The following is a 57,671-nucleotide window of genomic DNA, read 5'->3' as shown; positions in this document are numbered from 1 at the left end:
GCCATGCGGACATCTGGCCGAGATCGTCGTTGCCGCTCAGCCCCTCGGGCTTGGCGCCATATTGGCTCGCGACGATCTGCCCGAGCCGTTCCTGCGTCCGCCACGGTGCGCCGGCGTAATTGTAGAGATACGCGACGTGGTGGCTCGGCTCGTTGCCGTGGATATATTGGCCGATCAGCCCGGCGATATCCTCCGCATGGCTGTAATCGACCTTCGAATTGTCGAACTCGAACATCGCATCGAGCTTCTTGACGGTCTTCGCATCGCCGCCAAGCAGCCGGAACAGGCCCGCCTGATCCTGCGGTACGAACCAGCTATATTGCCACGCATTGCCCTCGGTATAATCCGAGCCATAGTTGATCGCGGTCGGATCGAACGGTGTGCGGAAATTGCCGTTAGCAAGTCTTGCGCGCAGCCAGCCGGATTTCGCGTCGAAGCTGTTGCGCCAATTGCCCGCGCGCTTCTCGAACCGTTCGGCGATGGCGGTCTTGCCCATGCGGCGCGCCATTCGCGCGATCGTCCAGTCGTCATAGGCATATTCGACCGTCTTCGATGCGGCCTCCGGCTCCTTGTCGATCGGGACGTAGCCGCGCTGGATATACTCGCCGAGCCCGCCGTATGCGGCGCGATCGGCGCTCGCGACCATCGCCTGCAACGCGGCGTCCGCGCTGAAGCCGCCGATGCCCTTCAGATACGCGTCGGCGATAACGGGGACCGCATGATAACCAATCATCGTCCACGTCTCCCGCCCCGCAAACTGCCACACCGGCAAGATTCCGTCCGGACTGTGGCGCTGGCTGGCGATCAGCGAGCGGACAATGTCGGAATTGGTCTTCTCCGGCTGGATCAGCGTCAGCAGCGGGTGTTCGGCGCGGAACGTATCCCAGAGCGAGAAGGTTGAGCGGACCGTGAAGCCGTCGGCCTGATGCACCTGATCGTCGGGCCCGCGATACCGCCCGTCGCTGTCGCTCCAGACGCTCGGCGCGAGCAGGCTGTGATACAGCGCGGTCGCGAAAATCCGGCGCATCGGCGCGGCCGCCTCGAACTTGACCGCGCCCAGCGCGTTATCCCAGTCGCCCTGCGTCCTGGTGCGGACCGCGTCGAAGCCGCCGGGCTCGCTGTCCAGATTGGCGAGCGCTCCGGCCTCGTCGACCCCCGATATCCCGACCTTCACTTCGAGCGGGGCATCGAGCAGACCGAAATCGAGTCGCGCCTCCAGCGCCCGACCCAGTTTCTCTGCCAGCGCATCGCTGCCCCGGCCTGGACCCTGGAATCCCTTGTACGCGACGTCCTTCTCGCGATCGACCAGCGCGTGGCCGACCAGCGGCGCGGAAAACCGCATCGCGAAGTAGAGCTTGCGCCCCGGCGCCCAGCCGCGCGTCTCGCGGAAGCCGGTAAGCACGCCGTCGTCCCGCATGTGCAGCCCCGACCACAGAATCTTGCCGGGGTAATTATAGAGCGACGATCGCAGATCGACCACGAGATGCGCGGCCTTGCCCTTGGGAAAGCTGTAGCGATGCACGCCGATCCGCGTGCCCGCGGTCATTTCCGCACGCACGCCGGGACCGTCCAGCGTGACGGCGTAATAGCCCGGCTTGGCGACCTCGCTGGCATGCGAAAAGCGCGAGCGATAGCCGGGTGCAGCGGGCGTGCCGGGGTCCATCGGCACCGTGTCGCCCGACACCGGCATGACGAGGATATCGCCCAGATCGGAGTGCCCTGCGCCCGAGAAATGCGTGTGGCTGAACCCCTCGATCGTGGGGTCGTCGTAGCGATAGCCGGCGGCGTGGCCGTAGCAGGTGCGGATGACGCACGACGTATCGGTATCCGGCGACAACTGGACCATGCCGAACGGCGCGACCGCCCCAGGGAACGTGTGCCCTTCGCCGCCCGTCCCGATGAACGGATCGATCGCATCGCTCGGTCTGGCCGCGTCTTGGCCATAGGCGCTGGTGGAGAGAAACAAACCCAGCAAGGCGCCCGCAAGGCGTGATCGCTTGAAAACCGACATCGAGATCGCCCGTATGGAGGAAGTGATTGCCGCCGAATATTGCAGGCGATCGTCGATCTGAGAAGCGCCGCCCGATTTAATCGGTCAGCGAGCCGAAGCTGGCTGTGCAGTGCTGCCGCGAACGATGAGTTCGTGATCGAGCGTGACCTGTCGCGACGGGCTGTCGACGCCGTGCAATATGTCGACGAGCAACTCGACGGTGCGGCGACCGATCATCGCTTTTGGCTGGGCGATCGTCGTCAGCGGCGGTTGGAAATAGCGCGCGAGCGGAAGGTCGTCGAAGCCGATGACCGAAACGTCCTTCGGGCATGACAGCCCCGCGTCGCCGATCGCGCTAAGCGCGCCCATCGCCATTTCGTCGCTGAAGCAGAAGAGCGCGGTCACGTCCTGCGCGATCAGGTCGCGGGTATGGTCGATCGCCGAGCCCGCGGAATAGTCGCCGATGCGGATGTGCAGGCTGTCGCGCAGGCCGGCGCGGGTCGCGGCGTCGATCGCGCCGGCGAGACGGTCCCGGCTGATCGGGCTGATCTCCGGGCCGGTGACGACGCCGATCCTGCGATGGCCGAGGCCGATCAGATGCTCGATCGCGTCGGCGCTGGCGGCGGCATTGTCGATATGGACGCTGGGGACGCCGAGGTCCGGACTGTATTCGCAGCCATTGACGATCGGTGCGGCGGCGCCTTTTCGTGACAGCATCGGGGCGAGGCTGGCGGGCAGGCGGTGGCCGAGGAAGATCAGCCCGTCGACCTCGCGGCGCGAGAGCATGTCGGCATATTGATCCTCGACGTCCGGGTCGTGCCGGGTGTCGCCGACGACGACCGAGTATCCGGCATCGCGCGCCGCTTCTTCGGCGCCGCGGATGACGCTGGCGAAGAACGCGTTGGAGATGTCGGGGACGGTCAGCAGGATCTTGGCGGCGCGCAACGTCCGCAGGCTCCGTGCGGCGACGTTGGGTACGTAGCCCGATTCGCGGACCACCGCGAGCACGCGCAGGCGGGTATCCTCGGACACCTGTTCGGGCCGGCTCAACACGCGCGACACGGTTGCGGTAGAGACGCCCGCGAGTGCGGCCACTTCGATGATCGTCGGCATAAGCGCGTCATGGATCCGGTCGTCGGCACTGTCGATATATATCCGATGTAATCCTTTACATTCGGATCGCGGCTCCGTAGCTTCATGTCCGACAAGCAGGCAAACTGCGAGCGGAGAGGTAACGAATGGCGAGTGCAGATACTGGGTCCCAGGCCATGCCAGCCGGTCTGCTGACGGGCCGCCTGAGCGCCATGATGTTCATGCAGTTCTTCGTATGGGGCGCCTGGACCGTAACCCTCGGCCTCGTCATGCAGACGGTCGGCATCGGCAACCTGATCGGCAACGCCTTTTCGGTCGGGCCGATCGCGTCGATCGTTGGCTCGTTCCTGCTCGGCATGGCGGCGGCGCGGTATGTCAGCCCGCGGATGCTGATGGTGATCCTGCACCTGATCGGCGGCGTGCTGCTGTTCGTGCTGCCGTCGCTGGTGACGCCGGAGAATGGCCGGACCTTCGTCTGGCTGCTGCTCTGCTACATGATCCTCTACATGCCGACGGTCGGCCTCGCGAACACGATCGCACTGAAGAGCTTCGGCGAGCGGACCGACAAATTCCCGTTCGTCCGCGCGTTCGGCACGCTTGGCTGGATCACCGCCGGCCTGATCATCGGCTGGGCGGGGCTATCGGCGAGCCCGGAGATCTTCCGCGTCGCCGCGGTCGTCTCGATCGCGCTCGGCCTCTACAGTTTCACGCTGCCGAACGTCACGGCGGACGCGCCGCGCGACGAGAGCGTGCTGCGTCAGGTGTTCTGCGTCGAGGCGTTCGGGTTGCTCCGCCAGCGCTCGTTCCTGATCTTCATGACCTGCGCGACGCTGATCTCGATCCCGCTGGCGATGTATTACGCCTATGCCTCGCCCTATGTCGGCGCGACCGGCATCAACAACGTCGGCGGCACGCTGGCGATCGGGCAGATGTCCGAACTCGTGTTCATGTTCTCGATGCCGTGGCTGTATCGCCGGTTCGGCGTGAAGCCGCTGCTGCTGGTCGGCATGGCGGCCTGGGCGTTGCGCTACGCCCTGTTCGCGATCGGCGATGGCGGTTCGTCGATCTGGGCGGTGTATCTCGGCGTCGCGCTGCACGGCGTGTGCTATGATTTCTTCTTCGTCGCCGGCGCGATCTACACCGGCACGATCGCCACGCCCAAGGGCGTCAACGCGCAGGCGCAGGGCATGCTGACCTTGTTCACCTACGGCGTCGGCATGCTGCTCGGGTCGCAGATCGGCGCGCTTCTGTATGCGCAACTGCCCGCATCGCCGACCATCGCCGACTGGCAGCATATGTGGTGGTACCCCGCGATCGCCGCGGCCGTGATCGCGCTGCTGTTCCAGTTCACCTTCCGCGACGACACCAGAAAGAGTGCAGCATGACCGGCATGAAGGGCCCCGGGATATTCCTCGCCCAGTTCCTCGGCGACGAGGCCCCGTTCGATACGCTCGACGCGCTCGCTGAATGGGCAGCTGGGCTCGGCTATGTCGGCGTCCAGATCCCCTGCAACGCGCAGTTGATCGACCTGAAGCTCGCCGCCGAAAGCAAGACCTATTGCGACGATCTTCGCGGCAGGCTGGCGAACCACGGCATCGAAGTCACCGAGCTGTCGACGCATCTGCAAGGCCAGCTCGTCGCCGTCCACCCGGCATATGACACGCTGTTCGACGGCTTCGCGCCCCCCGAAGTCCACGGCAAGCCCGCCGAGCGCCAGCTTTGGGCGGTCGAGCAGGTCAAGCTCGCCGCCCACGCCAGCGCCAATCTCGGCCTGTCCGCGCACGCCACCTTCTCGGGCGCGCTGGCATGGCCGTACGTATACCCGTGGCCGCAACGCCCCGCCGGGTTGATCGAGGAGGCCTTTGCCGAACTCGCCCGCCGCTGGACCCCGATCCTCGACGTGTTCGAGGAATCCGGCGTCGATTGCGCGTTCGAGGTCCATCCCGGCGAAGACATCCATGACGGCGCGACCTGGGAACGCTTCCTCGCGGCGGTCGACAACCATCCCCGCGCACGCCTGCTGTTCGACCCCTCGCATTTCGTGTTGCAGCAGCTCGATTATCTCGATTTCATCGATCGCTATCACGACCGGATCTCGTGCTTCCACGTCAAGGATGCCGAGTTCAACCCGACCGGCCGAACCGGTGTGTACGGTGGCTACGAGAATTGGGTCGACCGCGCCGGCCGGTTCCGCTCGCTGGGCGACGGGCAGGTCGATTTCTCCGCGATCTTCAGCAAGATGGCGCAGTACGGCTATGACGGCTGGGCGGTGCTCGAATGGGAGTGCGCGCTGAAACGGTCCGACGACGGCGCGCGCGAAGGCGCACCGTTCATCCGCGACCACATGATCCGTCTGACTGAACGCCCGTTCGACGATTTCGCCGCCAGCGGCATCGACCGCGCCGCCATCCGCAAGTTGCTCGGGCTGTCGGAGGAGCAGGCATGAGCCGCCTCCGTCTCGGCATGGTCGGTGGCGGGGAGGGGGCCTTTATCGGCGCGGTCCACCGGATGGCAGCCGCGCTCGACGGCGATTGGGAGCTCGTCGCGGGCGCGTTCAGCACCGACGCCGGGCGCAACACGCGCACCGGCACGCTGCTCGGCCTCGATTCGCAGCGCGTCTATCCGTCGCTCGACGCGATGATCGCGCATGAACGCGCATTGCCCGCCGACCAGCGCATCGATGCACTTGCGGTCGTTACCCCAAATCATCTCCACGCCCCGATGGCGATCGCCGCGCTGAACGCCGGCTTCCACGTCTTCTGCGAAAAGCCGATGGCGATGAGCGTCGTCGAGGCCGAGGCGATCGCCGCCGCCGCCAAGGCCAGCGGCCGCCACTTTGCGCTGGCGTTCACCTATAGCGGCTATCCGCTGATCGAAGAGGCACGCGCGCGCGTCGAACGCGGCGATTTCGGCGCGATCCGTCTGGTCCAGGTCGAATATCTGCAAGGTTGGCTCAGCCAACCGATCGACACCGACGGCAACAAGCAGGCCGAATGGCGCACCGATCCCGCCCGCGCCGGTCTTGGCGGCTGTCTCGGCGACATCGGCACGCACGCGTTCCAGCTCGCCGAGCATGTCTCCGGCCTGTCGGTACACTCGGTTTCCGCGGACCTGACGACGCATGTCGACGGTCGCCGCCTCGACGACGACGTCAGCGCATTGCTCCGGTTCGAGGGCGGTGCCCGCGGTGTGCTCAAGGCGACCCAGGTCGCGGCGGGCGAGGAGAACGGGCTGCGACTGCGCATCCACGGCGAACGCGGCGGCTTGGACTGGTCGCAGATGGAACCCAACACGCTGACGCTTCGCTGGCTCGACCGTCCCGCCGAGATCGTTCGAACCGGCGGCCCAGGGATGTTCGGCGCTACAGCTTTGCTGGTGCGTACACCTGCGGGTCATCCCGAGGGTTATATCGAGGCGTTCGGCAATCTTTACCGTGCGTTCGCCTCGGCGATCCGCGGCGATGAAGACGGCCGCTGGTTTCCGGGCGTGACCGATGGCCTGCGCACGATGCGCTTCATCGAGGCGGTGATCGCCAACGCCGGCGCAGACCAGAAATGGACTTTAGTAAATCCGGGAGAGAATGAATGAAGCTGCTCATGGCTCTGGTCGCGGGAAGTATCGCGGCAGTTGCGGCAGTCACGGTCTCAGCGCCGACCACCGCGCAATCCACCGCGGCTGCACCGCCGGCCTTCGCCGCGTGCCGCGCCTGCCACACCGTCGTGAAGGGCGGCAAGAACGGCATCGGCCCGAACCTGTACGGCGTGGTCGGCCGTGCCGCCGCAGCGACGCCCGGCTTCAACTACTCGCCGGCGATGAAGGCATCGAAGCTGCGCTGGGACGAGAAGACGCTCAACGACTATCTCGCCGCGCCGCAGAAGAAGGTGCCGGGCACGCGCATGCCAATCGCCACCCCCGATGCCGCCAAGCGCGCGACGATCATCGCCTATCTCAAGGCCGAGGGCTCGAAATGACGGTAATGGTCGCATGACGCTCTCCCGCCGAAATCTGCTCGGGGCCGGGCTCGCGGCCGGCGCCGCCGCGTCGCTGGTGCCGGGCATGGCCGGGGGGCAACGCCGCAGTTCGAACGCGGCGCGCTTCTCGCTCGGCTACGCGCCGCACGAGGGCAGCTTCGCCAGCCGCGGCGGGCGGATCGAACAGATCGCCTTCGCCGCCGATCAGGGCTTCACCGCCTGGGAGGACAACGAGGCGGCGACGCGGTCGGTGGCCGAGCAGGAGCAGATGGCCAAGGCGCTCGCGCAGCGCGGCATGACGATGGGCGTGTTCGTCGCCAGCATGCCGAAATGGTCGAAGTCGCGGCCCTTGCTCGGCGCGAACGACGGCGCCGAGCGCGAGGCGTTCCTCGCCGATATCCGCGCCTCGCTCGACGTCGCCAAGCGGCTGAATGCGAAGCGGATGACCGTCGTCACCGGCTTCATGGACCCGAAGGTTCCGGTGGACATCCAGACCGCGCGCGTGATCGACGTGATGCGCCGCGCCGGTGATATCGTCGCGCCATCGGGTGCGGCGATGGTGATGGAGCCGCTCAACACGCGGACCAACCATCCGGGCGTCTATATGCAGACGATCTCGCAGGGCTACGCGGTGGCGCGCGGCGCCAACAGCCCGGCGGTCAAGGTGCTCGCCGATCTGTATCACGAGCAGATCCAGTCGGGGAATCTGATCCCGACGCTCGACACCTGCTGGAACGAGATCGGCTATATCCAGTTCGGCGACAATCCGGGCCGCAACGAACCCTCGACCGGCGAGATCAACTACGCCTCGATCGTCAAATGGCTGAGGGCAAAGCGCTATTCGGGCGTGATCGGGATGGAACACGGCAATTCGATCGCCGGGCGCGCGGGCGAGGATCGCCTGATCGCCGCCTATCGCGAAATCGATTCGGTATGACGGCGATGGGCATGAAGCCGATCGGCAGGAAGGGGATGGGGATGAGGGGAACAAGCATGAAAACCTGTTTGATGGCGAGCGTCGCCACGGCGATGACGCTGATGGCGACGGGGTCGGTCGCGGCTCAGGAGAAGCCCGGCTTCAAGGACACGCCGCTGCTGCCCGGCGGCCAGTGGCGCGTCCATGACGCCGACCGCCCGGCGCCGGTCGTCGTCGCACCGGCCGCGACCGCCGGCGGTCCGCCCGCCGATGCGGTCGTGCTGTTCGACGGGCGTTCGCTCGATGCATGGAAGCCCGATCGGATCGCATGGCCGATCGCGGACGGTGCGCTGACGATCCCGTCGCGTGCGAAGAGCGGCGGCGAGAACAACCTCGTCTCGAAACAGAGCTTCGGCGACGTGCAGATGCATCTCGAATTCCGCTCGCCGAACCCGCCGACCAAGACCTCGCAGGATCGCGGCAACAGCGGCATCTGGTTCATGCAGCGCTATGAACTGCAGATCCTCGATGGCTCGCAGAACCCGACCTATGCCGATGGCACGGTCGGCGCGGTCTATGGCTGGAAGCCGCCACTGGTGAACGCCTCGCGTCGCCCCGGCGAATGGCAGACCTACGATATCGTGTTCGAGCGGCCCCGCTTCGCCGCCGACGGCAGCCTGGTTCGCCCCGCCTATGTCACCGCGCTGCTCAACGGCGTGCTCGTCCAGAACCACCAGGCGATGCTCGGCACGACGATCTGGCGACAGGTCGCGAGTTACAAGGCGCACGCCGATGCCGCGCCGATCCAGCTTCAGGATCACGATTCGCCGGTGTCGTTCCGCAATATCTGGGTTCGTCCGTTGCCCGAGGCGGCGATCGCACAGGACCTGAAGAAGGACGGTAAATGATCGATCGTAGAACTGCACTCGCGGGCGTCGTCGCCATGTTCGGCACGGCCCTGTACGCGCCGATCGCGCGCGCGGCCGGTGTCGCGCAGGCGCCCGGCGCGGCCGCCGGCATCCCCGTCATCAGCGAGGGCCCGCCCAGCGTCGCGGTCTTCACGGCCCCCCAGCGCGCGCTGATGACCGCACTCAGCGAACGCGTGCTGCCGACCACCGATACGCCGGGCGCGATCGCCGCTGGCGTCCCGGCCTATATCGAGAAGCTGCTCGCCGACTGGGCCCTGCCAGCCGATCGCGTGCCGATCCTCGCCGGGCTCGACGCGATCGAGGCGCGCAGCCTGAAGGACTATAAGGTCGCCGGTGCGAAGGCGACGGCGGCGCAGCAGGATGCGCTGCTCACGCTCGCGATGAACGACAAGATCCCGTCCGGCGGCGTCTTTTTCGAGGCGTTCCGGCAGCTCGTCGTCACCGGCTATTACACCTCCGAAATCGGCATGACGCAGGAGCGCGAATATCTGCCGGTGCCGGGCGAATATAACGGCCAGTTCCCCTATTCCCAGGTCAGCAAGGTGTATTCCGCATGATCCTCAACCGTAGAAACCTGCTCGCGGGCTCCGGTGCGGTCGCAGCGCTCGCGTTCGTGCCCACCGCGTCGGCCGCCCAGTTGAAGGCGATCGGCCTGCAACTCTACACGATCCGCGAGATCTTCGCGAAGGACCCGGTCGGCACGCTCGGCAAGGTCGCGCAGATCGGCTACCGCGAAGTCGAATTCGGCGGTGGCGGCTATGACGGCATGGATCATGCGATGCTGCGCCGGACGATGGACAAGCTCGGCCTGACCGCGCCCTCGGTGCATATCGGCTACGACGCGCTGCTCAAGCAGTTCGACCAGTCGGTGACGATGGCCAAGACGCTCGGCGCGACCACCGTCGTGCTGCCGTACATGACCGACGAGCATCGCAACGAGGCGGGCTGGACCGCTGCACTGCCGAACTTCAACCGGTTCGCAACCGATCTGAAAAAGGCCGGGCTGGGCTTTGCCTATCACAACCACGATTTCGAGTTCACCATCAAGCCGGGCGGCGTCAGCCTGTACGAGCGGCTGCTGAAGGAGACCGATCCCGCGCTCGTGAAGCTGGAACTCGATCTTTACTGGGCGCTGCATGCCGGCGAAAACCTGTCGACGCTGATCGAGCGCCTGTCGCCGCGCCTCTACGCCTATCACGTCAAGGACATGCGCCCCGACCGGAGCATGACCGCGGTCGGGCAGGGCACGATCGATTTCGGCGCGCTGTTCAAGCTGAAGGGCAGCGCCGGCGTACGGCATTTCTACGTCGAGAACGACGAGGCCCCCGCGCCCTATCTGCCCGACATCACCACCAGCTTCCGGACATTGCGCGCGCTTCGTTTTTAAATGGGGGCGCTTCTGACGGGGCGAGTTTTTCCGAGTTTTAGGAGAGAGAGATCATGGCTGAGACCAACAGGTTCGACGCGATCGTTATTGGATCGGGCGTAAGCGGTGGCTTCGCTGCGAAGGAACTGACCGAAAAGGGTCTGCGCGTCCTGATGCTGGACCGCGGCAAGATGGTCGAGCACGGCGAAGGCTACACCTATGACGGCAAGCCCGCTTACGAGGTGCCGGCGCGCAACATCATGCCCAAGCCGCTGCTCGAAAGCGATTATTTCATCGGCAAGCACGGCTATGTCCAGCCCAGCAACCGCGAGTTCCACAATGACGACCGGTTGAACCCGTACGCCTATGACGAGGGCAGCAAGTTCTACTGGATCCGGCCCGGCGCGGTCGGCGGCAAGTCGCTGATCTGGGGCCGCTGGTGCTTTCGCTGGAGCCCCGCGGATTTCGAGGCGAACAAGCGCGACGGCATCGATGGCGACTGGCCGATCCGCTATGACGACGTCGCGCCGTGGTACAGCTATGTCGAGAAATATATCGGCGTGTCGGGCTCGCGCGAGAATCTCGACTATCTGCCCGACAGCGAGTTCCAGCCGCCGATGCCGATGAACGTCGCCGAGAAGTGGCTGAAACAGGGCCTGGAATCCAAGTTCCCCGGCCGGAAACTGATCAACACGCGGCTGTCGAACATGACCGAGGACAAGCCCGACCAGAACCGCACGAAATGCCAGTTCCGCAACCAGTGCGGCAATGGTTGCTCGTTCGGCGCCTATTTCTCGACCCAGGCCGTCACCTTGCCAGCCGCCCGCGCGACCGGTCGCCTGACGCTCAGGTCGGACTCGGTCGTCACCAACCTAGTGTACGACGCGGCGCGCAAGAAGGTGACCGGCGTTCGCTATATCGACGCGAAGACCGGCCAGGCGGAAACGGTGCAGGCCGATCTCGTCTTCCTCTGCGCCTCGGCGATCGCCTCGACGCAGATCATGCTCAATTCGCGCGCACCGGGCAGCGACCGTAGCTATTTCGACGAGAGCGGCACGCTCGGGCGCTATATCATGGACCACATCTTCCGCGTCGGTGTCGAGGGCGACATCCCAGGCATGGAGGAGTTCATCGAATATGGCCGTCGTCCGGGCGGCGTCTACGTGCCCCGTTTCCGCAATATCGGCAGGGACGACGGCGTCGGCTTCAAGCGCGGCTATGGCTATCAGGGCAGCGCCTATCGCAACCCCGCCGCGCCGGTCGGGTTCGGCGCGTCGATGAAGCAGGGCATGCGCAAATACGCTCCGTGGAAATTCAGCATGGGCGCGTTCGGCGAATGCCTGCCCTATGCCGATAACAAGGTGTCGCTGCACCAGTCGAAGGTCGACCGGTTCGGCGTGCCGCTGGTCCGCTTCGACGTGACGTTCCGCGACAACGAACTGAAGATGATGGCCGACGCGCGAACGCAGGGCGAGGCGATGTTGAAGGCCGCCGGCCTGACCAACGTCAAGAGCAGCGAGAAGGAGCATGTCCCCGGCGACGCGATCCACGAAATGGGCGGTGCCCGCATGGGCCGAGACCCGCGCACGTCGGTGCTCAACGAATGGAGCCAGGCGCATGCCGCGTCCAATCTCTACGTCACCGACGGCGCGCAGATGGCGTCGATCTCGTGCGTGAACCCGTCGCTGACGTTCATGGCGCTCACCGCGCGCGCCGCGGACCACGCCGTCAAGCAGATGAAGAAGGCCTGACGATCTCGGAGACGGCGACGAGCGGCGCCGTCTCCGAGGGACTATGAAAGGACGGCGGGGACGCCTGTAGCGCCCCCGCGCCCGATCAGTATTTCACCCGCAGGCGGGTATAGTAGAAGCCGCCGTTGAAGCCGAACGGACCGCCACTCCGAGGATAGACCTGGCCGTCTGCCGTACCGCCGGTGAGCGGATAGATCTGCACCGTGCTCGTCGCCGCCAGTCGATCGGGTCGCTCGTCGGTGAAGTTTTGCGCGCCGACCGCGATCGTGAAATGCTCGGCGAAGGTGTAGCTGAGTTCCAGATCGGTCACGAACTTGCCCCCGAACCGCTGGTTTGGCACGCCGTTGGTCTGGCCGTAATCCTGTGCGCTGGTGAACGAACTGTAGTAGTTCTCGCGCACATTGAAGCTCAGATTATCGAGCGACCAGTTGGCGTTGAAGACGACACGGTGCTTCGGTGCGAGGTTCTCCGCGTCGATCAGCTGCGCCATGCTGACCACCCGCGCGTCATAGTCGGTGACCTTGGTATCGTTGTAGTTGTACGCCAGCGAGAAGTTGAGCAGTGCCTCGCTCAGCTTGGTGCGGTACGTACCGACCACGTCGACGCCCCGGGTCCGCGTCTTGAAGCCGTTGGTGAAATACTGCACCTGTCCACCGACCCCAACGGGGAGCAACGCAGGTTGCGCCGCCAAATCCGCGGCCGTGACGATGAAGGGCGAGGTCAGGCCGATCCGGTTGCGCAGGTCGATCTGGTATCCGTCGACGGTGACGGTCAGGCCGCGGACCGGTTCGAGAATGACGCCGGCGCCATAATTGGTCGATTTCTCCGGCGTCAGGTTGCTCGCCCCGTAATATTGCGCGACCGCGGTGTTGGTCGGGTAGGTCCCGCTCTGGAAGGCGACGCCGTTGTTGAACGACGTGGTCACGATCGAGACGTTCGATTGGCCGGGCGATGGCGCGTGGAAGCCGGTGCCGAAGCTGCCGCGGATCGAGAACCCCTCGACGAACTTGTACAGCGCGTTCACCTTGCCGACCCACGCATCGCCGAACGTGTTGTAATGTTCGTAGCGACCGGCCGCGCCAACCGTCAGCGCGTCGGTCAGATCGGTTTCGAGGCCGACATAGGCGGCATAGGCCTTCTGGCTGAACTTGCCCGCGGTCGCCGGACTTGTGCCGGCATACCCGCTCGCGCCGACGCCCTGCGCCGCGGTCGAGCCCGAGGCGACGTACACGCCGGGCGCGGTCTGGGTGTAGAGCTGCTGCGCGACCGCATAGGGCCCCGCGGCGTAGGATTGCAGGTCGCCCGCAGTCTGTTCGTAGGTCTCCTTGCGGAATTCGCCACCGGCCGAGATCGTCAGCGGGGCGGCAAGCCCCAGATCGGCCGCATAGGTGAAGTCGGCGTTGAAATTGGTTTCCTTCTGGATCAGGTCGCCGAAATCGAAGCTGGTCTGCGTGGCGGGGCCGTAGGAAAAGTTCGCCGAATTATACATCGACAGCGACAGCTTGTTGCGCGCCATCGTGCCGGACAGATCATAGCTGAAGGCGCCGGTCGTGCCCTTGTAGCCGACTACGCCGTAGATCTGCTGCGTCTCGCCGACGAAGCGCGGGGTGAAGCCGGCCGGATAAAGCTGCGCGAACTTGAAGGTGTTGCCATCCCGCACGAACCCGCCGGCGGGGCAGGTCGCGTTGCCGGTCGGGCACGGCGTCAGGAAGAACGTATTGTTGAACGCGCCGTTCGCCCCCTGATTCCGCACGACCCCATTGGAATCGACCGCGGTGCTGCTGACGGACGGACGGTAGTTGAAGCTCTGATTGCCCTTGCTCTCGGCATAATTGCCAAACGCATAAAGTTTGCTGTCGGCGGTGACGTTGATCGCCGCGTTCACGACCGACTTGAAACCATGCGACGGCGAATTGCCCCAGATCTGCACGGGCAGGGGGTAGTTGGGAAGCTGCGATGCCAGCGCCGGGAAATTCTGCGCGAAGTTCGCCGCCGACGGTCGTGTCCGGCCGCGGCTGGTCTGGCCCTCGTCGACATATTCGCCGGTCGCGTTGATGAAGCCCCAATCGCCCTTGAGACCGACATTGCCGGCGATCTGATAGCTTTCGCCGTCGCCCGCATAATATTGCCCGGCGCGTCCGACCAGTTCGATCCCCTGATCCTCGCGCAGGCCGTAGTTGAGCACGCCGGCGATCGCATCGGAGCCATATTGCGCAGTGGCGCCTTCGCGCAGCACCTGGAGGTTGCCGATCGCGAGCGACGGGATCGCCGAGATGTCCGGTCCCTGCGCACCGCGGCCAAGTCCGGTGTCGCTGCCGCCATATACCTGGACCAGCGCCGATCTGTTATAGCGCTTGCCGTTCAGCATCACGAGGACCTGATCGCCCGAAAGCCCGCGCAACGAGGGCGAGCGAACGAAGGTCGATGCGTCCGAGATCGAGTTCTGCCCGGCATAGAAGGACGGAACGATATTCTTCAGCGCGTCGATCATGTTCGCTGCAGGCTGCGTCGTCAGGTCCGCGGCACTGATGATATCGACTGGCGACGGGGAATTGGCGAGCGTACGATCGGTACGCCGCGTGCCCAATACGAGAATATCGCTGGGCGGTTCGTCGACCGCAGGCGCCGCCGCCTGTGGCGACGGGTCCTGGGTGGCGGTCGCCGCGGCATCGGCAACCGTGTCCGGCGTGGCCGCAAAGGCAGCGGACCCCGACAGGAGTGCAACCGCCAGTGCGACGGTAGAGGTCGTGTACTTGATCATCCTAAGCCCCCTTGGAAAACAGCGGCTCTCAGGATCCTTCCCCTAAATCATCCTCGCTTGGGACCGCCGATTGCGTTCGGCATGGTTGCGAGTGTCGTGATCATCGACCCGCGCGGAACGACGTCGTCGTCCGCTCGGTACGAATTGCGGTGGCGAGGTCGTCCATTCCGCGCGGCGTTCAACGACCGGCGCGGAGCGGTTGCGGTCGGGGCGAGCGAACTCACCCGCGACGAGACCTCGAAAATGGATATCGGAGCAGACCCGGCGTCCTGCGAACCCAATAGGATCGTCAGTACGCGGGGTCGCGATCATCGGGCGTCGGGCCCGATCGGCGACGCACGGTATGTGAGGAGGGTGTCGACGATGGCAGCTTGCGGCACGGAACCCCCTTTACGAATGACCGACAGCTTGGGCGGACCCGACGCCTTTGCAGCGTCACGGCCAGACCGGCATTTGTACAATTCGCCATATCGCGGGTGCTCTGACAATCGCGAATAGGTCCGATCCGTACGATTACGACATAATGTTGCAGTTATGTCGCAACATATTCGTAATGTTCCGACCACCTCGGCTGCATCCGCTTGGCAGCGAGTGGCGGCAGCCTCACCGTTCGCGCCAAGGTGCGCGCCAAGGTGCGCGCCAAGGTGCGCGCCAAGGTGCACGTCGAGACTCGCGGAGGGGCGCTTGTCGATCGGGATCAGCACGACCGGCCCATCCAGAGGTCGGGTTAGGGCGGCGTCTGCGTCGCGCCGCCCGCAAGTTCACCCGCCGTTGCGCGCGCGCTCGGCCATCTCGTTGAGCTGGACCAGGGTTTCCGGAAAGCGATGGTCCGCCTCGGCATTGCGCAGCGGTCGCACGCGCTCGACCAGGATTTCGTCCGGTACTGGCTGCTGTGCCCAAAGCGTCATGACCTCGTCCGCGAACGCCTCCAGCGGCATGTAGCCCGGCCGGTTCTCCTGACCCGGGGTCAGCGTGGTCTGGACGCCTGGTGGTGCGATCTCGATCACGTCGACCTTGCCTTTCAGCAATCGGCGCAAGCTCACGGTGTAGGAATGGATCGCGGCCTTCGTCGCAGAATAGGTCGGCGCCGCCACCAGCGGGACGAACGCCAGGCCCGACGTCAGGTTGACGATCGCGGCGCCGGGGCGGGTCGCCAGATGATCGACCAGCGCGTTCGTCAGCCGGATCGGTCCGAGCAGGTTGGTGACGATCGTCGCCTCCGCATCGGCAAGATCACGCCGCGTCGAGGCGTCTTCCAGCTTCATGATTCCGGCGTTGTTGACCAGCACGTTCAGCGCGGGGTGCTCCGCGACGATGCGGCGGGCGAAGTCCTCGATCGCCGCGGGGTCGTCGATGTCCAGCGTGATCGCGCTCATCCGCTCGCGACCGGCGATCGTCTCGTCGAGCGCGTCCTGGCGTCGGCCCGAGACGATCACTGTGTTGCCGGCATCGTGCAACCGCTGGGCGAGCGCGGCACCGATCCCCGATCCGCCGCCGGTGATCAGGATGGTGTTGCCGGTGGGTGTCATGAATCGTCTCCTGCTGATGACCGGTCGTAGGTGGTCATGCCGCGCGTGAAAGCAATGCGTTCGCCCTCGTTCGCGGACGGAAACGTCTTACGCTCACCGGGTTATCGCTTGAGCGGCGGGGGCATGCGTTGCAGACGATGCCGAATGGATATCGCGGCGGGTTTTTGCCGACCGCGGCCGAAGCGGAGTTGAGCGTGGCAGGTGTGATGGCGAAGGAATGGGATGGCGCGGTGGTCTGCAAATGGCTGGAGAGCCGCGTCATCGCTGCGCGCGCCGATCAGGTCGTGGCGGAGCGCGGCGGACGTGACCGGCAGGACGATTGCGACAAGGCGACGGCGGAGGAAATGGTCTGCTCGCTGTTGCTGAAGGGCAAGGGCTCGACCGCTCGCAGCTCGGCGTGACCGAGCAGCTCCGGGCCCTCCAGGACCGTGACGAGTATCTCTGGCGCGGAATCTACGACGACACCCGTTTCGACAGGCACGTCCGCTCCTATATCAGGAGGCTGCTCAAGATGACCAAGACGAACGCCGGGTTCGAGACGATCACGCACTACCAATAGCCTGACCTCGACGATCGACGCTCAATGCAGAACCCAGAAGGACGCTCCGGCACCGCGATGACATCCACCGACGAAACTTTGGAAGACCTGGGCTGGAATGCGCATTTCAGCGAGCAGGTTTCGGACGACGAGGCGCTGTATTGCGAGCCTGTCCGGGTCATGGCCGTACACCGGGGGAAGATCGCGGTTTCGGGCGCGGGATCGCAGCGTTTCATCACGCCGTATATTCCCGGCGCGCAGCCGACCGACGATCACCCGACGGTGGGCGACTGGCTGCTGTTCGACGTCACCACGCAACTGCCGCGCCGCGTGCTGCACCGACTGAACCTGTTCAAGCGGCAATCGCCCGCCGATCCTCGCAAGGAGCAGATGATCGCCGCCAATGTCGATACGGTCTTCATCGTCGCCTCGTGCAACCAGGATTTCAGCGTTGCGCGGCTGGAGCGGTATCTCGTGCTCGCCCGCGAGGTAGGGGTGACGCCGGTCGTGGTGCTCACCAAGATCGACCTCACCGATACCCCGGAGACGTTCGCCGCCGCAGCGCGCGCGATCGAACCGGGATTGCTGGTGGAGATGGTCAACGGCCGCGACCCGGCCAGCGTCGCGCGTCTCGCGACATGGTGCGGGCCGGGCAAGACCGTCGCGTTCCTCGGCTCGTCCGGCGTCGGCAAGTCGACGCTCGTCAACACGTTGCGTGGCTCCGACAGTATTGCGACCCAAGCGATCCGCGCGAACGACGATACCGGCCGCCACACGACCACGGTCCGCGAGATGCACCGGCTGGATCAGGGCGGGTGGCTGCTCGATCTGCCGGGCATGCGCGAGTTGCAACTGTCGGAAGCAGCCACGGGCATCGCCGAGGTCTTCGACGACTTCGCGCTGGCCGCGCAGGATTGCCGGTTCTCGGATTGCTCGCACGGCGTCGAGCCCGGCTGCGCGGTCCGCGCGGCGATCGAGACTGGCGCGTTGACGGCGACCCGGTTCGATCGCTGGCGCAAGCTCGCTGCCGAGGAGGGGGCCAACGCCACCCGCCTGGCAAAGCGACGGTCGAGATAGCGTTCCGCCCCAAGCTCCCTGCTGCAAACATCACCCGATCCGCGTGGCCAAGGCGATACCGGTCGCTTGCCGCCGTCGAACACCCGGCGTGGAGCAGCCTGCATCCGGACGGCAGCGAAAACCCTGTTCCAACCGTCCCGTCGCGGGCTAGACGCGGGGTTCGAACTTCTCACTAGGCGCCCGAACCTGCACGCTGTCGTCCTTCTCAAAGCGATCCGCCGCCGCGTTCGCGCGAGCGAGGCTGCGTTCATCGTGCTGGCGACGCTGGTCGGGGCAGGGGCAGGCCTGCTCAGCGTGCTGCAAGGCGCGATCGCGCGGACGTTGCAGCATGATCTGTTCGGCCTGTCGTCGGCCAGCCGGCTCAGTGCGCTGCCCGCACTGCCACTCGCCACGCTGATCGTCCTGCCGATCGGTGGCCTCGTGCTCGCCGCGTTCTCCTGGTCGACCCGCGCGCGCAAGCGTCGAATGGTCGACGCGGTCGAGGCGAACGCGCTGCACGGTGGCCGCATGTCGGTGCCCGACAGCCTGGTGATCTCGGGGCAGACGATGCTGTCCAACGGCTTCGGCGCGTCGGTCGGGCTTGAAGCGGCCTATGCGCAGCTTGGCGGTGCGATCGGTTCGGTCGCCGGCCGCGTCTTCAACCTGCGCCGCAGCGACCTGCGTAACCTGGTCGGCGCCGGGACGGGGGCGGCGATCGCAGCCGCCTTCGGCGCGCCGCTCGCCGGTGCCTTCTATGCGTTCGAGATCGTCATCTGCGCCTATACGCCGACCGCGCTTGCACCGGTCGTCGCCGCGGCGCTGGCGGGAACCCTGGTCGCGCATCTGCTCGGGATCCAGCCCTATGTCATCGACTCGGTCGCGACGATGCCGACCGAGACGCATCACTATCTGATCTATGTTGCGCTCGGCGCGCTGTGTGCCGGTATCGGCATCGCGCTGATGCGGGCGGTGGCGCTGGTCGAGACCGCCACGCGTCGCGCCAGACTGCCCGACTGGTCGCGTCCGGCGATCGGCGGGCTGCTGCTGATCCCCGTGGCGCTATTCTCGCCGCAGGTTCTGTCGGCCGGCCACGGTGCGCTCCATGCCGATCTCGCGGTCGGCGCGCCGCTGGCGTTCATCGCGACGATCTTCCTTGCGAAATGCGCGGCCTCGATCGTCTCGCTCGGCTTCGGTTTTCGCGGTGGATTGTTCTTTGCGTCGCTTTTCCTCGGCACGCTGATCGGCCACCTGTTCGCCGGCAGCCTGGCCGCGATCGCCGGCCACGACCTGGTCGATCCGCGCAACGCGGCGCTGGTCGGGATGGCGGCGCTCGCGGTCGCTGTGGTCGGCGGGCCGATGACGATGGCGATGCTCGTGCTGGAGGCGACACAGGATTTCGCACTGACCGGTGCGGTGCTCGCGGCGGCGCTGGTGTCGTCGACAATCGTCCGTGAGACGTTCGGCTACAGCTTCTCGACGTGGCGGCTGCATCTTCGCGGCGAGACGATCAAGAGCGCGCGCGACGTCGGCTGGGTCAAGACGTTGACTGCCGGACGGATGATGCGCCGCGAGACCAAGGCTTTGCCCGCGGCGATCACGATCGCGGAGTTTCGCCGCCGGGTGCCGCTCGGCGCGACCAGCCGGACGGTGCTGATCGATCAGGACGACCGCTATGCCGGCATCGTCCAGACACCGACCGCTTATGCCGAGGGGCTCGACCCGCAGTCGCCGGTCGGGCCGCTTGCGGTCAACATCGATGCGGCGCTCGTCCCGACGATGGACATCGCCGAGGTCATGCGCCGCTTCGACGCGTCGGGTGCGGATGAACTGGCCGTGCTGGACGAGGATCGCGCGGTGCTCGGCATCCTGTCCGAGTCATTCGTCCGGCGTCGCTACGCCGAGGAGCTGGAAAAGGCGCAGCGAGAACTGTTCGGCGAACGGTGAGGTCTGTGCCGTCATGCCCGGGGTTTTTCCGACATTTACGGTGCCGCAAAATCGAAAGGCTTTGGCTCCGCGGAACAGCAGACCCAAGAACAAGATGCCGGGTATCTGCCTCCAATATGGTTGCGCTGTTCGACCCGTCGCGAACACTATTATGTTCTCCCGCGAAGGCGGGAGCCCAGTCTGGGTCCCCGCCTTCGCGGGGAAACAAGGCCAACATGTTCGATTGATATGATCGCGAACAAGGCCGGACTGAGGGCTCGACTAATCGACGCAGCCCTATCCTCGAACCCACCCATGATCGCCACCGCAAACGCGTGGCAACCATGGGCACGGTACCTCCGTCTTAAAGGACGCGGTTGATCAAATTCTCGATCCGCTCCTGCTGGCCCGAGACCGGCTTCGGATCGATGCCACGCTCGATCGCGAGGTCGGCGATGCCGGCAAGATCCAGCCCACCGATTGCGCCGCCGAACTCGCCGTCCCAGCCGGCATAGCGCTTGGCCTTGATCGCATCGATCTTGCCGTCCTCGATAAGCTTGGCCGCGTTCAGCAGACCCTTGGCGACGACGTCGATCGCGCCGACATGACCGTAGAACAGGTCGGCCGCATCCACGCTCTGGCGCCGCACCTTGGCGTCGAAGTTGAAGCCGCCGGTCGTGAACCCGCCAGCGCGGATGATCTCGAGATTGGCGAGCGTCAGTTCCTCGACCGAGTTGGGGAACTGGTCGGTATCCCAGCCATTCTGCGGGTCGCCGCGGTTCGCGTCGATCGAACCGAAGATCCCCAGCGCAGCCGCCGTCGCGATCTCGTGCTCGAAGGTATGGCTGGCGAGCGTGGCGTGGTTCGCCTCGATGTTGACCTTGACCTCGTTCTCCAGGCCATAGCGCTTGAGGAAGCCATACACCGTGGCGGTGTCGAAGTCGTACTGGTGCTTGGTCGGCTCGAACGGCTTCGGCTCGATCAGGATCGTGCCGGTGAAGCCGATCTTGTGCTTGTGCTCGACGACCAGGCTCAGGAAGCGGCCGAAATTGTCCAGCTCGCGCTTCATGTCGGTGTTCAGCAGAGTCTCGTAACCCTCGCGACCGCCCCACAGCACGTAGTTCTGGCCACCGAGGCGATGCGTCGCCTCGAGCGCATCGCGGACCTGCATCGCAGCGAAGGCGTAGACTTCGGGATCGGGGTTGGTCGATGCGCCGGCGGCATAGCGCGGGTGGCTGAACGCGTTGGCGGTGCCCCACAGCAGCTTGCGACCCGATGCGGCTTGCAGCTGTTCAAGATGGTCGACGGCTTCGGCGAAGAACTTGCGATGCTCCGTGATGTTCGCCGCGTCCGCCATCACGTCGACATCGTGGAAGCAGTAATAGGGCACGTCGAGCTTCTTGAAGAAGTCGAACGCCACCTCGCGCTTGTGCGCCGCGGCGGCGCTGTCGTTGGCGCCACGGTGCCACGGACGGTCGAACGTACCGCCGCCGAACACGTCGGAGCCGGGCCAGCAGAAGGTGTGCCAGAAGCATGCGGCGAAGCGGAGGTGATCCTCCATGCGCTTGCCGAGGACCATCTTGTCCTTGTCGTAGAAGCGGTACGCCAGCTCGTTGGTGCTGTCGGGGCCCTCATACTTGATCTGGGGGATATCGGCGAAGAAGTCGGACATCAAAGCTTCCTACGATTTGGGGGTGATGCGGGAATAGGCTTGGCGGAACGCGGCCTTCTTCTCGGCGAGTTCCGAGACGAGGACAGGGTCGGGGACGATGGTGTGCGAGACGGGGGGCGCGACGCAGACGGCGGCAGGGTCGCCGCCATCGACGCCGAGCTGGGCAAGGCGGGCGGCACCGAGCGCGGGGCCGACCTCGCCGCCCTGGAGGTAGACGAGCTCGACCTCCATCGCCGCGGCGATCACCTGGCCCCAATAGCGCGATCGGGCGCCGCCGCCGATCACCGCGAGGCGTTCGACGGTCGTGCCGGCCTCACGCAACACGTCGAGACCGTCGGCGAGCGCGAACGCCACGCCTTCGAGTACCGCCTGCGACAAGCGGCCGGCGTCGGTGTCGTTGTCGAGGCGGAGGAACGCGCCGCGAACCTCGGGGTCATTGTGCGGCGTGCGCTCGCCCGAGAGGTAGGGGAGGAAAATTTCGGGGCCACTGGCGGGGCCGGCGGCCTCGGCGCGCGCGAACAGGTCGGCGACACCGGCGGCGCCGGTGATCCGCGCGACCCAATCGATGCACGACGCCGCCGACAGATGGACCGACATCTGGTGCCACATGCCGGGGAGCGCGTGACAGAAGGCGTGGACCGCGCGCGCCGGATTGGGGCGGAAGTCGTTGGTCGCGACGAAAATCACGCCCGACGTGCCGAGCGACAGCAGCGCATCGCCATCTGCCACGACACCGACGCCGACCGCTCCCGCCGCATTGTCGCTGCCGCCCGCGGCGACCGGGACCTGCGGCATGCCCCACAGCTCGGCGACCTCGGCGGTAAGCGTGCCGGTGATCTCCGTGCCCTCGAACAGCGCCGGCATCTGCGCCTGAGTCAGGCCGCAGGCTGTGAGAATCTCGTCGCTCCAGCAACGGCCACCGACATCGAGCCATAGCGTGCCAGCGCTGTCCGACAGGTCCGACGCCTTGTCGCCAGTCATCAGCAGCCGGACATAGTCCTTCGGCAACAGCACCGTGGCGATCTTCGCGAAGACTTCGGGCTCATGCTCGCGGACCCACAGCAGTTTCGGTGCGGTGAAGCCGGGCATCGCGATGTTGCCCGAGATCTTACGCAGATCGGGGACGGCGCGCTCCAGTGCCTCGCATTCGGCAAAGCAGCGGCCGTCGTTCCACAGGATCGCAGGGCGCAGCGGCTTGTCGTCGGCGTCGAGCAGCGTCGCGCCGTGCATCTGGCCGGCGAGCCCGATGCCGCGCACCGAGCGGCGGACGCTCGGGTCGATCGCCTGGACCGCAGCGATCGTCGCCTTCCACCACGCATCGGGATCCTGCTCGGACCAGAGCGGATGCGGCCGCTGGACGGTCAGCGCGGCTGTGCCTTGGCCCACCACGCTGCCATGCTCATCGAGCACCACGGCCTTGACACCCGAGGTGCCGATATCGATTCCGAGGAACATCAGTTGACGAACGGATCGATGGTCGGGATCGAGCCGTCGGGTGCGAACTTCAGTTCGGTCACCTTGACGTTGCGGAGGTGGTTCTTGTTGCTGAGCTGCGTGTCCGCATAGAACAGCCACCATTTCTTGTTCCATTCGATGATCGAATGGTGGCTGGTCCAGCCTTGGACGGGCTTGAGGATATGACCCTTGTACGTGAACGGGCCATAGGGATTGTCGCCGGTCGCGTAGTTCAGGAAGTGCGTGTCGCCGGTCGAGTAGGTGTAGTAATATTTGCCGCCGCGCTTGAAGACCCACGACGCCTCGAAAAAGCGGCGCTCATGATCGCCGCCGAGCACGGGCTTGCCGGCTTCGTCGAGGATCTGGACGTCGCGCGGCGTCTCGGCAAAGCTCTTCATGTCGGGATTCATGCGGGCGATCTTGCCGGACAATGCAGGCTGATCGTCCTTCCCGAGATCGGTATCCGACCCGTTGGGATCGAACTTGCCGTCCTTCCAGCGCTGAAGTTGCCCACCCCAGATCCCGCCGAAATACATATAGCTGGTGCCGTTCGCGTCGGTGAACACCGCGGGGTCCATCGAGAAGCTGCCCTCGATCGGCTTGGGATCCGCCTTGAACGGGCCGACCGGGCTCTTCGACGTGGCGACGCCGATCCGGAACGTGCCGAGGCCGTTCTTGTCGAGCTGTTTGTCGCGCGCGGGGAAGTATAGGTAATAGGTGCCGTTCTTGTAGGCGGCATCGGGGGCCCACATCTGCTGCGACGCCCAGGGCACGTCCTTCACGTCGAGCGCAACGCCGTTGATCTTCACCGGCCCGCCGATCCGGTCCATGCTCAGGACGCGGTAGTCGCGCATCGCATATTGATTGCCGAGATCGTCGTCGGCGATCTTCACGTCGATGTCGTGGCTCGGATAGACGTAGATCTTGCCGTTGAAGACATGCGCCGACGGATCGGCCGTATAGATGCTGGTGACCAGCGGCTGCGACAGATAGCGCTTTCCGTCAGGGCTCCGCGGTTCCTTGCCGGCGGACGGGGTTTTCGCCGGGGCGTTGGCCCCATTGGTCTGGGCTAGGGCGATCGTACCCGTTGCGGCAAGTGCGGCAATGACGAGCGTAGGCGCGAGGCTGAAACGCATCGGTCCGTGGTCCTTCCTAATGTTCACCATCTATTGTGGCGTCGAGCTTCGATGTGCTTGGGTAGCGCTACCGTGCGAAACGTGTCAACACTTAGCACGCGGCGCGGATGGCTGTCGATCACGTCGTGGTCGCATACGCCATCGGTCGCGTTCGAATGCGTCACTGCAGCCACGCATAGGGGCCAACCAGCGTGCCGACGAAACCGCCCGCGGTCTTGGTGCTCAGGAACCGAGCGTCCACGTCGCTTGCCAAGGTCCGTTTGCCGCCCGCACCGTCATAGTCGAACGCCATCGTGCCGCTATTCGCGCGGATCGTCAGCGTGACGGGGCCCGCGCCTGTGATGGGCGCAGACCCGACCAGTTGCTCCTTGCCATTGTCGTTGGTGTAGAGCGCGACGACCGGCTTGCCGGCGATCCGGGTAACGCCGAAGAACAGGAAATTCGTGTCGCTCTGCATCGCGACCAGACCTGCGCGATCGCCATCGGTATCGGGGGTAAAGCGGACCGTGGTCGACATCGTCGCGACGTGATGCTGCTGCCGACGCCCGACGAACGACGGCACGCGCGACAGGTCGCCGATGCGGCCGCCATGGTCGAGGACCAGGTCACCGGTTTCGAGCCGGTAGAAGGGCGCCTTGGGCGTGCGCACGCCGACCCATTGCATCGCCAGCTTGCTGCCGTCGAAGCTTTCGACATAGCGGAAATCGCCGCTGGTCGGGATCCGGCTCGGCGGGCTGGCGGGCAGTTTCGGCTTGGTGCCGACGAACGGGACGGGCTGGCCCTTCGGCAGGATGATCGGCCAGCCACCCTTCCATGTTACCGGTAACAAGAACGTCTCGCGGCCGATGTTGTAATAGTCGCCCTCGTACGGACGAACCCCGAGGAAGGTTGCGTACCAGTCGCCGTTCTGCGTCTGGACCAGCTTTGCGTGGCCGGTCGAGGTGATCGGGTTGGGACGCGCCGGATCGAGATCGCGCTGCGTCAGGATCGGATTGCCGGCGAACGCGACGTAAGGTCCGCGGAGCGACTTGGAGCGCAGCGCGACCTGCGAATGGTTGACGCTGGTGCCGCCCTCGGCTGCGGTCAGGTAATAATGACCGTCCTTGCGGAAGATGTGCGGACCTTCGATCCACACCGGCTTCTTCGAGATGTCGACGCCGCCATTGACCAGTTGCGTGCTGTCGCCGACCATCTTGCCCGCGCGCCAGTCATATTCCTGGATCCAGATCGCGCGGTGGCCATCGTAGCGTGGCGGCTCCGCGGGCGCTCGGTTGTTGACGATATAGGCCTTGTCGCCTTCCCAGTAGATCGACGGGTCGATGCCCTCGAACGGCAGCCATGTCGGGTTCGACCATGGTCCGGCCGGGTCCTTAGCCGTGATGACGAAATTGCCTTTGCACTCGACGCAGGTGTTGACGATGTAGAAGACGCCGTCGTGGAACGAAATGTCGGGTGCGAACACCGCCTGCGACGTGCGCCTGCCGGTGAAGTCGAGCTGCTCCGGGCGATCGATCGCGTTGCCGATCTGCGTCCAGTTCACCAGGTCCTTCGACTTGAAGATCGGCAGGCCGGGATAATGCGCGAACGAGGAGAGGACGAGGTAATAATCGTCGCCGACGCGCGTCACCGATGGATCGGGATAATAGCCCGACAGGATCGGGTTGCGGTACTGGCCGGGGCCGACGGTGACCTTCTCCTGCGTCTGACCGTCATAGCTGAAGCTGCTGAACCGCGGTGCGTCGCTCGCGAAGGCGGGCGTTCCCAAGGCGAGACCGGCGAGCAACGCGAACGTCTGGATTTTCATGGCGGTTCTCACTTGGTTGCGTTCGCTGTCTGGGTTGGCTTGGACCCAGCTGCCGCGGCAAGCTCCTGCGCGGCCTGGGCGAGTTCGATCCACATTGCGCCTTCGGGGATGACGTATTCGTTCTCGCCCCAGAAGAACGGCCAGTCCTCATGGTTCTCGGGCAGGTCCGGCTTGATGATCAGCACCCCCGGCACGACGCCTCCGGCGATGAACGAGAAGTCGGCGCGGTTGTTGCCGTAGGCGACTTCCTTCGAGACGGTGCCGACGGCCGATACGAACGATATGTCGGATCCGGGATGGTGGCCGACCAGGAACTCCAGTCCGCGGAACACCGCGTCGGCGGGCATGATCTCCGGGAACGCCTTGTGCAGCGTGTACGCGTTCAGCGCAGTGCCGAGCACGGTGCCGCTGCCCGCCCAGCCGCCGGTCGTGATCGGCACGCCGAACGGATTGGCCTTCGCGGCGGTCTCGGTAGCGGTGGCATAGGCGCGAACCGCCGGGACCATCGCCGCGCGGTAGGCTGGTGGCATGAACGGGATCGCCGCCACCGCATCGCGCAGATTGAAGGCGAAGGTCTTTTCCATCGCCGGCCACAGCGACTGGACCGCGGCGACGTAGCGAGGATCGCGCGTAGTCCGCAGCAGCTCGACCGCAGCGGCGAAGCGCTCCGCATCCAGCGGTCCGCCGGTGGTGTTGCCGTGCTGGTACAGATCGGGCGCGTGCGACTGTTCCTCCGCCCAGGTCCGCGTCGCGATCCCCAGCGCCTTCTTCGACAGCGCCGGATCGGCCTCCGCAAGCGCGCGCGATGCCGCCGCCAGCCCGGCGATCGAGCCGTAGTTCAGCGCCGATGCCTTGGTCGTGAACGCCCATCGGTCGTCGGGCGTACCGCTGCGGCCGTTCTTTTCCTCGCCGAGCTTCAGCGCTGTATCGTAGACCAGCCCGTCGGTCTTGGTCGAGGCGTCGCCGAGATGCGTGTATTGCGCGACGTCCGGCTCGACGATGCCGTGGATCGCATGGCCGACCGCATCGAACTGTGCGACGAGTTGCAACGTCCCGTGGCGGATCTGCTGGACGAGATCGGGCGTGCCGTCGGGAACGTGCATCTCGGTCTTGCGCCGCGTCCAGTCGACCGCGGTGGTGTCGCGCATCGGGCGCCAGCGCTCCCAGCTGTCGACCAGCGAGCGGATCACCTGATATTGCGACTGGGTGCGGATGTCGTAGTCGCCCGCGTCGAACCAGCCGCCGACGGCGAGGCCGGGGATGTGCTCGCCCGGCTTGAACTTCGTGTCGGTGGTCGGCCCCTGCGCGTAGAGATCGATATGTTCGTGGTTCACCGGCGCCTGACGCGCATCGTCGCGGTGCGCGTCGCCGTGCCAGACGCGGTAGCCTTCGTTGACGAACATATGGTCCATCGCGACCGGGAAATACACGTCGAGCGTCGGGTGCCATGCGCCGGCATAGGCATCGACAGCGATGCGGAACGGCGCGGTGCGCGTGGTGCCGTATTCGAGCACGTAGGTGCCGGGCTGGCGCACAGCGCTGAAATCGAGTTGCAGGTAGCTGTAGCGGAGATAGTCGCCCCAGCGCTTGGCGGGCGCGGTCGGCATTGGCGTCATGCTGCCGTCCTCGCCGACGCGGAGCAGGCGCGCGGGCAGCGCGCGGCGGTCGTTGCGGTCGAGTTCGATCGTCGCGACCTTCCGCGCGTCGGGCGTATAACCGAGCTGCGAGTGTGCGATCACCGGGGGACGGAGCCAGCCCGGCACGCTGTTGGGCTGGATCGTCCATTCGAGCACGGTGCCGGTGCGCCCGGCCGGCAGCAGCGAGCGGAGCACGAACCAGCCATTCTGCGCCTGGTTGCGACCGTCGAAGAGCTGCACTTCGGCGGTCGAGCGGATCGTCACGCGGCGTGCCGGATCCTCGGGCGCGAGCACGAAGCGGCTGCCCTTGGCGATCGCGGTCGGCTCGGCGCCGGGCCCTTCCGCGCGACCGCTTGCCGCGTTGCGCTGCGGCGTCTGGATCATCGCATCGGCCGGATAGACCGGGAACGCGCCGCTGACGCCGTCGGCCATATAGCTGTGGTGAAAATAGGCGGCGGGGAGGAATTCGAGGTTGAACCCAGCCTTGCCCGCGAGCGCGGCCGGTACCGGCTCGTCGAGGATCACCGAGACGGCGACCGCACCGCCGCGCTTTTCCGAACGCACGCGATAGCGCCATTTATAGTCGGGATATTCTAGCGTGACGGTGATGGTGCCGCTCGCGGCGTCGACCTTGCGATCGACCAGCCTGCCGATCGCATCCCATTGTCCCGGCGTGGCCGATAGGCGGACGTCGCCGTTGGTGGCGATGCGCTCGCCCTGCTGGACGATCTCGACGCCGCTGATCTTCGAATCAGCGAACAGGCCATCATACCAGTTGGAGAAGACCAGAACATTGGCGGCCGGTGCCTCGTAATAGCCCGAATCGCCCAGGACCATCTCCGTGTTTGCAGGTTTGGTCGCGACGGGAGCGGCGGTCTGAGCCGCGAGCGGCGCGGTACTCGCCAGCAAGGCCCCAATCATCCACATTGCGGATCGTGTCGCCACGGTCATCCCCTCTCGATCTCTGCTCGTCGCTCTAGAATCGGCAACTATTGTCGTACTATAGCGCTAACAAGATGATGCGCCAGCGGTCTTGGAGTACGGATCGCATACGCCTCCCAAGACTGAAAACGGGGCGCGGTAGACTCGATAGCGGTATCAGCATAGGATGCGCAAGAGGATGCCCAGGCACTCCGTCGCATCGGCGTCGCCGAATGCACGGGCCAATGACCTGCGAGCAATCCCTGAAGGGAGTGAGGATGACCGGGCCATTCGTGGATCGCCGTCGTGCGATGCTTGCGCCGATCTTGACGGGGGCGGGGCTGATGTTGCCGCCTATGGCGAGCGCGCAGACTGCACGTGTTCGCTCGGCTTCGGGGACCTGCTCGACGCCGAAGGACGCGACCGTTCGAACGCAGTACGGCCCGGTTAGCGGCTATGTTCAGGACGACGTCTACACCTTTAAGGGCATTCCTTACGGTGCCGACACTGGCGGCGAGAACCGCTGGTTGCCGGCCAAGCCGCCCCAGCGCTGGACCGAGGCCCGCAACGCCGTCGCCTATGGCGCGAACTGTCCGCAGACGCTCCACGATTTCAACGCCGTCGAACACACGTTCCTTCAGCAATGGACCGATGGTTTCGTCGGCGAGGACATGCTCAAGCTGAATATCTGGACGCCGGCGTTGTCCGGCAATCGTCCGGTCATGGTCTATTTCCATGGCGGCGGTTTCGCGTTCGGCTCCTCCTATGAACTCGCGTCGCATGATGGGGCGCAGATGGCACGGAATCACGACGTGGTGCAGGTGTCGCTCAACCACCGCCTGAACGTCCTCGGGTTCCTCGATCTGACCGAAGTCGGCGGCGCGGCGTACGAGGAGTCGGCCAACGTCAGCATGACCGATTGCGTCGCGGCCTTGCGCTGGGTGCATGAGAACATCGCCCGGTTCGGCGGCGATCCCGACAGGGTGATGATTTACGGCCAGTCCGGCGGCGGCTCCAAGGTGACGACGTTGCTTGGCATGGCGACCGGCAAGGGCCTGATCCACCGCGCCGCGGTGCAGTCCGGCGGCGGCGGTGCGCTGCCGACAGCCGAGCAGTCGCGGGATTTCTCGCGGCGCGTGCTGCGCGAACTGAACATCGGGCCCAAGGATATCGGCGCGCTTCAGCGGATCGCGTGGAAGCCGCTGTTCGATGCGGGGAACAAGGTTTCGAACGACATCAACGGCCCGCGCGGGCCGATGGGGCCTTCGCTGACGCCGCGCGTAGGCTGGAATCCGACGCTCGACGGCAAGGTGATCGACGTCCGCTCGTTCTCGGCCATCGCGCCGGACGTTTCGCGCGACGTGCCGATGCTGATCGGCAACGTCAGCGAGGAGGGCATGCGCTGGGGCTACAACCCGAGCGAGGCGCAGTGGCGGACCGATCTCACCGCGCAGATGGGCGGCGACAAGGCCGGGCGGTTGATCGCGGCGATGAAGCAGGCGCATCCTGAAAAGGCGGTGCGGACGCTGGCGTACGGCGTGCAGGGCTTGCAGAACCGCAACCGCGTGCAGGACATGGTACGCCTGAAACACGCGCAGCGCGGCGCGCCCGTGTACCAGTATCTGTTCCAGTGGCAGTCGCCCCAACTGGGTGGCGTGGCCGGCGCATGGCACACCGCCGATCTCGCCTTCTGCTTCGACAACACGAAGCTGTGCGACCAGGGCACCGGTAACACGCCGGAAGCGCAGCGCGTCGCGCGGACCATGTCGACCGCATGGGCGAACTTCGCGCGCACCGGCAACCCGAGCCAGCCGGGGCTGGCCTGGACGCCAACCGATCCGCAGCGTTGCCAGACGATGGTGTTCGATACGACGAGCCGCATGGTCGACGATCCCGAGGGGGCCGTGCGGCGTATCCTGCTGTCTTGAGCGTGACATGATGGACGATTGGGGGGAGAAGGCGATGCGCTGGTCGATCGGATTAGGATGGTTTGCAAGCGTGCTGGCACTGGCGACGCCGGTGCTGGCGCAGGACGCGCGTATGACCGCGATGGCGGCTCCGGCCGAGCCAACCGCGATCCTGCTTAATACCGGTGGCGTGAAAGGTCAGGCCGCGCCCGAGGCGTGGTTCAGCCAGTACGGCGTGGCGATGACGCGCAACGTCACCACCGCGACGCTGACACCGTTCCTGCCCGACCCGGCCAAGGCGACGGGGGCTGCGGTGATCGTCGCGCCGGGCGGTGGCTTCCTGATGCTCTCGATGGAGAATGAGGGCTGGCGCGTGGCTAAGGCGCTTGCCGACCGGGGCATCGCGGCGTTCGTGCTGAAATACCGGTTGAAGCCGACACCGGCGGACATGGGCGGGTTCGAGCAATCGGTCACGGCCATGTTCGCGGGTGCCGCGCAACCGCAGCGGCGGATGAGCCCGGACGAGGCAATCGCCGGGCTCGGCGACCAGATCGCTGATGCGCGAGCCGCGCTTGCTTTGGTGAGGACGCGCGCGACCAAGTGGAAGGTCGACCCCGCCCGCTTCGGGATGATCGGCTTCTCGGCGGGCGCGATGACGACGATGGCGACCGCGCTGGCCGCTCCCGACACGCATCTGGCCTTCATCGCGCCGATCTATGGATCGATGGAGGCGGTAAAGGTGCCGGCAGACGCGCCGCCGCTGTTCGCGGTTCTAGCCGCCAACGATCCTTTGTTCGCCAACAAGGGGTTCGGCCTGATCGAGTACTGGCAGAAGGCGGGGAAGCCGGTCGAGTTCCATCTTTACCAGGCTGGCGGGCACGGCTTCGGGCTGGGCAAGAAGGGCACGACCAGCGCCGGCTGGTTCGAGGATTTCATGCACTGGCTTGACGCCAACGGCATGCTCGTACGGTGATGACCAGATGCAGGGGGGAGACGGGTATGACGCGCTTCACGAAGGTTTGGGCGATCGGGCTGTGTGCCGCGCCGCTGCTGGTGTTGGGTGCGCTGGCCGGGCTGTCGTCCGGTGCGAACGGACAGGATACGGCGCCGACACCGGCGACCGGTCTTGCGCCGTATGTCCAGCCGGTGACGCAAGGGGCCACGACGCCCGACAGCGACGGTTTCCTGCGTCGCTGGCTGTTGCTCGAACCGATCGACAAGCCCAACCGCAGCAATACGGTCTTCACCGCCACCTATGTCCGGCAGGCGCTGACCACGCAGTATTTCCCCGGCCAGTTCACCACGATTCCGCGCGACGGCCAAGTCGTGAAGGCGGCTCAACCGCTACGCTGGCACGCGCTCGATTCAGGCGCGTTCGACGTCAAGCTGTTCAGCTTTGCGAAGGGGCTCGGCAAGCCGACCTATGGCGTGATCTTCTGGGCCGTGACGATCGTCGACAGCCCGCGCGAGTTGCGTGACGTGCGGCTGGCGGTCGGATCGAACTCGGCGTCGATCTGGTGGCTGAACGGCAAGGAAACGGTCGGATTGTTCAACGATCGCCGCATGGTGATGGACGACGTGCTGTCGGACCGCGTGACCCTGCGCAAGGGCCGCAACGTCCTGCGTGGCGCGGTGATCAACGGGCCCGGCCTGAGCGACTTCTGCGTGCGCTTCGTCGACGAGGCTGGCCAGCCGATCACCGACCTCAAGATCGACGTCCGCTAGCATGGAGACCCTCATGACGCGTCTTGCCGCCACCGCGCTCGGGCTATCCGGGATCCTCGCCGCAGGGACCTTTCCCGCTGCAGCGCAGTTGCAGGGCGAACCGTTCATCCACGATCCCTCCACAATCACTTTGTCCGATGGCCGCTACTACACCTTCGGCACGCGCGGTGGGGGACTCGTATCCGACGATGGCTGGACCTGGCGCGGGGGGCCCGAGCGTCCCGGCGGTGGCGTGGCTCCCGACGTGATCAAGATCGGCGATCGCTATTACGTCGCCTATGCGGTCGGCGGCGGCGGCATGTCCGGGGGGCATGCCAGCCAGGTCAAGGTGATGTGGACCTACTCGCTCGACCCGAAATCCCCGCGGTTCAAATTCCACGACATCGGCGTCGTCGCGTCGAGCGATGGCGTCGAGACCGCGGATGCGATCGACCCGGCGTTTCTCTACGTCGACGGCCGTCTGTGGCTGACCTACGGCACCTATTTCGGGCCGATCCGCATCATCGAGCTCGATCCCAAGACGGGCTTGCGTGTTGTGGGCAACCAGCCGATCGACGTGGCGATCGACATGGAAGCTACCGCGATGATGCACCGCGACGGCTGGTATTACCTGCTCGGCACGCACGGCACGTGCTGTGACGGTCCCAATTCGACCTATCATATTCGCGTCGGCCGATCGCGCAGCCCGCTCGGACCGTATGTCGATCACATGGGGACACCGTTGCTCCGCGGGGGCGGCAAGCTGGTCGTGAGCGCGCGCGGCCGCGGCATCGGCCCCGGCCATTTCGGGCTGATCGAACTCGAGGGCGGCGTGCAGAAATTCTCGATGCACTACGAGGCCGACATGGACCGCAGCGGTCGCAGCGTCCTCGCCATATTGCCGCTGCGCTGGACCGACGGATGGCCGGTCGCCGGCGAGACCGTCGCACCCGGCACGTATGAGATCGCCTCGGAACGGAGCGGATACGCGCTCGGTCTCGCGACCGATATCGTGCGCATTCCCTTCGACGTTCGCCGCAGTTTCATGGCCGCGCCGAGCGAGCCGACCAGTCCGATCCCCGACCAGACGCTGGCGCAGGATTCGGCTGCGTGGCCAAAGGGTCGGATCCGGGTCGATCTCGCGGACTACATGGTTCGTCCGCATCAACTCTGGACGATCGCGCCGGTACCGGGCGTGGGCGGATATTTCGGTGCGCCCTATTACAAGATCATCATCGCGGGGACGGATCGCGCGCTGGCGGCCACGCCGCAGGGCGAGGTCGAGACCGTGGCCAGCTTCACGGCCGCTCCCGAGCAGCTGTGGCAGATCGATCAGCTTACCGACGGCACCTATCGCATCGCACCGAGGGGGGCGCCCGGCGGCAGGACTGGACTGGCGCTCTTCGCGGTAGGAGCGAGCACGCCGACGCTCGCCGCGTTCGATCCGGCCAGCCCGACCGGGCGGTGGACGTTCCGACAACCCTGACTCCATGATCACGGCTGTCATCGCAATACAGGCGTTGACGGGCGGGCATATTCAACTACTCCTACAATTACCGAAAAAGACGTGGCTGCTCCAAGCGGCCGAAAGGGAGAGCATGAACCTGTTCAGTCATAGCATCGCACGATCGCGCATCACTCCGACGGGCCGCGCGCTGCGTCGCCTTGCCGGTTCGCTCGCACTGACGCCGCTGATCCTCGCAGGCACCGCGATCACCGCGCCGGCATTCGCGCAGGACGCGACGGCGCCGGCCGTCACCGCGACGTTGCAGGCGGACAAGCCCGGCCCGGTCGTCCACCGCGACGTGTTCGGCCAGTTCGCCGAGCATCTCGGCCACGGCATCTATGGCGGGATCTGGGTCGGCAAGAATTCGCGTATCCCCAATGACGGCGGCTACAGGCGGGACGTGCTTGAGGCGCTGAAGGCGATCAACGTGCCGATGGTGCGCTGGCCCGGCGGGTGTTTCGCGGACGAATATCATTGGCGCGACGGGATCGGCGCGACCAAGGCGCGGCCGACCAAGGTCAACACCAACTGGGGCGGCGTCAACGAGGACAACAGCTTCGGTACGCACGAATATTTCGGGCTGATGGACCGCCTGAACGCCAGCACCTACGTCTCCGCCAACGTCGGCAGCGCGCCGCCCGCCGAGACGGCGCAATGGGTCGAGTACATGACCGCGGCGAAGGGCACGACCGTGCTGGCCAAGGAGCGCGAGCGCAACGGCCATGCAGCTCCGTGGAAGATCCAATATCTCGGCATCGGCAATGAACTCTGGGGCTGTGGCGGCAACATGCGCGCCGAATACGCCGCCGACCTGACCAACCGCTATGCGCAGTTCGCCAAGTCCGCGAACGGCCCGATGCTCAAGATCGCGAGCGGCCCGAGCGATTCCAACTACGAGTGGACCGAGGCGATGATGCGCATCGCCGGCAAGAACATCGACGGGCTTGCGCTGCATTACTACACGCGGCCCCGCGACAAGGACTGGAAGGACAAGGGCGCCGCGATCGGCTTTCCCGAGCGCGAATGGGCGACCACCATGTCGCACACGCTGGAGATGGAGGAATTCATCACCAAGCACTCGGCGATCATGGACAAATATGATCCGGCCAAGCGCGTGATGCTCGCGGTCGACGAATGGGGCACGTGGTATGATCCGACGCCGGGCAGCAATCCCGGGTTCCTCGAGCAGCAGAATTCGTTGCGCGATGCGGTCGTCGCCGGGCTCAATCTCAATATCTTCGCGCATCATGCCGACCGCGTGAAGATGGCCGCGATCGCGCAGATGGTGAACGTGCTGCAGGCGATGCTGCTGACCGACGGCGCGAAGATGGTGAAGACGCCGACCTATTGGGTGTTCGACCTCTACAAGCCGTGGCAGGGCGCGACCTCGTTGCCGATCACGCTGAACTCGCCCTGGTATCACAAGGACGAGGTGGCGGTGCCCGCGGTGAGTGCATCGGCGGTGCGCGATCCGGCGGGTCAGGTGCATGTCGCGCTGGTCAATCTCGACCCCAATCGTGCGATGCCGGTGACGGTGTCGCTGGCGGGGTTGCAGGCGACGCAGGCGAGCGGTCGGATCATCACCGGCACGGCGATGGACGCGCATAACAGCTTCGACGCGCCTGACGTGGTGACGCCGCAGCCCTTCACGGGCGCACAGGTGACGGGCGGTACGCTCAGCGTGACGCTGCCCGCGAAGTCGGTGCTGGTGCTCGATCTGCGCTGATCGGGTGACGATCGGCGACCCTTCGCGCCGGAACGTGCTGGAGGGGGCAGCGGCGACCGTCGCTGCCCTTGCCCTGCCGGTCGCGGCCACGGTTCCTGCCCTTGGCGCCGCCACGGCCACGCCGATGCCGACGGGGCGGCGGCTGTGGTATCGCCAGCCCGCTGCCGTCTGGACCGAGGCGCTGCCGGTGGGAAACGGCAGGCTGGGTGCGATGGTGTTCGGCGGCGTGGCCAGCGAACGGCTGCAACTGAACGAGGACACGCTGTGGACGGGCGGCCCGTACGATCCGGTGAACCCCGCCGCGCACGCCGCGCTGCCGAAGGTTCGCCGGCTGATCGACGGCGGTGCCTTCGCCGAGGCGCAGACGCTCGCCAATGCGGCGGTCATGGGCGTTCCCAAAACCCAGATGGCATATCAGCCGCTCGGCGACCTGCTGCTCGATTTGCCCGCCGCGTCCGGAGCGACCATCGGCGATTATAGCCGAGAGCTCGATCTCGACACCGCGATCGCGATCACGAATTTCACCGCCGCCGGTACGCGCTTCCGACGCGAGGTGTTCGCCGCGCCGGGCGATCAGGTGATCGCGGTACACATCAGCGCGGACCGGCCGTTCGACCTGCTGGTCGGCCTGCAATCGCCGCACCCGGGCGCCGTCGTCGTGGCATCGCCCGCGATGTTGACGCTCACCGGGCGCAACGCAGCGCGCGCCGGGGTTCCCGGACGACTGCGATTTGCGGCGCGTGCGCGGGTGTCGACGACCGGGGGATCGGTGGCCTCGGACGGCGATCGGCTGCGCATCGTCGGTGCTCGATCGGTGACCGTGCTGGTGGCGATGGCGACAAGCTATCGGCGGTTCGACGATGTCGGCGGTGACCCCGAAGCGGCGACGCGCGCCACGATCGATGCTGCCTCCCGCCGCGGGATCGACGGGATCCGTACCGAGACGATTGCCGCGCATCGCGCGCTGTTCGGTCGGGTGCGGCTCGACCTTGGTCGCACACCCGCTGCTGAGGAGCCTACCGACGAACGGATTCGCGCGAACGATGCCGCCGCCGACCCGGCGCTTGCCGCGCTGTATTTCGATTATGGCCGCTATCTGCTGATCGCGTCGTCGCGCCCCGGCAGCCAGCCCGCCAATCTCCAGGGCATCTGGAACGACCAGATCAAGCCGCCCTGGGAGTCGAAATACACGGTCAATATCAATACCGAGATGAACTACTGGCCGGCGGAGGTCACCGCGCTCGCCGAATGTACCGAGCCGCTGGTCCGGATGGTGCGCGAGTTGGCGATCACCGGCGAGCGCACCGCGCGCACAATGTACGGCGCGCGCGGCTGGGTATGCCATCACAACACCGACCTGTGGCGTGCGACCGCGCCGATCGACGGGGCGGAGTGGGGATTGTGGCCGACCGGCGGCGCGTGGCTGTGCACGCACCTGTGGGATCGCTACGATTACGGGCGCGATCTCGCCTATCTGCGCTCGGTCTATCCGCTGATGCGCGGGGCAGCGTTGTTCTTCCTCGATACGCTCCAGACCGATCCGGCGACCGGCGCGCTGGTGACCAATCCGTCGCTGTCGCCCGAGAACATCCATCCCGCGGGCGCGTCGATCTGCGCGGGGCCGGCGATGGATATGCAGATCCTGCGCGACCTGTTCGACCAGGTCGGGCAGGCGGCGGCGTTACTCGCGATCGATGCGCCGTTTGCGGCCGAGGTCGCGGTGGCACGCGCGCGCCTCGCACCTGATCATATCGGTGCGCAGGGTCAGCTTCAGGAGTGGCAGCGCGACTGGGACGCGGCCGCGCCAGAACCGCATCACCGCCACGTGTCGCACCTATACGGCCTGTTCCCGAGCGACCAGATCGATCTCGATCGCACACCAGCATTGGCGCAGGCGGCACGGCGTTCGCTCGAACTCCGCGGCGACGAGTCGACCGGCTGGGCGACCGCGTGGCGTGCGAACCTGTGGGCGCGACTGCGCGACGGCGATCATGCGCACCGGATCCTCGCCTTCCTGCTGGGGCCCGAGCGGACCTATCCCAATCTGTTCGACGCGCATCCGCCCTTCCAGATCGACGGCAATTTCGGCGGCACGCGCGCGATCGCCGAGATGCTGATGCAGAGCAGCGGCGACGAGATACGCCTGTTGCCGGCACTGCCGAGTGCATGGCCAACTGGATCGGTGACCGGATTGTGCGCGCGCGGCCGATGCGCGGTCGACGTGGAGTGGCGGGGCGGCGAACTGGTCGAGGCGGAGGTCCGCGGCGAGCTACCGGGACGCCGCGTGATCCGCCTGGGTAGGCGGCGGGTCGAGGTCGTGCTGACGCCGGGCAAGGCTGTCAGGCTGCGCGGTAGCGATCTGGCGCGCGCATGAACAAGCAAAAGGGGATGTCCGTGAACAGAGTTCTCGTCGCAATCGGTACTGCGTTGGCGGTGCTGTCGACCGGCCCCGCTTGGGCTCAGGTCAAGACGCCGGCACCGCCGGCCGTCGCCGGTGCACAGCCGGTAAAGATCGAGCGGATCACCGTCCACTCCCCAGCGATCGAAGGCAATCTCGAAGGCGAAAGTCCAGACCGCGCCGTGCTGGTTATCCTGCCGCCGAGCTATCGCGCCAACCCGAAGCAGCGCTATCCGGTGGTCTATGCGCTGCACGGCTATTCGATCGGCGTCGAACAATGGATCGGCGAGATCCACGTGCCGCAGACGATTGAGGGCGCATTCGCCAAGGGTGCGCGCGAGATGATCGTCGTGCTGCCCGACAGCAAGACCGCGCATAACGGGTCCTTCTATTCGAGTTCGGTGACTGTGGGCGATTTCGAGACGTTCGTCGCGCGCGATCTGGTCGGCTATGTCGACGGCCATTACCGGACGATCCCGGACCGTCGCAGTCGCGGCCTCGCGGGGCATTCTATGGGCGGCTACGGCACCGCGCGGATCGGCATGAAGCATCCCGAAACGTTCGGTGCGCTCTACATGATGAGCCCGTGCTGCCTCTCGACGCGCGCTCTCGGCACGCCGGATCCGGCGACCGAGGCAGCGATCCGCGCGCTCCGCTCGCCGGCGGATAGCGCGACCTTGTCATGGGGGCAGCGTGCGCAACTTGCGACGGCTGCAGCGTGGTCGCCCAACCCAAAGGCACCCCCGCTGTACCTCGATCTGCCGATCAAGGACGGCGTGCCGCAACCCGACGTGTTGGCGCGCTGGGCGGCCAATGCGCCGCTCGCGATGCTCGATCAATATGTCGGCAATATGCGGCGCTATGCGGCGATCGGTATCGACGTTGGCGACCGTGACGGGCTGAAGGACGATGCCGGCAAGTTGCATGCGGCGCTGGATAGCTACGGGATCGCGAACAGCTTCGAGGTGTATCCGGGCGATCACACCAGCGGCGTCGCCGGGCGCGTGCAGGACAAGATGATGCCGTTCTTCTCGCGCACGCTGGCGTTCGGCAAATGAGGGGCTCGCTGGCAATCGCGCTGGGGCTGATGGCGACCGCCGCGTCGGCGCAGGTGTGGCGATCGGACCAGGGCGACGGGACGTTCCGCAATCCGGTACTCTTCGCGGATTATCCCGATCCCGACATCATCCGCGTCGGCAGCGACTATTATTTCGCCACGACGACGTTCGCGAACACGCCCGGCATCACGATCCTGCACAGCCGCGATCTGGTGAACTGGACGCTCGCGTCGCACCTCGTCGATCGGCTGGAGGGCAAGCCCGAATACGACCTGAAGGGCGGCAACGCATACCGGCACGGGCTCTACGCCTCGTCCTTACGCTACCACGCAGGCACCTATTATCTCGCCAACACGCCGGTCGGGCAGAAGACGCGGATCTGGTACGCCAAGGACGTGAGCGGGCCGTGGCGCTATCACGAACTGGAGCGCGAGGCGTTCGATCCGGGGCTGTTCATCGAGCCGGACGGTCGCGCGTATCTGGCGACGGCGAGTACCGCGGACGGCACGATTACGTTGCTGACGCTCGACAAGGCGCTGGCGCACGTCACCGCGTCGGAGAAGGTGCATTACATCAAGGGCGCGGAGGGGTCGAAGATCATCCGGCGTGGTGCGTATTATTACATGTTCAACGCGCTGCCGCCGCGGCTTGCGCTGAGCGTCTCGCGGTCGCGCAGCCTGTTCGGGCCATGGGAAACGCGCGACCAGATCGACGACAAGACCGGCGGGCATCAGGGCGCGCTGGTCGACCTGCCCGATGGCCGGTGGTTCGGCTTCGTGATGGAGGACAGCGGCGCGATCGGGCGGATGACGAACCTCAGCCCGGTGTTCTGGCAGGACGATTGGCCGGTATGGGGCACGCGGGAGACACCCGGTCGCGTGCCGCGGCGTGCGGCCAAGCCGATCCCCGGGGGCGCGTTTGCGGAACCGGCGACGTCGGATGATTTCGGGAAACCGACGCTCGGGTTGCAATGGCAGTGGAACCACAATCCCGAGCCTTCGCGCTGGTCGCTGACCGAGCGGCCTGGATGGTTGCGGTTGAAACCGACGGTCGCGACCGGCTTCTGGAGCGCGCGCAACACGCTGGTGCAGAAGGGGCAGGGGCCCGCGAGCCGCGGCGAGGTGAAGCTCGACATCCGCCATCTGGCGGCGGGGGATCGCTGCGGGTTCGGGACGTTCGGGCAGTTCAGCGGGAATATCACGGTGCAGGGTGGAGCGGGTGGCAAGGCGATGCTGGCGATGGAGGTGACCGAGGATACGGTCGCCGGCGCCCGGACGGAAGTTCGCGCCACTGCGCCATTGCCGCGGGCCGAGGCGCTGTGGTTGCGGACCGACATGGACTTCACGACCGATCGTGCGCGGGTGACGTATAGTCTGGACGGGCGGCGCTGGACTGGCCTCGGCGGTGACTTCCCGCTCGCCTTCGCGTGGCGGACGGGGACGTTCCAGGGCGAGCAGTTGGCGCTGTTCTGCTACGCGCCGACGGCGAGCCGGGGGTGGCTGGATATCGACCGGTTCACGTTGTCGGCGTTGCCGCCGGGCGCGCCGGAGCGGGTGCGTTAGCGTCGTTTTCAAACCCTTCCGTTCGTGCTGAGCGAAGTCGAAGCACCGCTCTCAACGGGTGCTTACGCATTTGGAGAGGGGCCCTTCGACTATGCTCAGGGCGAACGGGAGAGGGGGCGGCCTCCCCTTTCCCTATTTCAGTAACGCCGCTTCCGCCCATGTTGCAGGTTGCGGCGTGCCGGCATTTACCGCCGCGCCAGTCCCCCGCGCCACCAGTTCGATGATCCGCACGCCCGCCACCTTCGCCTGCAGCGGCACAGCGGCCTCACCGAACGCCATCGGCCGCGACTTGGCGAACAGGCGACCATCGCCCCACACCTCGAACACCGTGGTGCCGGAGCGCGGCTGGCCGGAATCGTTGATGCCCACCTTGGCCGAGAACCGCGCGTAACCCTGGTTGCGGACTTCGAGGCGGGAGTTCGCCAGCACGCCGATCCCCGTGTCGAAGTCGGTGCCGGCCACCCGCAGCAGCTTGCCATACGGCGCACGGTCGGCTTCGGCGCCGCCCCAGCCGCCATATTGCGGGTGCTCGCCGCCGCCGCGCGTGCCGGTCCATGGCGTGATCGACTGGTAGATCGTCGGATCCGGCTGCGGCACCCCCACTCCGTCGGCGGCCGGATTGACGCGGCCGGTCTGCTCCGAAAGGTACAGCCCGCCAGGCAGACGCCGCGTGCCGGTCGCGCGGAAGATCAGCGTTTCGTGCGGCGCGAGCGCCACCGCCATTTCCTTGCGGAAGCTCCGGTCCTTCTTCGTCCACAGGTCCTTCAAGTGCACATCGGCGGTCGGCAGCATCTTGAGCTGTTCGGCAGTCAGCACGGCCTTGGCGGGCGACGCGGTACGGTTGAACAGCGCGACGCCCTTGCTGCCGTCGGCGAGCGTCTTGACGAAGGTCTGTACTTCGCCGGAATCGTAGGCGAGCACCGCCTGATTGCCCGCAGGGTCCTGATTGAGCGCGACGATGTCTGCATTGCCGAAGATCGCGAGCAGGTCCGGCGTCAGCTTGCGCAGGTCGTAGCCGATGATCAGCGGCGAGTTGATCATCGCCCATAGCGAGAAATGCGACCGTGCCTCGGTCAGATGCGCCGCGTCGAAATCGCCGGTGCCGACGAACAGCATGTCGGGGTCGTTCCACGATCCGGGATGCGCATAGAGCGCGCGGTGCGTCACGGTGTCGAGGTTGGTCAGCATCCGCGGCCAGACCGGTTGGATGTCGTCGCTGGTGCGCGAGGTGTTGCCGACGTCCTTGCCCCACGCCCGCACATCGCCCGCGCCCCACAGGCACAGCGAATAGACATAGGGGCGGTCGCCGGCATGTGTGTGCAGCGCGGTGTGGACCTGTTCGTAGAGGCGGCGGATGCCGGCGACGTCCGATCCGCCGAGCGACTGCATGTCGACCAGCGGCGTCAGCGCGCGATAGAGACCCGACTTCACCCGCGGTACGTCCGCCGGCAGGCCGCGTGCGCCGCAGCCATCGACCTTGATGAAGTCGAAATTCCATTCGGCAAAGAACAGACGGATGTCCTGGTCGACATGGCCGTACAGCCCGACCTCGCGCTCCGCGACGGTGCCTTCGGGCTGGTTCTTGAAATCGGGGGTGTAGATCTGGCCGCAGCTGTTGCGGCCGATGTCCGAATAGATGCCGGCCTTCAGCCCCATCGCGTGCAGCCGGTCGGTGAGCGGGCGGAAGCTGGTGTCCGCGCCGGTCGCGGCGGACGGGAAGTGGCTCGTGCGGATCAGCAACCGGCCGTCGGGCTGGCGACGCTTGAGCCACCAGCCATCGTCGATGTTGACGTAGCGATAGCCGATGTCGCGCAGCCTGGTATCGACCAGCGCCTGTGCGGACGCGAGCACCTTCTCCTCGTCGACGTCGCTGTTGAACGCGTTCCACGAATTCCAGCCCATCGGCGGCACCGGGGCGGAGCCATCCGTGTTGGCGCTCCATTTGCCGGTCGGCGTGAGCGGGTCGGCAGCAGCGGCGAGCGGACCGCACAAGGCGGCCAGCGCCACGCCGATCATCATCAAGGGGGTACGCTTCACTTCGGTAGTTCCTTCGACTGGCGTGCGGTGAAGCGTGCGGATTGGACCGGCGCGCCGGTTCCCGGCTGGCCGGAGCCCACGCTGACGCGGTAGCTGCCCGCCGCGACCGAGCGCGTGCCATCGACGGCCACCGAACTCAGATCGCGCGGCGACAAGTCGAAGGTGATGGTACGCGCCTCACCGGGACCCAGCGCGACACGCTGGAAGGCGCGCAACGCGATCCGCGGCGTGCCAGGCCGATCGGGGAAGTTCAGGTAGAGCTGCGCCACCTCTTCGCCTGGACGATCGCCCTGATTGGTCAGTCGCGTGGTGACGCGGATGCCGGCCTCGGCGCCGCCGCGTGCGGGCTTTACGGTCGGCGTCGTATAACCGAACCGGGTGTAGCTGAGGCCGTGGCCGAACGGATAGACCGGCGTGCCCGCGAAGTAGCGATAGGTACGGCCCTTCATCGCGTAATCGCCGAACGGCGGCAGGTCCGCGACGCTGCGGTAGAAGGTGAGCGGCAGGCGGCCCGACGGGTTCGTCCGTCCGGTGAGGATGTTGGCCGCAGCCGTCCCGCCGGTTTCGCCCGGATACCAGGCCTCCAGCACGGCGGCGGCGTTGTCCTTCGCCCAGGCGAGGTTGATCGGGCTGCCGTTCATTGCGACCAGCACGATCGGCTTGCCGCTGGCCTTGGCCTGTTCGAGCATCGCGATCTGGTCCGCGGGCAGGTCGAGCGTCGTCTTGTCGCCCCCTGAGAAGCCCGGCACCGTCACGCCGGTCTCCTCCGCTTCGAGATCGGAAGTGAGACCGACGACCGCGACCAGCACGTCGGCTTCCGCCGCCGCGCGACGAAGCTCGGCGGAGGGTGCATCCGACACGCGCTTCCATACCAGGTCGACCCCGCTGCCCTCGGCGCGGATCGAATAGCGCCGCCCGCCTTCGAGCTTCAGCGTCGTCATGCCCGGCAGGTCGTTCCAGCGTGCCTTGCGCCGGTCGGAGATCATCTTGCCGTCGAGCGTGAGCGTCCCGCCCGATCCCGACAGCCCGACGCGGTAGGTGCCGCTTTCCGGGGGGACCAGGAAGCCGGTCCATTCGGTGCGATGGACGTCGGCGACGCGCGCGAGATCGAGGTTGCGGTCGCCGACATCGGGCTCGATCCGCATGACTACCGGCTGGGTCTGATACTTGGCCGCGGCGACCAGTTTCTCGCGCGTGCCCGGCGCATATTGCGCAGGCATCGGTGTCGTCGGATTATAGTACCGCGCCAGCAGGCCGGGCTTGCCGTCGGGCGTGAGCAGCGCGGACGTCGGCACGCGGTCGCCGTCCGTAACGGACTCGCCGAACGGCACGAGCGTGACCTGGCTCGCACCGAGCGCGGTCTTCAGACCCTCCAGCATCGATACCGGCTGGCCCGATAGCGGCGACGAGTAATTGCCGCGCAGCACGCGCGTCGCATCGCCCAGCGGGCCGATCACGGCGAGCTTCACGCCGGGCTTGAGCGGCAGGATGCCGTCGTTCTTAAGCAGCACCATCGATCGCTCGGCCGCAGCCAGCGCCAGCCGTCGATGCTCCGGCGCGCCGACAACGCTGGTCGGCAGCGCCTTGGGTGCGCCGGCAAGCCCGGGAAGATCGCCGGTCCGGTAGCGTGCGGCGAACAGGCGGACGAGGCTCCGGTCGACGTCCGCCTCGGTGATCAGGTCGCGGCTGAGCGCCTCGCGGTACCGGGTCTCCAGGCCCGCAGTATCGCCCAAGGTTTCGCCGTTGCACTCGTTGTCGACGCCCGCACGCATCGCAGCGGCGACCGCGGCGGCGCTGTCGGGTGCGTATTTATGGTTGTCGGCGATGTCCTTCACCGCATCGCAGTCGGACACGACATAGCCCTTGAAGCCCCACGCCCCGCGCAGATGCTCCTTTAACAGCAGGTCGCTGGCGCAGGCGGGCTGGCCGTCGATGCGGTTGTAGGCGCACATCACCGATGCCGCGCGTCCGTCGACCAGCGCCGCGCGGAAGGCGGGGAGGTAGGTATCCTCCAGGTCGTGCGCGGAAACGAAGACGTTGGCGGAATGCCGCGTGCCCTCGGGCCCGCTGTGGACCGCGAAATGCTTGGGCGTGGCGATCACCTGCGGGCGGTCAGGGTTGGGGCCCTGCATCCCGCGGACGAAGGCAACGCCCATCGCCGCGGTCAGGAACGGATCCTCACCATAGGTTTCTTGCCCGCGGCCCCAGCGCGGATCGCGGAAGATGTTGATGTTGGGCGACCAGGTATCGAGCCCGGTGCCGATATGCCCGTTCCTGCCGGTCTCGCGGCCGAGCGTGTGCAGCCCGCGCACCTCCTCGCTGATCGCGCCCGAGACGTCGTGGACGATCGGCGCGTCGAAGGTCGCGGCAAGGCCGATCGGCTCAGGGAAATTGGTGGTCGCGAGTGGCCCCAGCGCGCCGTGCAGCGACTCGGTCCACCAGTTGTACGCGGGCACGCCGAGCCGCGGGATGGCGGGCGCGACGTTGAGCAACTGTGGCAGTTTCTCGTCGAGCGTCATCCGCGCGACGATGGCGCGGGCCATCTGCTCGGCGGGGTCGCTGGCGGTCTGCTGGCTGGGCGTGGCCGCAGGCTCGCGGGCCAGTGCCGGCGAAAATGCGAGCGCGAGCCCGGCCGTCGCGAGCGCGCTCGCCTTCATGGTCCTGCGCATCGTCACTATCCCCCGTTGCGGCACGCGCGAGCGGCCAATTGTGTTCTTCGCACCCGTTCGGGGCTTATCGACCCGGCGAGACCGCCACTTCGAACGTGCCGACCGGCAGCGGCGCGTCGTCGGCGAGGTTGGTCGCCGGGGCGTCGGCCCAGGCGTAGCGGACGCGTGTGACGGGTTGGCCGTCGCTGGGGAGCGTGACCTCGGACCCCGCGACCTTGCCCGGAGCATAGCGGCAGGTACCGACGGCCGGACCGCAAAGCTCGAAGCCGATCGCCTGCGCGGAACTGCGCGCGTGCAACGCGCCCGTGACGCCGCTGAACCGGACCGTAACGCTGCCATCCGGCTCACGCCGCGCATCGGCGACCGCGGGGCCGGAGGGCGCGATCTTCTCGCCGTACACCGCCGCGCGCATTACGCGTGCGAGCCTTTGGCCAACCTCGTGTTTCTCGCCGGGATGGATGTCGAGCGCGTCGCCGAGGTCGAGCGCGACGGCGATGCCGGCATGCGGGTCCGCCGCCGACACGCGTCGTTGCGCATCGCGGACGTCGCCCCAGCCGCTTTCGCTCGGCGCGATCGCCGGGCTGCCGTAATTGGCGAGCTGGACGATCGCGAAGCCGGTCTCGGGCGTACCGAAACGGCGCCGCCAGTCGGCGATCAAGGCCGTCATCCGGCGATCGTAACCGGGGATGCCGGTGTCGGACTCGCCCTGATACCAGGCCATCCCGGCGAATTTCGTGCTGCCGAGCGGCGCGATCATCGCGTTGTAGAGCGTGCCCGCGCCATTGATGTCGTCCCACGGCACGCGTGGTGCGGCGCCCGCCAGCCGCTTCGCGATCGCATAACGCCAGCCGGTGCCGAGCGGGACGCTGGTCCCATCGGCGAACGACAGTCGCATCGAGTCCGCGGGGCCGGTCATCCCGCCATAGGCATAGACGTCGTCGTCGTTGACGGTGATGACGTTACGCCCGGTCTTCAAACTGCCGGCGGGCAGCGCGTAGACGCGCGATTGTGAGGCTAGGCTGCTGCCGCCGACGCCCACGCCGTTGACCCAGGTGCGGTCCGCGTCGTCGACCATGCCCAGCACTAGCGTCGCAGGGCCGCGCGCCTGCTCGGCGGTCAGCTGGACCTCGTGCTGGTACCAGAGCATGCCGTTGTAACTGGCGAGTTCGGGCACGCCCCATGTCTCGAAATTGGTCATCGCCGGCACGGGACGCCAGTCGAGCGCGGCATCCGGCTGCCACGGCTCGCGGCCGACGGCGTCGCCCGAGCCCGTGCGCCACCAACTTTCCCAGATCTTCGATGCCTGCCGATTGGCCGCGGCGGGATCGCGGGCATAAAGCGCGAGGAGATCGGCGGGGTCGCCCAGTCCGGCTTGCCTAAGCGCAGTATCGCTCATCCACGCGCTGATCCGCGATCCGCCCCAGCTCGAATGCACCGCGCCGATCGGTACGCCTGCCGTCCGGCGCAGCGCCTGGACCATGTAGAAGCACGCGGCGGAGAAGTTTGGCGCCGTGGTGGGGCCGGACACCGTCCATGCCGGCTGTTGGGCAAACCGCGCGACGGGTGCGGCGGCGGAAACCTTTTCGACGGTCAACAGGCGGAGCTTGTCGTCGACCTCCGGATGCGCGTCCGGAAACAGGTCTTGTCCCTGGTCGACGCGCAACTCCATGTTGCTCTGCCCCGAACACAGGAATACGTCGCCGATCAGGATATCGCGGAGGACCGCCGCACCGCTCGGCGCGGCGATCGTGAGGTCGTAGGGTCCACCGGCGGGGAGCGCGGGCAGGCTCGCCGAAAACTTGCCGTCGCGTCCTGCCGTGGCCGTGACGCTGCGACCGGCGAGCGTGATCATCACGGTTTCGCCAGCCGCTGCCTCTCCGGTGAGGGCGATGGGCTGGCCGCGCTGGATTACCGCGTGATCGCTCAGGATACCGTCAAGGCGCGGGGCCGCCGACGCGGCGGTCGCGCCGATGGTTAGGATCGCGCCGATGGCCAGGCACGCTGTGACGGTCCGCATAATGTTCTCCTGACGGCTAGATCGACTGAAGGCCGTGCCGCTTGATCTTGTCGATGAGATCGCGGTGGCCCGGCAGGCTGCTCACCAGTCGCTGGGTCTGCATCTGGTTGTCGTGCCTCGCACGCCGCGCCAGCGCGAGGTCGTCGTCAATCGTCCCGGGCATCACCGCGGTCCGCGCGCCCATACCGTACAGCACATATTGATAGCTGGCGGACGGGAAGACCTCCTCGGCGCGGTCGAACTCGTCATGCACCCATGGCGACTGGAAGCGCCACAATTCCATCAGGCCCATCAGGCGGCCGGGGATCGTTTCCGGCCGGACATTGTCGCGCCAGAACTCGGTGTCGGTCCGCTTGGTCAGCGCATAATGCAGCTTGAGGAAATCGATGATGCGGCCCCAGCGGTAGCTGGTCGTGTCGTTGAACCGGCGCGCGACGACGTCCATCACCTCGCGGCAGGCCGGCATCTGTTCCGCGATCATCTTCGCCGACAATTCGATCAGGACGATCGCGGAGGCTTCGAGCGGCTCGAGGAACCCCGCGGCCAGCCCGACCGCGACGCAGTTGCGCGCCCAGAACTGCTCGCGGTGGCCGGCACGGATCGCCAGCCGTCGCGCGGTCAGGTCGCGCGCCGCAGGGCCGATATAGTCGCGCAGTTCCTGCTCGGCGGCATCCACGCTGATGTGGCTGCTGGAGAAGACATGGCCGACCCCGCGCCGTGTCGGCAGGCCGATGTCCCAGATCCAGCCCGCCGACTGCGCGGTCGAGATCGTATGGCTCGCGATCGGATCGTCGGGCAGGTCGTACGGCACCTGCATCGCCAGCGCGGTGTCGCAGAAGAGCACGTCGGTGCAACTGCGGAACGGCACTTTCATCGCGCCACCGATCAACAGCGCGGCAAAGCCCGTGCAATCGACGAACAGGTCGCCCGCGATCGATATGCCCTGCTCGGTATCCAGGCCGACGATGTCGCCGCTCTCGTCGAGCCGGACCTCGGCGACGTCCGCCTTGACGTGGCGGACACCCAGCGTGTCGCAGCAATGCCGCTGGAGGAAATGCGAGAATTTGCCCGCGTCGAGGTGGTAGGCATAGTTCGCGTGGCCGTCATATTCGGGCGTCGCGATCGTCTTGGGACCAAGCCCTTCGTCGCAGATCCGGCCCTGCGGCGTGACCGTGTCGCAGAACGTCGTGCCACCTTCGTCCGCCAGCCAGTGCGGCGCGAGGTTCACCTGCCCGAAATGCTGCGGGAGCATCAGCGGATGGTAATAGCCGTCGTCCGGCGCGCCCGTGGTCCAGCGATTGAACCGTGCGCCCTGCTTGAAGGACGCGTCGCACTGCCGGAACAGCTCGGTCTCCGACACGCCCATCTTCTTGAGCGTCGAACGCAGTGTTGGCCAGGTCCCTTCGCCGACGCCGATGGTCGGCACGTTGGGCGATTCGACCAGGGTCACGGTGAAGCCGTGCTGGCGACGCGCCTGATGCTTGGCCGCGATGACGCCCGCGGTCAGCCACCCTGCGGTGCCGCCGCCGACGATAACGATGTTCTGAATTTCGTGCATGGTGCAGCGTAACTGAAAAGAGGCGGAGCACGAACAGGTCGTGCTCCGCCAGGGGGGAGGGGGTCAGAAGCGGTAGCGGATGCCGGCCGTGTAGCGACGGCCGTAATCGAACACGTCGAGCAGCTGGTTGTCGTAGCGCCCGTGCGTGCTCTGCTGGTTGTTGTTGATGTTAAGCGCTTCGCCAAACACGCTGAAGTGCTTGTTGATGTCGTAGCTCGTCGTCAGGTCGATCTGGAAGCTCTGGTTGACGAAGGTCGGTTCGGCACCGAACGAACCGGTGTTCTGGTTCTGGCCGAACTGGAGCAGATACTTGTCGCGCCAGTTGAGCGCCGTCCTGAACTGGAACCCGCCCTTGTCGTAGAAGCCGACGAAGTTCGCCGAGTTCGCCAGGCCCGTGACCGCGAAGCCGGTCTGCGAGATGTTCTTGTCGTCATAGGGCCGGTTGGTGTTCACGAACGTCGCGTTGGCCTGGAAGCCGAAGCCGGTGTCGCCGAAGACCTGCTGCCAGGCGAGCTCGACGCCGCGTACGGTGGCGTCGGGTCCGTTGACCTGCTGGGTGACCGCGAAGCTGGCGAGCTGGCCGGTGGTCGGGTCGACGAGGCCGTTGATCGTCTGCCGAGTCACGCCGCCGACCACGAAGTTGCTGACGTTCTTGAGGAAGAAGCCGACCGACAGGTACGAGTTCCGCTTATAGTACCATTCCGCCCCGATATCGAAATTGTCGGCGAGATAGGGCTTCAGGTCCGGGTTGCCGCCGCTTGCCGACAGAGCGCCGATGCGCTGGCCGTTCCCGACGTTGAGCACCGGGTTGAGCAGCGCGAGCGATGGACGGGTCAGCGTCCGCGAGGCATCGAACCGGAGGATCAGATTGTCCGTGAGTTCCAGCTTCGCATCCATGCTGGGCAGCAGGTACGAGTAGGAGCTGTTGCTCGTGACGCCTTGCACTTCCGTATAGGTCGGAATGCTCAGCAGCGTCCGATCCGCCGTGCTGGTCACCAGCGACGTCGGCAGGCGGCCCTGTCCGGTCGAGACGAGGTTGGTGTTCTCGTTACGCACGCCTGCGTTGAACGTGAACGGCATGCTGCCGATCTCGGTCTTGAAGTTGACGCTGAAGTACAGCGACCACGTCCGCTCCCTGACCCGCAAGATGCTGCCCGGATCGACCGCTTCGTCGAAGGTCCCGGTGAAGCCGGTCACGTTGCCATAGTTGAAGCCCGGCACGTTCTGCGCTTGCGGGTTGCCCAGGCTGGTCAGATAGTTCTGGTAGGCGACCGGGCTGAACACGAACACCGATGGCGGCAGGCTGCCGTCGAACCCCGGGATGAAGTTGTTGAGGCTGACCGATCCCTGGTACAGGCTGCCCGGCAGGGGCGCGACGCCCGAGGTGCCCGCGGAGGGTGCACCATAACCGGCATAGGCCTGCCAGAAATTGTTCGTGAAGGTGCTGGTGTTCCGGAAGTTGAACGTGTCCTGATAGAATTGGCCACCGGCCTTGATCGTCAGGTCGTCCTGCTTCCAGGTGGCATTGCCGCGGAACTGCATCAGTTCGTCGGTGTTGCGCTGCGTCTGGTTGACCGCGACGTGCGTGCCGATCAGCGACGTGTCCGCCCAGGCGGCGCTGTTGCCGGCCGGGCCAAAGTTGCTGATCGTCGGGAACGCGCCGCTGCTGTTGCCGTCGACCGTGAACTGCAAATTGTTGCCCAGCGCACTGCCATAACCGATGTCGCCATTCTGGCTGCCGATGACGTTGCCCGGGTTCCGCCAGCTCTTCGCATAGGATCCGTCGGCCTCCAGAGTCAGATTGTCGGTCACGTCGTATTTGACGTTGAGGCCGGTCTGGTTGGTCTGCAGGATCTCGGTGTTGCGCGCGGCCGTGAAGTCGGTCGGCGTACCGGCCTGGGTGAAGTCGACCGCGGTCCCGTTGCCGTCGAGGGTCACGTTGCGCAGGTCGCCCTGGTTGAACCAGACGCCGAACGCGTAATTGTTCTGGACGATTTCCTGGCGGGAGAAATTATTGTCCAGCGTGATCATCAGGTCGTCGGTCGGATGATATTGGAACGCGACGCGGGCGTCGACGCGCTCGTCCTTCACGCGCTGCTGCTCCGCGCCATATTGCTGCGGGAACCAGCCCGGGATGTTCTGGCGGTTGTTGGGATTGGCGTAGGCCGCCGACGTCGTGTCGCTGGTCGGCGAGCACGCCCCGGCGCCCGCGTTCCCGGCCAGCTGGCATGGCGCGAAGTTGCCGCCCGGCCAACCCGACACGTACACACGGTTGGTATCGGTATCACGCCGCGTATAGATGACGTCGGCCAGCACGCCGAACGTCTCGTCCGCATTGGTATCGCTGATCAGCAGGCCCGCGGTCGGCACGATCCTGCCGGCCCGCTCCTGGATCGAACCCGAGCCGGTCGCGGCTAGGCGGAAGCCGGGATGATCGTACGGCTTCGGGAACTGGATGTCCACCGTCGCACCGATCGAGCTCGACGACAGCGATACGTCCGGGGTCTTCAGCACGCTGAGCTGGCCGATGAAGTCGACGCCGACGGTGCTGAAATCGATCTGGCGACCACCGGTGGCAGTCGAGATGCGACGGCCGTCATACAGGGTGGTGTTGAAATCGCCGCCGAAGCCACGGACGGTGATGCCCGTAGGCTCGCCGCGCGAACCCGAGCGCTGGATCGACACGCCGGGAAGGCGCTGCAAGGCCGCCGCGACGTTCGAATCGGGAAATTTGCCGATATCCTCGGCAGATATGACGTCCACCACGCCCGACGACGTGCGCTTCAGGTCGAGGTTGCGCTGCAACGAGCCGCGCAGGCCGGTGATGATGATCTCGTCGCCTTCGCCGGCTGCGTTGCCCTGGGCTGCGTCGGGCGCGGTCGCTATATCCTGCGGCTGCCCGGCCTGCGCCGCGGTGGTCGTGTTCGCGGTGGAGGGGACTGCGGGCGAAGGAACTGCGGGCTGGGGAGCGGTCGGCTGAACGGTGGTGCTGTTCTGCGGAGTACCCGTGTCCTGCGCCAGGGCAGGGATCGACCAGACAAGGGCCAACACGCTCGACGCGCAGGCAAGCGCACTCGTTCGCCCGGACAGTCCGCGGAAGCCATTTGTTACGCGTGTTTTGGTTACCATCACTACATCCCCTCGTAAGACCTCGCACCGCCCTTCTGGTATGGGGCATATGCGAACCGACTTTTCCACCAGCCGAGAGAGGGTGCGATTCCACCCTCGCTTCACTCCGCGGTAGCGCTCACAATACGCCGGCTTCGCGCCATTGCAAGCTTTTGTATGAGTTATGGCGTCGCGACTTTGCATCGGTGCCGGCTTGTGCGATCAAAGTCGCAACAAGCCGTATCGGAGAGGAGAGCGAGGATGGCCGTCTGGGAGGTGCTGAACAGCGAACAGCATGCGACGCTGCGCGTATCACGGAGCGCCGACGGCGAACGGCACTTCGCGCAGATCGTCGCCGACGAGTTTTTGCGCGCGGCGCCCTATTATCCCATCCTGTTCACGAAGCACCCGGAGACCGGTGCGTTCTATGCCGGCGCGATCATGGGTATAGAGCCCGGGCACAGCCTGTTCGCGGTGAAGGGCGCGCTACCGGACTATCGCCCGGCCGACTTGGAACGACAGGGTTTCTTCATCACCGATGGGCAACTCGTCGTGGACCGCGACCATGCCGTCTTCGCCGGTTCGGAAGGCGCGTCGCTGTTCGAGATCGACGGTGGGGCAGGGACGGCGCTCAAGCGTGTCCAGCACGCGCTCCACACGCTGCAGGTCGGCCTCCCGGAGACGGACGGGTTCATCCAGCGCCTGCTCGCGCACGGCCTGCTGGAGCCGATCGACGTGACCATGGACTTCGACGACGGCGAGCATGTGCGGCTCGATGGGCTCTATACGATCAGCCTGGATGCGCTGCACGCGCTGCCCGATGTCGCCGCGCTCGAGCTGTTTCGACGCGGCGATCTGCAACTCGCCTATGCCCAGACCGGGTCGGTGCGCCATCTGCGCACGCTCGCGAGGCTCCGCAACGATCGATCGGCTGAGGACGTCCGGTGATCCTTTCGCCGCCCGCGAATGCGCTGACCGATCCGGAGAGTTTCAGAGCCTCCGTAATGGCGCCGCATAAGCCCGTCGTGATGCGCGGGGCCGCGCGTCACTGGCCGATGCTGGCCGGCGGGGGGCTGGAGGGCGTCGTCGAACAGCTGCTTCAGTTCGACGCGGGCAAGGCAGCCGAGGTGTTCGTGGGCTATCCCGCGATCGGCGCGCGATACAATTATGATGCTGGGCTTACCGGCTTCAACTTCGACCGTACTATGATGCCGTTCGGCGAGGCGCTGGCCCGGATCCTGTCCAGTGCGTCCGAGCCCGATCATGCGAGCCTGTACATGGGCTCGCTCGCGGCAGAGCTTTATCTGCCGGGGATCGAGCAGACCACCCGGCTGCCGTTCGTTCCGGCGGCCGTCAAGCCGCGCTTCTGGATCGGCCATTCGTCGACCGTGGCGTGCCACTACGATACGATGGACAATGTCGCGTGCGTCGTCGCGGGCCGGCGGCGGTTCACGCTGTTTCCGCCCGACGCGATCCGCGATCTTTATGTAGGACCAATCGATCATACGCTTGCCGGCCAGCCGATCAGCCTCGCGGTTGGCAGCGAGCCCGGCGATCCCCGCTACCCCCGGTTCGCGGAGGCGAGGGATCGTGCCCTGGTCGTCGAACTGGAGCCGGGCGACGCGCTCTACGTCCCCAAATTATGGTGGCACCAAGTCGAGGCGATCGGCGAGGTCAACGTCCTGGTGAATTTCTGGTGGGACGGGTTCGCGACCGGGCCCGATCGGCCGTACACCGCGATGATGCTGGCGCTGCTCGCGATCGCCGAGCGACCTTCTGCCGAGCGGCAAGCTTGGCGGGCATGGTTCGATCATTACGTGTTTCGCCCGGACGGCCACCCGCTGGCCTTTCTTCCGCCCGAGCGGCACGGCATCCTCGGCGCCGGTTCCAAGGAGAATCATGGCCGCATACGCACCCTCGTCATGCGCTTGCTGCGTGGCGGTTGAGTAACCGCGCTTAGTCGAACTGCTTGCGTTCGATCGTCAGCCGGGGATCTTTGCACAAGCCGCAATCCTTGCCGACGAAGCGTGCCGCGGCGGTATCGATCCCTTTCAGCCGCCAGTCCAGCCATGCGGTCACGACCTCTGCCGCGACCCCGCCGTGAGGCAGCATGTACGTGCCGCCATGCCCGACGGGAATGTTGACCAGTGCGGCGGGAATGGTGGCGATCCGCCGGTAATCGTCGGTCCCGTTCGCGGCGGCGATGTCGGTCGGACCGCCCAGGACATACAATATCGAGCCGTGCAGCGTCCCGAGCAGCGCCTTGTCGGACACCACCCCCGCGATCGGGTTCGTACCGGTCGGAAAGAAGCCGCTGTTCATGATCACCGCCGTCCTGACCCGCGGATCCTGTGCCACGGATAAGGCCTGAAGCCCGCCGCAACTCCAACCCGAGACGGCCACTGCGTCGGTTGCGATCAAGCCTCTGAACGGACTGCCGGGACGAGCATTCTCGCGCTGCGCCCAGTCGATCGCGTCGGACAGCGCGCGGGTCGGCGTCGCCACCGTGAGCTTTCCGCCGCCGGGTGGTGCCGGGGAAGGGCTGCCCGCCGCACGCGGGATGGTCCCGGACGCGACCACGAGATAGCCATGCGAGGCGATCTCCAGAAGATGGTTGCGCGAACTCGTGCCGTCCGCGCTGCACCCGCCGTTACCGAAGACATAGATGCCGAGCGTGCCGCGACCGATCGCGCCGAGGTCGGCGGGGCGGTACACGACATGATCGGGCAGGTCGGCCCGCTCCTCGTAGAGTGCGGAATAGGCACCCGAGCCTCGTTCGGCCGGATCGCTGCGCGCCTCGGCCGGAGCGAGCGAACTGAACGCAAGGGCGGAAGCGATGAGCGCGCCGTATCTCTTGATCTTACGTCGCATGACGATCCCCTTTTCGATGTCTCGAACCGCCAAAGACTCAGAAGCTGAAGCGCACGCCCGCACGGTAGATGCGACCGACGATGTCGTACAATGCCGGGTTGGCGTTGTTCGGTGAATCGGCAGGGTCATGATCGAAGACGTTGTCGACCTTGAAATAGGCGGAGACCTTCTTCGTGAAGTTGTACGTGCCGCCGACGTCGAGGTAGAACGCGCCCGGCATCGAATTATTGTCGATGGTCGGTGCGTTCGCCGTGGAGACGGGGCAATTGCCCGCCGAACAGACGACATATTGGTTGCCGTAATTGCCGTCGCTGAACCAGCGCTCCTGGACCATCAAGCTGAACCGGTCATTGGCATAGGTCTGTACGGCGAGCAGCTTCCAGTTCGGAGTCGCGCCCAGATTGACACCGGCGCCGTCGGTCGGCGCGGTATTCGGCAGGCCCGTATCGGTGATGAACTTGCGGATGTGCGTGGCGAGCGCGCGCACCGTGAAGCTGCCATCGATCCCCAGCGGCCGCTGCCAGCGGTAACTCGCCTCGATATCGAAGCCGTCGGTTTTGATCGAGGCGAGGTTGAACGCCTGGCTGTTGACGAAATTGGGGCCGTTCGGATTGTTGAGATTGAAAGCCGAGCACGTGTCGGGAAGGATGTTGCGGAAGCAGAGGTCGACGATCTGCACCGCACCCAGGCTCGAGATGACGTCGGTGACCTTGATGTTGTAATAGTCGACCGACGCGCTGAACCCGGGCAGCCAGGACGGGTTCGCGTACACCGCCCCGACCTCGGTATTGCGAGCGATTTCCGGCGTTAGGTTGGGGTTGCCGATAGCGTTCTGGATCGCGACCACGTTCACGTTGCGGCTCGGGTCGAAGAAATTTGGCAGCGTCGTCGTCACGGGTGCGGCGAACAGCTCCGAAAGGTTAGGCGCACGGACGTCGCGCGACGTGACGCCGCGCAACCTGAGTCCGTCCAGCGGGGTGTCCCAGGTGCCGCCGATCTTCCACGTCCAGATCGTGCCGGACGTGCTGTAGTCGGTGACGCGCGCGGCACCATTCACGTTGGCGCGGCCAATTGCGTCCGATTTGAACAGCGGCACGTCGAGTTCGACGAACGCTTCCTTGACGTCGTACTCGCCGGCCCCGTTCTTGTAATTGCCTGCATACCAGTTGTTGCCGGCCGCGAGCAGCGTCGGATCGGCGGGGAACTCCGCGTTGTACGGGCTGATATCCGACACGCCCGCACCATAGGCATCGGCGCGCACGGTGTAGAATTCCTTGCGGTATTCGCCACCGAACGCCACCGCGAGCGGCCCGGCCCACAGGTCCAGCGGCGTGCCCGAGAAGCTGACGCTCGCCGCGTCCTGGGTCAGGCGCATCCGCTGGAACGGGCCGTTTTCCGGCTGGACGTAGCGTCGTGCCGCGTCCGACGGCGTCTCGCCGCCGATGATGTTCAGCGGCACGCAGCCGTTGGCGCGTGCGACCGGGTCCGCGCACACGATGACGCCGTTCAACGTGATCGCCTGGATCGCCTGATTGAAGTGCGGCGTCAGCACGATGTTGTCGATGTCGATCGCGACGTTGGTGATACCGCGCTGGTAATAGGCGTCGTACGTCCAAGGCTTGCCGAACAGGTCGAACTTGCCCTTCAAGCCACCGACGAAGCGATATTGCCGCCGATCCGTGTTGACGTCGGTGCTCGGCAGCATGGCGACGCTGGTGCCGAACTGGAAGCTGCTGATCCCCGCGGTCGTGCAGGCCGCTTGGATCGATGCCGGCACGAACGGGTTCGCGCACTGGATCGTCAGGCCGGGGCGGTTGGCGCCGTTGGTCGGCTGATTGTGCGTCTTGACCTGCCCGACGTTGACGCTGAAATACGCCTCGTTGTCGGGTGCGAAGTCATATCCCACGCGACCGTACCCATCGAGCCGCTGGATCCCCGACTGCAGCGAGCGGCCGGTATCGATGTTGCCTGACAGGTCGCCGCCGATGCAATAGCCGGGCAGGCAGCCGTTGACGGCACCGCTGGCGTTGCGCGACGGCGTTCCGTTCGAGCCATATTGGAACGCGAACGGCCGACCGCTCTGATCGAAGGCCGTGCCCTGCAAAGGACCGGCAGTGATCAGCCCGTATTTCGTGAAATTATAGGGCTGCGCGAAGTTTCGCACGAGATATTGCGGGGATCCGTCATTGGTGACGTTCCGGTTGATCAGGGTCGTCTGTTTGAACCAGTCGCGACCACCGGCCAGATCCAGGCCGTAGTCGCCGGGACCGACGCCCTCTTCCTTGGCATATTCACCGCTGACGACGACGTGGAGGCTATCGTTCAGGAAGCTCCGCCCCGCCGCGAGCTGGACCAGCCCCTGGCCGTTGTCGCCATAGTTGGTGATGCCGCCCTGGACATTGCCCTTCACCCCCTCGAACCGGGTGTCGGTGATGAAGTTGACGACGCCGCCCACCGCGTCCGACCCGTACGAGGCCGATGCGCCGCCGTTGACGACGTCGACCCGCTTGATCAGCAACTGCGGCAACAGGCTCACATCGACCACGCCCGTGTAATAGGCGCCGACCACGCGCTGTCCGTCGACCAGCGTCAGCGTCCGGATCGTCCCCAGGCCGCGCAACGAAAACGAGCTGAGGCCCTGCTGGCCGCTCGACGTGCTGAACGTGTTGGTCGCGGACCCGCTGGATCCCTGGAGCGACGGCAACTGCGCGATCGTCGTGAAGATGTTGGGCTGCGCGTTGTTCTCGATATCCGCCTGGCTGATGATCGTCGTCGGCGTTGGTGCGGTGAAACCGCTCGTCTGGATACGCGATCCGGTGACGATGATATCCCGCGTTTCCGGGTCGTTGAGGGCGGGCTCTGCGACGGCGGTCGGTGCCGGCGTAGCGTCGGTCTGCGGGGCGGCAGCCTGGGGTTCGACCGCCGAGACCGGGGCAGTCTGGGCAAACGCAGCGCTTGCACAGGACGCGATGATCAATGCCGCCGCACTGCTCGATCCACGGATGGCGTCGCGCAGCGCCTGGGTCGACCTCAATCTCGCATGATCCTTCCGCCAGGTACTAAGAGCAATGACGATCGGCGACGGCGATTGTGCGTGACCGA

39 protein-coding genes (1 of these 39 running past the window's edge) are annotated in these 57,671 nt (G+C 66.1%); 23 read left to right on the top strand and 16 right to left on the bottom strand.

All coding sequences use genetic code 11. From position 1 onward, the window contains the following. Positions 1-2,011: the 5' portion of a GH92 family glycosyl hydrolase gene (locus NLI89_RS09620; RefSeq protein ID WP_254686848.1), read on the bottom strand. 323 nt of this gene lie to the left of the window's left edge; the window shows 2,011 of its 2,334 coding nt (coding positions 1-2,011); its start codon is at positions 2,009-2,011; its stop codon lies off the left edge, out of view. Between the two features lie 84 nt (positions 2,012-2,095). Then, positions 2,096-3,103, bottom strand: a complete 1,008-nt coding sequence (locus tag NLI89_RS09615; protein ID WP_254686847.1) for a LacI family DNA-binding transcriptional regulator — start codon at positions 3,101-3,103, stop codon at positions 2,096-2,098. A 155-nt stretch (positions 3,104-3,258) separates the two neighbouring features. Here NLI89_RS09615 and NLI89_RS09610 point away from each other — a divergent pair, with 155 nt between their 5' ends. The 9 genes from NLI89_RS09610 to NLI89_RS09570 all read left to right on the top strand — a co-directional run bounded on the left by NLI89_RS09610 (position 3,259) and on the right by NLI89_RS09570 (position 12,015). Beyond that, on the top strand, positions 3,259-4,467 hold the full coding sequence (locus NLI89_RS09610) for an MFS transporter (protein WP_254686846.1): 1,209 nt from the start codon (positions 3,259-3,261) through the stop codon (positions 4,465-4,467). Next, complete coding sequence (locus NLI89_RS09605; protein WP_254686845.1) at positions 4,464-5,528, top strand: sugar phosphate isomerase/epimerase family protein; 1,065 nt, start codon at positions 4,464-4,466, stop codon at positions 5,526-5,528. Before NLI89_RS09610 ends, NLI89_RS09605 begins: the two co-directional genes overlap by 4 nt. Continuing rightward, positions 5,525-6,670: a Gfo/Idh/MocA family protein gene (locus NLI89_RS09600; RefSeq protein WP_254686844.1), complete on the top strand. Its 1,146-nt coding sequence runs from the start codon at positions 5,525-5,527 to the stop codon at positions 6,668-6,670. The genes NLI89_RS09605 and NLI89_RS09600 overlap by 4 nt, the downstream gene beginning before the upstream one ends. Then, positions 6,667-7,053, top strand: a complete 387-nt coding sequence (locus tag NLI89_RS09595; protein WP_248520848.1) for a c-type cytochrome — start codon at positions 6,667-6,669, stop codon at positions 7,051-7,053. Before NLI89_RS09600 ends, NLI89_RS09595 begins: the two co-directional genes overlap by 4 nt. Before the next feature lie 13 nt (positions 7,054-7,066). Continuing rightward, entirely contained in the window at positions 7,067-7,990 is a 924-nt protein-coding gene (locus tag NLI89_RS09590) for a hydroxypyruvate isomerase family protein (RefSeq protein WP_254686843.1), read from the top strand. A gap of 71 nt (positions 7,991-8,061) precedes the next feature. Continuing rightward, positions 8,062-8,877, top strand: coding sequence for a DUF1080 domain-containing protein (locus tag NLI89_RS09585; RefSeq protein WP_368077263.1), 816 nt, complete (start codon positions 8,062-8,064; stop codon positions 8,875-8,877). After that, positions 8,874-9,455: a gluconate 2-dehydrogenase subunit 3 family protein gene (locus NLI89_RS09580; RefSeq protein ID WP_187503238.1), complete on the top strand. Its 582-nt coding sequence runs from the start codon at positions 8,874-8,876 to the stop codon at positions 9,453-9,455. Before NLI89_RS09585 ends, NLI89_RS09580 begins: the two co-directional genes overlap by 4 nt. Beyond that, on the top strand, positions 9,452-10,285 hold the full coding sequence (locus tag NLI89_RS09575) for a sugar phosphate isomerase/epimerase family protein (protein ID WP_254686841.1): 834 nt from the start codon (positions 9,452-9,454) through the stop codon (positions 10,283-10,285). Before NLI89_RS09580 ends, NLI89_RS09575 begins: the two co-directional genes overlap by 4 nt. Positions 10,286-10,338: 53 nt before the next feature. Further along, positions 10,339-12,015: a GMC family oxidoreductase gene (locus NLI89_RS09570; protein WP_254686840.1), complete on the top strand. Its 1,677-nt coding sequence runs from the start codon at positions 10,339-10,341 to the stop codon at positions 12,013-12,015. Positions 12,016-12,100: 85 nt separating this feature from the next. On the opposite strand, the gene NLI89_RS09565 is transcribed toward NLI89_RS09570, so the two are convergent. Together NLI89_RS09565 and NLI89_RS09560 are read right to left on the bottom strand one after the other, a co-directional pair. After that, on the bottom strand, positions 12,101-14,776 hold the full coding sequence (locus NLI89_RS09565; RefSeq protein ID WP_254686839.1) for a TonB-dependent receptor plug domain-containing protein: 2,676 nt from the start codon (positions 14,774-14,776) through the stop codon (positions 12,101-12,103). 761 nt (positions 14,777-15,537) lie between these two features. Then, positions 15,538-16,305, bottom strand: coding sequence for an SDR family oxidoreductase (locus NLI89_RS09560; RefSeq protein WP_254686838.1), 768 nt, complete (start codon positions 16,303-16,305; stop codon positions 15,538-15,540). Between the two features lie 137 nt (positions 16,306-16,442). Here NLI89_RS09560 and NLI89_RS09555 point away from each other — a divergent pair, with 137 nt between their 5' ends. The 4 genes from NLI89_RS09555 (at position 16,443) to NLI89_RS09540 (ending at position 19,843) form a co-directional block, all read left to right on the top strand. Beyond that, positions 16,443-16,706: a hypothetical protein gene (locus tag NLI89_RS09555; protein ID WP_254686837.1), complete on the top strand. Its 264-nt coding sequence runs from the start codon at positions 16,443-16,445 to the stop codon at positions 16,704-16,706. Next, complete coding sequence (locus NLI89_RS09550; protein WP_254686836.1) at positions 16,703-16,864, top strand: hypothetical protein; 162 nt, start codon at positions 16,703-16,705, stop codon at positions 16,862-16,864. The genes NLI89_RS09555 and NLI89_RS09550 overlap by 4 nt, the downstream gene beginning before the upstream one ends. Positions 16,865-16,921: 57 nt before the next feature. Next, entirely contained in the window at positions 16,922-17,920 is a 999-nt protein-coding gene (gene rsgA, locus NLI89_RS09545) for a ribosome small subunit-dependent GTPase A (protein WP_254686835.1), read from the top strand. Positions 17,921-18,106: 186 nt separating this feature from the next. Then, positions 18,107-19,843, top strand: coding sequence for a chloride channel protein (locus NLI89_RS09540; protein ID WP_254686880.1), 1,737 nt, complete (start codon positions 18,107-18,109; stop codon positions 19,841-19,843). A gap of 343 nt (positions 19,844-20,186) precedes the next feature. Here the strand turns inward: NLI89_RS09540 and xylA are convergent, their stop codons facing one another. The 5 genes from xylA to NLI89_RS09515 all read right to left on the bottom strand — a co-directional run bounded on the left by xylA (position 20,187) and on the right by NLI89_RS09515 (position 28,471). Then, positions 20,187-21,497 (bottom strand): xylose isomerase, encoded by a 1,311-nt coding sequence (gene xylA, locus NLI89_RS09535; protein ID WP_368077262.1) that lies wholly within the window; start codon positions 21,495-21,497, stop codon positions 20,187-20,189. Between the two features lie 6 nt (positions 21,498-21,503). Next, entirely contained in the window at positions 21,504-22,949 is a 1,446-nt protein-coding gene (gene xylB, locus NLI89_RS09530; protein WP_254686833.1) for a xylulokinase, read from the bottom strand. Next, positions 22,949-24,085, bottom strand: coding sequence for a glycoside hydrolase family 43 protein (locus tag NLI89_RS09525; RefSeq protein WP_254686832.1), 1,137 nt, complete (start codon positions 24,083-24,085; stop codon positions 22,949-22,951). Before NLI89_RS09525 ends, xylB begins: the two co-directional genes overlap by 1 nt. A gap of 160 nt (positions 24,086-24,245) precedes the next feature. Then, positions 24,246-25,889, bottom strand: a complete 1,644-nt coding sequence (locus NLI89_RS09520; RefSeq protein ID WP_254686831.1) for a glycoside hydrolase family 43 protein — start codon at positions 25,887-25,889, stop codon at positions 24,246-24,248. Positions 25,890-25,897: 8 nt separating this feature from the next. Next, entirely contained in the window at positions 25,898-28,471 is a 2,574-nt protein-coding gene (locus tag NLI89_RS09515; RefSeq protein ID WP_254686830.1) for a glycoside hydrolase family 9 protein, read from the bottom strand. A 254-nt stretch (positions 28,472-28,725) separates the two neighbouring features. Here NLI89_RS09515 and NLI89_RS09510 point away from each other — a divergent pair, with 254 nt between their 5' ends. The 8 genes from NLI89_RS09510 to NLI89_RS09475 all read left to right on the top strand — a co-directional run bounded on the left by NLI89_RS09510 (position 28,726) and on the right by NLI89_RS09475 (position 40,309). After that, on the top strand, positions 28,726-30,375 hold the full coding sequence (locus NLI89_RS09510) for a carboxylesterase/lipase family protein (protein WP_254686829.1): 1,650 nt from the start codon (positions 28,726-28,728) through the stop codon (positions 30,373-30,375). A 34-nt stretch (positions 30,376-30,409) separates the two neighbouring features. Continuing rightward, complete coding sequence (locus tag NLI89_RS09505) at positions 30,410-31,327, top strand: alpha/beta hydrolase (RefSeq protein WP_254686879.1); 918 nt, start codon at positions 30,410-30,412, stop codon at positions 31,325-31,327. Between the two features lie 26 nt (positions 31,328-31,353). Next, positions 31,354-32,079, top strand: coding sequence for an acetylxylan esterase (locus NLI89_RS09500; protein ID WP_254686828.1), 726 nt, complete (start codon positions 31,354-31,356; stop codon positions 32,077-32,079). 13 nt (positions 32,080-32,092) lie between these two features. Continuing rightward, positions 32,093-33,544: a family 43 glycosylhydrolase gene (locus NLI89_RS09495; protein WP_254686827.1), complete on the top strand. Its 1,452-nt coding sequence runs from the start codon at positions 32,093-32,095 to the stop codon at positions 33,542-33,544. A gap of 112 nt (positions 33,545-33,656) precedes the next feature. After that, positions 33,657-35,291 (top strand): alpha-N-arabinofuranosidase, encoded by a 1,635-nt coding sequence (locus NLI89_RS09490; RefSeq protein ID WP_254686826.1) that lies wholly within the window; start codon positions 33,657-33,659, stop codon positions 35,289-35,291. A 4-nt stretch (positions 35,292-35,295) separates the two neighbouring features. Further along, complete coding sequence (locus NLI89_RS09485; RefSeq protein WP_254686825.1) at positions 35,296-37,665, top strand: glycoside hydrolase family 95 protein; 2,370 nt, start codon at positions 35,296-35,298, stop codon at positions 37,663-37,665. Positions 37,666-37,685: 20 nt separating this feature from the next. Continuing rightward, positions 37,686-38,747 carry an alpha/beta hydrolase gene (locus NLI89_RS09480; RefSeq protein WP_254686824.1) on the top strand — a complete coding sequence of 354 codons (1,062 nt, stop codon included), beginning with the start codon at positions 37,686-37,688 and terminating at the stop codon, positions 38,745-38,747. Beyond that, positions 38,744-40,309 (top strand): glycoside hydrolase family 43 protein, encoded by a 1,566-nt coding sequence (locus NLI89_RS09475; RefSeq protein ID WP_254686823.1) that lies wholly within the window; start codon positions 38,744-38,746, stop codon positions 40,307-40,309. The genes NLI89_RS09480 and NLI89_RS09475 overlap by 4 nt, the downstream gene beginning before the upstream one ends. 132 nt (positions 40,310-40,441) lie before the next feature. Here the strand turns inward: NLI89_RS09475 and NLI89_RS09470 are convergent, their stop codons facing one another. From NLI89_RS09470 to NLI89_RS09450, 5 genes are all read right to left on the bottom strand, one after another. Further along, on the bottom strand, positions 40,442-42,328 hold the full coding sequence (locus tag NLI89_RS09470) for an NPCBM/NEW2 domain-containing protein (RefSeq protein ID WP_254686878.1): 1,887 nt from the start codon (positions 42,326-42,328) through the stop codon (positions 40,442-40,444). A gap of 14 nt (positions 42,329-42,342) precedes the next feature. Continuing rightward, positions 42,343-45,015: a glycoside hydrolase family 3 C-terminal domain-containing protein gene (locus NLI89_RS09465; protein ID WP_254686822.1), complete on the bottom strand. Its 2,673-nt coding sequence runs from the start codon at positions 45,013-45,015 to the stop codon at positions 42,343-42,345. A 64-nt stretch (positions 45,016-45,079) separates the two neighbouring features. After that, entirely contained in the window at positions 45,080-47,032 is a 1,953-nt protein-coding gene (locus tag NLI89_RS09460) for a sialate O-acetylesterase (RefSeq protein ID WP_254686821.1), read from the bottom strand. A gap of 16 nt (positions 47,033-47,048) precedes the next feature. Beyond that, complete coding sequence (locus NLI89_RS09455; RefSeq protein ID WP_254686820.1) at positions 47,049-48,590, bottom strand: tryptophan halogenase family protein; 1,542 nt, start codon at positions 48,588-48,590, stop codon at positions 47,049-47,051. Between the two features lie 63 nt (positions 48,591-48,653). After that, a complete protein-coding gene (locus tag NLI89_RS09450; protein ID WP_254686819.1) occupies positions 48,654-51,719 on the bottom strand; it encodes a TonB-dependent receptor in 3,066 nt (1,021 codons plus the stop codon). 240 nt (positions 51,720-51,959) lie between these two features. Here NLI89_RS09450 and NLI89_RS09445 point away from each other — a divergent pair, with 240 nt between their 5' ends. Together NLI89_RS09445 and NLI89_RS09440 are read left to right on the top strand one after the other, a co-directional pair. Continuing rightward, positions 51,960-52,646 (top strand): SapC family protein, encoded by a 687-nt coding sequence (locus NLI89_RS09445; protein ID WP_254686818.1) that lies wholly within the window; start codon positions 51,960-51,962, stop codon positions 52,644-52,646. Continuing rightward, complete coding sequence (locus tag NLI89_RS09440) at positions 52,643-53,644, top strand: cupin-like domain-containing protein (RefSeq protein ID WP_254686817.1); 1,002 nt, start codon at positions 52,643-52,645, stop codon at positions 53,642-53,644. Before NLI89_RS09445 ends, NLI89_RS09440 begins: the two co-directional genes overlap by 4 nt. Positions 53,645-53,654: 10 nt before the next feature. On the opposite strand, the gene NLI89_RS09435 is transcribed toward NLI89_RS09440, so the two are convergent. Beyond that, positions 53,655-54,569 carry a hypothetical protein gene (locus NLI89_RS09435; RefSeq protein WP_254686816.1) on the bottom strand — a complete coding sequence of 305 codons (915 nt, stop codon included), beginning with the start codon at positions 54,567-54,569 and terminating at the stop codon, positions 53,655-53,657. A gap of 37 nt (positions 54,570-54,606) precedes the next feature. After that, positions 54,607-57,603, bottom strand: a complete 2,997-nt coding sequence (locus NLI89_RS09430; RefSeq protein ID WP_254686815.1) for a TonB-dependent receptor domain-containing protein — start codon at positions 57,601-57,603, stop codon at positions 54,607-54,609. Positions 57,604-57,671: the final 68 nt, after the last annotated feature.

Source organism: Sphingomonas faeni (assembly GCF_024273235.1).
GTDB classification, from domain to species: Bacteria; Pseudomonadota; Alphaproteobacteria; order Sphingomonadales; family Sphingomonadaceae; genus Sphingomonas; species Sphingomonas faeni_A.
This window is presented reverse-complemented; position numbering and strand designations above follow the sequence as displayed.

Excerpts from the sequence above, each read along its gene's own strand:
- NLI89_RS09585 (WP_368077263.1), top strand. The coding sequence starts at position 8,062 with ATGGCGAGCGTCGCCACGGCGATGACGCTGATGGCGACGGGGTCGGTC.
- NLI89_RS09435 (WP_254686816.1), bottom strand. The coding sequence starts at position 54,569 with ATGCGACGTAAGATCAAGAGATACGGCGCGCTCATCGCTTCCGCCCTT.
- NLI89_RS09575 (WP_254686841.1), top strand. The coding sequence starts at position 9,452 with ATGATCCTCAACCGTAGAAACCTGCTCGCGGGCTCCGGTGCGGTCGCA.
- NLI89_RS09580 (WP_187503238.1), top strand. The coding sequence starts at position 8,874 with ATGATCGATCGTAGAACTGCACTCGCGGGCGTCGTCGCCATGTTCGGC.
- NLI89_RS09490 (WP_254686826.1), top strand. The coding sequence starts at position 33,657 with ATGAACCTGTTCAGTCATAGCATCGCACGATCGCGCATCACTCCGACG.
- NLI89_RS09495 (WP_254686827.1), top strand. The coding sequence starts at position 32,093 with ATGACGCGTCTTGCCGCCACCGCGCTCGGGCTATCCGGGATCCTCGCC.
- NLI89_RS09565 (WP_254686839.1), bottom strand. The coding sequence starts at position 14,776 with ATGATCAAGTACACGACCTCTACCGTCGCACTGGCGGTTGCACTCCTG.
- NLI89_RS09600 (WP_254686844.1), top strand. The coding sequence starts at position 5,525 with ATGAGCCGCCTCCGTCTCGGCATGGTCGGTGGCGGGGAGGGGGCCTTT.
- NLI89_RS09520 (WP_254686831.1), bottom strand. The coding sequence starts at position 25,889 with ATGAAAATCCAGACGTTCGCGTTGCTCGCCGGTCTCGCCTTGGGAACG.
- NLI89_RS09500 (WP_254686828.1), top strand. The coding sequence starts at position 31,354 with ATGACGCGCTTCACGAAGGTTTGGGCGATCGGGCTGTGTGCCGCGCCG.
- rsgA (WP_254686835.1), top strand. The coding sequence starts at position 16,922 with ATGACATCCACCGACGAAACTTTGGAAGACCTGGGCTGGAATGCGCAT.
- NLI89_RS09525 (WP_254686832.1), bottom strand. The coding sequence starts at position 24,085 with ATGCGTTTCAGCCTCGCGCCTACGCTCGTCATTGCCGCACTTGCCGCA.
- NLI89_RS09595 (WP_248520848.1), top strand. The coding sequence starts at position 6,667 with ATGAAGCTGCTCATGGCTCTGGTCGCGGGAAGTATCGCGGCAGTTGCG.
- NLI89_RS09450 (WP_254686819.1), bottom strand. The coding sequence starts at position 51,719 with ATGGTAACCAAAACACGCGTAACAAATGGCTTCCGCGGACTGTCCGGG.
- NLI89_RS09445 (WP_254686818.1), top strand. The coding sequence starts at position 51,960 with ATGGCCGTCTGGGAGGTGCTGAACAGCGAACAGCATGCGACGCTGCGC.
- NLI89_RS09555 (WP_254686837.1), top strand. The coding sequence starts at position 16,443 with ATGCCGAATGGATATCGCGGCGGGTTTTTGCCGACCGCGGCCGAAGCG.
- NLI89_RS09505 (WP_254686879.1), top strand. The coding sequence starts at position 30,410 with ATGCGCTGGTCGATCGGATTAGGATGGTTTGCAAGCGTGCTGGCACTG.
- NLI89_RS09605 (WP_254686845.1), top strand. The coding sequence starts at position 4,464 with ATGACCGGCATGAAGGGCCCCGGGATATTCCTCGCCCAGTTCCTCGGC.
- NLI89_RS09475 (WP_254686823.1), top strand. The coding sequence starts at position 38,744 with ATGAGGGGCTCGCTGGCAATCGCGCTGGGGCTGATGGCGACCGCCGCG.
- NLI89_RS09610 (WP_254686846.1), top strand. The coding sequence starts at position 3,259 with ATGCCAGCCGGTCTGCTGACGGGCCGCCTGAGCGCCATGATGTTCATG.
- NLI89_RS09570 (WP_254686840.1), top strand. The coding sequence starts at position 10,339 with ATGGCTGAGACCAACAGGTTCGACGCGATCGTTATTGGATCGGGCGTA.
- NLI89_RS09615 (WP_254686847.1), bottom strand. The coding sequence starts at position 3,103 with ATGCCGACGATCATCGAAGTGGCCGCACTCGCGGGCGTCTCTACCGCA.
- xylB (WP_254686833.1), bottom strand. The coding sequence starts at position 22,949 with ATGTTCCTCGGAATCGATATCGGCACCTCGGGTGTCAAGGCCGTGGTG.
- NLI89_RS09590 (WP_254686843.1), top strand. The coding sequence starts at position 7,067 with ATGACGCTCTCCCGCCGAAATCTGCTCGGGGCCGGGCTCGCGGCCGGC.
- NLI89_RS09455 (WP_254686820.1), bottom strand. The coding sequence starts at position 48,590 with ATGCACGAAATTCAGAACATCGTTATCGTCGGCGGCGGCACCGCAGGG.
- NLI89_RS09460 (WP_254686821.1), bottom strand. The coding sequence starts at position 47,032 with ATGCGGACCGTCACAGCGTGCCTGGCCATCGGCGCGATCCTAACCATC.
- NLI89_RS09465 (WP_254686822.1), bottom strand. The coding sequence starts at position 45,015 with ATGCGCAGGACCATGAAGGCGAGCGCGCTCGCGACGGCCGGGCTCGCG.
- NLI89_RS09470 (WP_254686878.1), bottom strand. The coding sequence starts at position 42,328 with ATGATGATCGGCGTGGCGCTGGCCGCCTTGTGCGGTCCGCTCGCCGCT.
- NLI89_RS09510 (WP_254686829.1), top strand. The coding sequence starts at position 28,726 with ATGACCGGGCCATTCGTGGATCGCCGTCGTGCGATGCTTGCGCCGATC.
- NLI89_RS09560 (WP_254686838.1), bottom strand. The coding sequence starts at position 16,305 with ATGACACCCACCGGCAACACCATCCTGATCACCGGCGGCGGATCGGGG.